The following is a 55,462-nucleotide window of genomic DNA, read 5'->3' as shown; positions in this document are numbered from 1 at the left end:
CGGCGCGAACAGTTCGGCCTTGGCGGCAAAAGGCGCCGCTTCGCCGCGTGCGTCGCTGATGCGAAACAGAATGCGTTTACCGCGCCGGGTGTCGAAATCCGCCAGCACAAAGGCGCCTCGATTGGGCGTGACTTCCTGCACCAGCTGCGCGATGTCGACGTCATCGGGCATCGATTGGGTATCCAGCGATACGCGGTTCTTGCGGTAGGGCAGGGCCGACGGCACCACCGTGTAACCCTTTGCATTGGTGCGCACCCCACGCTTGTTGCTGATGCCCACGTCTGGTGCGCCAGGGGTGGCGACGATCACGTTGGTTTCGCCCAGGGGTTGGCTGAATATCAGGTTGCTGCCGTAGGCCACCACCGAACCCTCGATGCCCAGGTCCAACTGCCGATTGCCGGTGGACTCGTTATAGGCGCCGTGCACGATGGCGTTGGGCGCGTCATAGCGTGCGGCGAAGGTGCCGCCCACTACGTGATCGTTGGCGTTGACCTGCTGCGACACGCCTGCGCTATAGGCCAGAGTGTCGTCTTCAAACGCATTGCCGCTGAGGGTGGCGGTGCGCGACGCCGAACCGCGGGCGCTTTGGCTGCCGTTGACCGACACGCGCTGGTTGCGCGTACCGCCCAGGGGCATGCTGATGCTCAGGGACAAGGTGCGATTGTCGGCGTCAGCACCTTTGTTCAAGCCCAGTCCCAAGGAATAGGAAATACTCCCGGAACTCAGGGTGTAGCCCAGCTGGATCGAGGTGTCGGCCTTGCTCTTGTCCCAGTAGGCGGTTTTCGACACGTTGGCGTACACGCCGCCGTAGCCGCCAAGTTGCTGGGACACGTTGGCGGTGAAGTTGCTCTTCATATGGCTGCTGCGGTACGTCTCCAGGGACTGCTCGGTGCTGCGGCTGCTGAGCGCCTCGTTGAACGAGTAGTAGCCGCCGGTGGAATAGCGGTAGCCGATCAGGCTGAAGTTGGTGTCGGTGGCCGCCAGGGATTTGGAATAGCGAAAGCGAAACGACTGGCCACTGGCGGTGGATTTTTCGTGGCCCATCGCTTCGCTGCGAGCGTGGGTCACATCCACCGAAATCGCGCCGAAGCCGGCGAAGTCATGGGCAAACCCCAGCAGGCCGGCGTTGTATTGATCACTGAGCAGACTGCCGCCGAACAGCGTGGTGCCACCGGCCAAGCCACGGCGCAGGGAGGCCTGAATAAAGGTCGGGGTGTCCTGCTGCTGAGTCGACTGCGCGGGCCGGTACCGACCGGCGAACACCGAATAGCTCTGCTGCCCCTCGCGCAGCATGTAGGGTACCGACGAGAACGACTGGGTGTAGACCTGGCGCTGGCCGTCTGGGCTTTCCACCGTGACTTCGATATCGCCGTTGCTGGCGGTGGGGTACAGATCGGTCAGGGCAAACGGTCCCGACGGCACCCACTGCTCATGGATCACATAGCCGCGCTGGCGGATGATCACCCGCGAGCGGCCATTGGCGATGCCGCGAATCACCGGCGCAAACTCACGGGCCTGGTCCGGCAACATGTCCAGGTCCGAGGCGATGCCCAGCCCGCGATAGGGAATAGCATCGAACAGGTCGCCTTCGGTGGTGGCGTCGCCCAGCGTCGCAATCGCCATCATGTTGCCCATGTCGCGCTGAGCATAGGTTTCCAACGACTCCCAGCGCCCGGTGTTGTCCGTGCCTTTCTGCCAGGTGGAAAAGTTGCGTAGGCGCCAGGCACCGGCATTCACGCCGCTGCGCAAGCTGCCGAACTGATCCTGGCGTCGGCCTGTATCGGACTCCACCGTACTGCCAGAAAACGCATAGTTGGTGAACGCCACCTGTTCGCCTTCGCTCCACTGCTGGCGCCGCACTTCAAACGCAATGCTGCCCAGGTAAGCCTGAGGAATTTCGATCGCCAGCACCTGGCGGTTAAAGTCGTAGTCGTAGCTCACCCCGGCCAACCCCTGGTCGAACGCAAGGCAAGTGGTATCGGCGTCGGTGCGGTTTTGCAGGGCGCTGTCGGCCACCCCTTGGGCGCGGAAAAACTCGGCATCCAGGCACGGGAAAAGACCGGTGGCGGAACGGTCTGCCGTGCCGGTGGCGCGAATAAAGCGCACATCCCGTTGCTCGACGAAACGCTGGTTGACCGACACCTCCACCCGGTAAATCCCCGGCAACTGGCCTTCGCTCATGGCGCTGACCTGTTGTTTCACTGCAGCCGAACTCTGCCCGCCGCCGATCTCCAGGAACGACGCATCGAACTGGTAACCGGCCTGTGCGGGTGCCAGGTGCAAGGCCACGGCAGCAGCAAGCGGGCAGCCGAAGGCCTTCACGGCGCGACGGCGTGTGAGTGGGCGTGAACGGGACATGGGCGTTCCTGGACGGGAGCTCTTGGGGTAACTCTTGGGTATCAGTTAATGCGGATGGTCGGCGCCGTCACGGTGCTGCCGTAGTCATCGATGTAGCTCATCAGCACTTCATCGCCGGCCTTGGCTTGGATCGGCAGTTCCTGCTGTTGCCCGGGACGGAGCACATCCGGTGCCTGGGTGATCGGATGGCCGTTGAGCTTCAGCTCACTGACCACAACGTGGTATTTGGAGGCGTTGTTGAACGTCAGTGCGCCCGCGCTGGCCTTCCAGCTCACCTGCGCCACCGCGTCCTTGAGTGAACCTTTCAGGCCAGCCGGGCGGTAGAACAGCTTGATGGTGGTTTTCAGGGCGATCTGCAGCACGTTCTTGCCGCGTTGTTCATCACTCATCGCCGGGATCGCCTTGACGTTCATCAGGAATAGGCTTTCCCGATTCTGAGGTACGTCGGCGCCGCCGGCGAAGATCACGCGCAGGATGTTTTCGTGGTTGGCATCGAGCCTGAACAGCGGCGGCGTGACGATAAAGTTATCGACGCTTTCGTCGTTGGCGCTGCCGAAGCGGCTGACCCAGGACTGCACCAGATACGGCGAGTTGTCTTCGCGATTGCTGATGGTGAGGTTGGCTTCATTCGAGGCACCGTCGTAGATCAGCCGCGTGGCGCCAACGGTGACGGCGGCGTTCGCTGCCCCGCTATGCCAGAGCGGCAACAGGGCGAGAAAAAAACAAAGTTTCAAACGCATGATGGGGAACCTTTGAAGTCCGTGGGCCAGCGCTACGGTGCCAGGCCCACGGTATTGACAAGCAATTACTTGTAGGTGACGTCGAAGCTGGCCAGGGCGTAGACCTGACCGGTACCGATACCGGAAGCAGTCACTTCACCTTCTTCATTCTTGGTGTCGGCGACGGTGCGAACGTAGGCGGCAGTGAAGTCAAAGGTGTTGGACTGCGGACGTAGGTCGTAGTCGGCGGTCGGCGAGTTCAGTGGCAGCTTGTTGCCGGTGCGGGCGTCGGCGATCTGAATGGCGATACCGCGCACCTGATTTTCACCGGTCAGGCCCAGCAGGCTCGAGTCGGTGCCGTCTTGCTGGCCGCTGAAGGTGATCGCGACGTTCTTGCGGGTCGCGGTGCTGCAGTTGTCCAGGCTGATGGAGAACGCTTTCGCCTTGGCGGCGGCACCAACGGTTGGCCCGAAGTCGGAGATTTGTACCGGGTCAAGGGTGACGGACTTGTTCACGTCACCGGTGGTGATGGTGCAAGCGTTGTCGGTCACTGATCCGGTGAATTCGATCTGCCCGTCCGCAGCCTGTGCAGCGGTGCTAGCCAGCAGCCAGCAAGCGCCGCAGGCGAGAGTGTATTTGCTCAATTTATTCAGCATTGCAATGCCTCTTTTGAGAGATGGATGGTTGTCTGCCTATCCCGTGGGTAAGCCAATCCATGGTGCATTGCTGCCTTTGAGAGGCACATGAGACGGATCTTAAAAAGGACGATCTAGGCTTTTTATCTACTCATTTATTTTTCTATTTTTTATGGCCGACCACCCTTGCTAATGAGGTTTTTTCAGGTATTGACTCCCCAGTTCCTTCAGATTTTTTTGCATATTTTCCAACAACTCAGCGCGCGAAAAGATCCGTCTTCTTTCGGCCTCGGTAGTCAGCAGGAGTCAATGGGGTGATGACAACCAGTTCCGTCGGATCGCCCTCGACCAGTAAAGCCCGCCAAGGCTGTCACTTTCTGGCCCAGCCGAACATCTGGGTGAGGTCGACGAAGAAACTGATGGCTTGCTCGTCAGGCCGACAGAGCCTTCTCGCGTACCGGTAGTTCTACTTGGCGATACCGGGATCGAATAGCCATTGGGAGCCGCGCAGGCCGCAGAGTCCCTATGCTATCTGAGGAGTGTGCGTATAGGCGTCAAAGCTATCCACAAAAGGCGTGGGTATATCTGTGGATAATGACCCAGGCACTGCGGAATACAGGGCTTGCAATGTGCTGGTCATTAATTGAGCAGGTTTTGTGTGCCGCTGACGTTGGCGAGCAGGCCTAGGGGCGCAAAGTCGCTATCGCTCGGCTTGGATCTGCAGTTTTACGTCAAGCCTGCATTTGTCAGCCAACCAGGCCTCAATACCTCATGCCGTAAGTGGATCAAGACCAGCAGAGTAGATCCCACGCGCATTGTGATCCTGCAGTTTCTCGAAGGCCTGAGTGCGGCCGGTGTCAACCATGTGGTTTTGAATTTCAAGTACGGCGAACGCGATGCCGCTCAGGTGGTGGAAGAAGTTGGCCGAGAAATTTTGCCGCGACTTGAGGACAGCGAAGCCAGCCGAATGGGAGCAATCTGATACGGTTTCTTATGGTGGATCTGAGCCTTTTTTGTGGCTAGGTCGGTGCTTTATAAAGTGCGCGACCGGAGTGCGAGCGGACTGTGCCCGGCCGCCCACTTTTCCAGACTCTTTGAAGATCGGATGGTCTCGGCAGTCCTCAGGAACCACCATGAATACCCGCCGCACGAGCTTTCACAGCGTGGCTCTCACCGAGTCGCAGCGTGACATTCTCGGCATGATCGCGACCAATCATCAACTGGACGACATTCTTGCCGCCATCTGTTTGATGCTCGACGCACAAGATCCTTACACGCTTTGTTCGATACTGCTCACCGATGCCGAGGGCAAGCACCTGCTGAACGGTGCGGCGCCTGGTCTACCAGCTGAATACAGCCAGGCGATTCATGGAATGGCCATTGGTCCACAGGAAGGAACCTGCGGCACCGCAGCGTTCCGTCGCGAGCTGGTGGTCACCGAAGACATCGCCCGGGACCCAAGCTGGGAGCGTTTTCGCGGCCTGGCGCTGGGGCATAACCTGCGTTCCTGCTGGTCGGTGCCTTTGCTCTCCCATCAAGGAAGCGTGTTGGGTACATTTGCCCTGTACCAGAACCGCGCCCATGCGCCGGACGAGGCGCAGATTCAGCGACTGGCCTGCGCGGCCCAACTGGCAGCCATTGCGATCCGCCATGAACGTGACGGCCAACGTCTGGAGGAAAGCGAGCAACGTTTTCGTTCTTTGTTCACCTATAACCCCAACCCGGTGTTCGCCCTCGATCTGGCCGGCAACATCCAGAGCGTGAATCCAGCGGGCCTGAAGCTCAAGCCGCATACCGCAACCGACTTCATCGGTCATCACTTTGCCAATCTGGTGGTCGAAGAAGACCTGCAACGGGTCAGTCGGCATTTCTCTGCAGCCAGCACCGGAGAGCCCCAGCGCTTCGAGGCACGGGTTCGCGACGTGAGCGACAAGCTGTTGACCATGGACATTTCCAACCTGCCGATCATGGTCAATGGCGAGATCGTCGGGGTATTCGGAGTTGCCAGGGACATCAGCGAGCAGAAGCACTACGAGCGCCAGTTGAGCTTCAACGCCTGCCATGATCGGCTGACCGGTTTGCTTAACCGTGTCTCTCTTGAAGACCGGCTTATGCTGGATTGTCACATCAGTCGTCGGCGTAAGCGTCGTCTGGCGGTGATTTGCATTGATCTGGATGGATTCAAATCCATCAACGATTCGATCGGACACTACTTCGGCGATCAGGTGCTGATTGAGGTGGCGCAGCGTATGACCCAGCAGGTTCGTCCCGGCGATACCATCGTGCGCATGGGCGGTGACGAATTTATCGTTCTGCTGCCGGACCTGCTTCGTGATGAGGACGTTGTTCCGGTGGTCGAGCGCTTGATGGCCAGCATTGCCAAACCCTACTGCATCCAGGGCATTGACCTGCACGTGAGTGCAAGTATCGGTATCACCCTGAGCGATGGTGACATCGAGCAGCCGATGCAGCTGATCCAGCAGGCTGACATGGCCATGTACAAAGCCAAGCAGCAAGGGCGCAACAATTTTCAGTGGTACACCAGCGATCTCAATCAGCGTGTTTGCGAGCACGCGAGCCTGCGCAATGACCTGCAGAAGGCAATCGAAACCCAGTCGTTCAAGTTGCATTATCAACCGCAGATAGACGCGCGAACGTTACAGGTGGTCGGGATCGAAGCGTTGCTGCGCTGGGAGCATCCCGAAAAAGGATTTATCTCGCCAGCGGTGTTTGTACCGGTGGCAGAGGACAGTGGTCAGATTATCCCGCTGAGCCTTTGGGTACTCGATACGGCCTGCGCGCAGCTGCGTCAGTTAGGCGAGCAGGGCATCACCGGCATCTCGATGGCGGTGAATATTTCGCCGATGCATTTTCAGCGTGGCAATTTCGTCCAGTGTGTCCAGGCCACCCTGGAGAAACATGGTCTCAGTGGTGAGCAGTTGGAGCTGGAGATCACCGAGTCGCTTCTGTTGCATAACGCTGAACAGGCAATTGAAACCTTGCACCGGCTCAAGATGTTGGGGGTGCGCATTGCGCTTGATGATTTCGGCACCGGTTTTTCCAGCCTCAGCTACCTCAAGCGTTTGCCCATCGACAAGATCAAGATTGACCGCTCGTTCATCCAGGAAATCACCACCGATAATCACGATGCCGCGATCACCCAAGGCATTATTTCCATGGCCCATCACCTCAGCCTGACGGTGGTCGCCGAAGGCGTGGAAACGGCGTCTCAGGTGGATTTCCTGAAGGGCAGTCGCTGCGATATTTTTCAGGGGTATTACTTTGCCAAACCGATGCCCTATGCAGAAATCGAAGCGTTCCTGAGCCAACCCGCATCCCACCCCTGACCGGCAGTTCTGCCGGGTCCCAGGCCTGAAAATCAGACGCAAAGGCAAATTTTCAGACTCCCGCGCAGAACTCCCTCTCCCCAGGCAAGGCGCTCCCTGCGCCTTTCTCACACACTCGGCTCTAACGCTATCGCGCTGCAATACAACAAGAGCCGCGAAAAAATGACTAGTTTAGAACCTGCTACCGAAAGCCAGACCGGCCACATTGGCGCCCGTCAGACCCGTGTCGAGGACGCCGCATTGTTGCGTGGCCTGGGCTGCTATGCCGATGACGCTGCGATCCCTCCGGGCACGCTACATGCGGCGATCATCCGTTCACCCCACGCTCATGCGCGGATTACCTCGGTGGACTTTTCCAGAGCGCTGCTGATGAAAGGCGTGCACGGCGTGCTGGTCGGCGAAGACGTCAAACGCTGGGCGCTGCCGTTTCCGGTGGGTGTGCGTCAGCCGATGGAGCACTGGTGCGTCGCCGTCGACAAGGTGCGTTATGTCGGAGAGCCGGTGGCCGTGGTGATCGCTGAGAGCCGCTACCTGGCCGAGGACGCCATCGAAGGTGTGCGCGTTGAATACGAGCCGCTGCCCCCGATCATCGATCCTGAACTGGCCACCGCCGAACAGGCGCCGATCCTGCACGAAGCTGTCGGCAGCAACGTGGTCAACGAACGGCGCTTTCGTTATGGCGAACCGGAGCAGGCCTTTGAACAGGCGCCGCACAAGGTCTCGCTCAAAGTGAAGTTTCCGCGCAGTTCCTGCACACCCATTGAATGCTATGTGGTGCTGGCTCAGTACGAGCGCGCCACCGGCATTTATGACGTGCTGGCCAATTTCCAGGGCCCCTATGCGTTGCACACGGTCATGGCCCGGGCGCTGAATGTGCCCGGCAACCGCTTGCGTTTGCGCACACCGAAAGATTCCGGCGGCAGCTTTGGCATCAAGCAAGGGGTTTTCCCTTACGTGGTGATGATGGGCCTGGCGTCACGCAAGGTCGGCGCACCGGTGAAGTGGGTCGAGGACCGTCTGGAACATCTTCAGGGGGCTTCTTCGGCGACCAATCGGGTGACCGAAATTGAAGCGGCGGTAGAAGCAGATGGCCGCATTACCGCTTTGCGTTATGACCAGATCGACGATTGTGGTGCCTACCTGAGAGCACCCGAACCGGCGACGTTCTACCGCATGCACGGCAACCTGACGGGGGCCTATGCAATCCGCAATTTGCAAGTGCGCAACCGGGTGGTGCTGACCAACAAAACCCCTTCAGGCCTGAACCGTGGTTTTGGTGGCCCGCAGGTGTATTTTGCCCTGGAGCGGCTGCTGCAACACATCGCCGTGCAGTTGAAGCTTGATCCGTTGGACGTGATCCGCCGCAACCTGGTGCCGGCCGATGCCTTCCCTTATCGCGCGGCCGCCGGTGCGTTGCTCGACTCCGGCAATTACCAGGCAGGCATTGCCTTGGCGGCGGCTGATGGCGGTCTCGACGAGTTGCTCAAGCGTCGTGATCAGGCGCGTGCCGAAGGCCGAATCTATGGCATCGGTTATGCCGCCGTCATCGAACCCTCGATTTCCAACATGGGTTACATCACCACCGCGATGACACCCGAAGAGCGACGCAAGGCCGGTCCGAAAAACGGCGCTGTCGCAACCGCAACCATCAACGTCGGCCCGTTGGGTGACGTCAGTGTGCACGTGTCCTCGGCACCGCAAGGGCAGGGCCATCAAACCACGGTCGCTCAGGTCGTCGCCGAAGTGCTCGGGGTTGCGCTGGAGTCCATCGTGGTCAACGTTGAACTGGATACCCAGAAGGACGCTTGGTCGATTGCCTCGGGCAACTATTCCAGCCGTTTTGCCGGTGCTGTGGCTGGTGCCGTCTACAAGGCAGCGCTGAAGATTCGTGATCGCCTCGCCGCGATTGCCGCCGAGCAATTGCAGGCCTGTCCCGAGGATATTCGTTTCGCGGGCGGCAAGATTTTTGTGGTCAATGGCGGGGCGGTGGCGCCATTCCATCGGATTGCCGGTGCGACCCACTGGTCGCCGGGCCTGCTGCCGGAAGGTGAAAGCGGCGGTCTGCGCGAAACCGCCTTCTGGAGCCCGCCGCAATTGGTGGCACCGGACGACCAGGATCAGGTCAATAGCTCGCTGTGCTACGGCTTTGTCTTCGACATCTGTGGTCTGGAAATCGACCGCATGACCGGCGAGATCCACATCGATCGCTACGTCACCTGCCATGACGCCGGCCGCCTGCTCAACCCGGCGTTGGTCGATGGCCAGATTCGTGGTGGCTTCACCCAAGGCCTCGGCGCGGCGCTGATGGAAGAATTCGCCTACGGCGAGGACGGCAGCTTCCTCTCCGGGACCTTCGCCGATTATCTGGTGCCGACCGCACCGGAAGTGATCGAACCGGTGATCCTGCACATGGAAACGCCATCGCCATTCACCCCACTGGGCGCCAAGGGTGTAGGCGAGGGCAACAACATGAGCACGCCGGTGTGCATCGCCAACGCGGTGGCCGACGCCCTCGGTCGCTCGGACATCCGTCTGCCACTGACACCCTCGAAAGTACGCACGCTGATCGGCATCGACGAGCCGCCACGGCCCGCCGGCATGGAGCCCGATGAAAGCCTGGACGCGGCAGCTGCCGGTGGACCGGCACTGCGGGCCAACGACTCGGTGGTGATCCCTGCGTCGCCGCAACAGGTCTTCGATACCTTGCTCGACCCGCAGACGCTGGCGGCGATCATTCCCGGTTGCCACGACCTCGTGCTTGAAGGCGAAAACCGTTACCGCGCAGACGTCACCGTCGGCGTCGGCATGATCCGTGCGCGCTTCGAGGCCAAGGTTGCCTTGAGTGATCTGGACCCGCCGCATTCGTTGCGTCTGTCCGGATCCGGCAGCAGTTCGATGGGCTCGGCCCAGGGCCAGGCCAAGGTGCGTTTCGTCGAACTGGAAAATGGCCATACACGCCTGGAATACCAATACCAGGTGGCGGTCAGCGGCAAAGTTGCCGCGGTCGGCGGCCGAATGTTGCAAGGGGCCTCGAAAGTGATCATCGGACAAATCTTTACTCGCCTGTCGCAACGGGTCAGCGGCCAAGCCATCTCCACCGGCTGGTGGGCGCGATTGCGTGCCTCGCTTGGCGCGCTGTTTGGCAAGGGAGGTGCGCAATGAAACCGGCTGCTTTCGATTACGTTCGGGCTGACACCCGTCGTCAGGTAGTTGAGTTGCTCGCCGAGTACGGCCAGGAAGCTCGCATCATCGCCGGTGGCCAATCGCTGATGGCGGTGCTGAACATGCGTCTGGCTCAACCCAAGTTGCTGATCGATATCAATCATGTGGCTGAGCTGGCCTATATCGAACTGCGCAAGGATTGCCTGGCGGTAGGTGCCGGGGTACGACAGGCGCAGCTGTTGGCGCGTTCGACCCTGATGGACGAGGTGCCTTTATTGGCACTGGCGATGCCCTGGATCGGTCACTTCCAGACGCGTAATCGCGGCACCGTCTGCGGTTCGGTGGCTCATGCTGACCCCAGCGCCGAGTTGCCGCTGTGCCTGGTGACGCTGGGCGGCGAGATCGTTCTCGAGTCGAAAAAAGGCAAGCGCATCGTCAAGGCTGCCGACTTCTTCCAAGGCATTCTCACCACCGACAAGCGTGCGGATGAACTGGTCGTCGAGGTGCGTTTTCCGCTCAAGCGCGAAGGCATCACCTATCGCTTCCGCGAAATCGCCATGCGCCACGGCGACTTTGCAATTGTCTCCCTGGCCGCGGCCATCGGCACGGACCAGGTCGAACTCGGCATCGGCGGGGTCGCCGACCGTCCGCAACGTCGCAGTCTGCCTCGTGGTGCGGCGCTGCCAGACGCGCTCAATCAAACCGCCTGGTCTCTCGATGCACAGGACGACGTGCAGGCCAGCGCTGCCTATCGCCGCCAACTGATTCGTGAGCTGGGTCATCAGCTGATCGAAGGAGTCTGAACATGCGTGTAACTGCCGACCAAACCTTTCCGATTCGCCTGGAGCTCAATGGCCGCTCCCGCGAAGCGCTGGCTGAACCGCGGACCCAACTCTGCGACTTCCTGCGCCACGACCTCGGTGCCACCGGTGTCCATGTCGGATGCGAACACGGTGTCTGCGGTGCCTGCACGGTGCTGGTGGACGGAGTCGCCATGCGTTCCTGCCTGATGCTCGCGGTACAGGGGCACGAGCGGCGTATCGAGACCGTCGAGTCCCTCGCCGACGACGACACACTGAGCGACCTGCAACAAGCCTTTCGCCGTCATCACGCCTTGCAGTGCGGCTTTTGCACTGCGGGCATTCTCATGTCCTGCGTGGATTTCCTCGAACGGGTACCCAACCCGGACGAGACCCAGGTACGCGACATGCTTTCGGGGCATCTATGTCGCTGCACGGGCTACACCGGCATCGTCCAGGCCGTGCTCGAAGTCGCTGCCCAGCGCCAAACGAACAAAGGGGTATAACAATAATGTTCGATCTCGGACGCAGCTTCCTCGCTGCCGTTGAACGCCGACCACACGCCGTGGCGGTCAGTGACGGTGCGTTGAAGAAAACCTATGAAGACTGGTTCGTCGATATCCAGAGCGCAGCTCGGGGCTTGCAACGCCTAGGGTTGCAACGCGGTGACCGACTGCTGGTAGCAATGCAAAACCGCTGGCAGATGGCGACCCTGCATTGGGCCTGTCAGTTTGCGGGCATCGTCATGACCCCGTTGAACTGGCGTTCGACTGCCGATGAACTGGGCTACTGCATCGAAGATGCGCAAATCCGTGCGCTGGCTTACGACGACGCTACCGTGGCCGCAGTGGCCGGTTGCAGCGCCGCCACAAGGCTGCCACGGATCGCCGCCGGTATCCGTGCCGCCGACGCCGACCTGAGTTTCGAGGAACTGTGTTCGCAGACCCCCTCTGGAATCATTTTGCAGGCCGACGCCGAAGACTTTTCACTGCTGCTGTACACCTCCGGAACCACCAGCAAGCCCAAGGGTGTGCCCCGTCGACACCGTTGCGAACGCGCCGCGGCGGTTGCCCACGTAGCGCAAAACCTCTACCGCCAGAGCGAGTGCACGCTGGGTGTCATGCCGCTTTACCACACCATGGGCGTGCGTTCGTTGCTCTCCATGGCGCTGATCGACGGACATTTCGTCTGTGTGCCGAAGTTCGACGTGGAAGCCACGCTGCAGGCCATCGAGCGGGAAAAGGTCAGCAACCTGTACCTGGTGCCGACGCTCTACCACATGCTCATCGAACACCCGGCCTTTGCCCGCGAGCGAGTAGCCAGTGTGGAGAAAATCGGCTTTGCCGGTGCGCCGATGAGCGACGGCTTGATGCGTCGCGTCGAGCAGGCGTTCCAGCCGCAATTGTTCGTCAATCATTACGGCAGCTCGGAGATTTACACCTTCACCATCGACCAGCAAGCCAACCGCAAACCCGGTTCGTCAGGGCGCAGTGCCATGAACCAGCGAGTGCGCGTGGTGCCGCTCGATGCAGAAACGGTGGACGTGCAGGCCAAGCCGTTGGAGGAGGGCCAGATCATCGCCGACCTGGCGAGCGACGAGGCGTTCGAAGGCTACCTGAACCGCCCCGAAGCGACCGCCAAGGCGTTGCGTGACGGATGGTATTTCACCGGTGACATCGGCTACTTCGATCTGGAGGGCGATCTGTTCGTCACGGGACGCGTCGATGACTTGATCATCACCGGTGGCGAAAACGTCAGCCCGGCGGAAATCGAAAACATGCTCTCTCTGCACCCGGCAGTGGAAGAAGTGGTGGTGGTCGGTCTGCCGGACGAGCAGTGGGGCAAGATCATTGCTGCGTTTATCAAGCTGCGCGCCGAGGTCTCGGAATGCGACCTCGATGCCCATTGCATCGCTTCGGGCCTGGCCAAATTCAAGCGGCCACGGCGTTACCAGTTCATCGATCAGATTCCCAAATCTCCAGTTGGCAAGGTCCTGCGGCGCGTGCTGCTGGCCCAATTTCAGGAACAGGCCTTGAAGGCCATCAGCTAATCATTCAGAGGACACTCCCATGCAACAACAAGCGATCCAGCAATTTCTCGACACTCAGTTCGATGGCTTCCAGGTTGAAGTCGATGTGTCCCGCGAGCGCGCTGACATCATCCTCAACCGGGCGCCGTTGAACGTCATTTCCATGGGGCAGCGCGAGCAACTGCGCCTGGTCTTCGAAGCCCTCGACGCACACAAAGACGTTCGCGTCATCGTGCTGCGCTCGGTAGGTGAACACTTCTCCAGCGGCGGCGACATCAAGGGCTTCCTCGAAGCGTCGCCGGAGCACGTTTCGAAGCTGGCCTGGAACGTCGCGGCACCGGCACGTTGCGAAAAACCGGTGATCGTTGCCAACCGTGGTTACACCTTCGGCGTCGGTTTCGAACTGTCCCTGGCCTGCGATTTCCGCATTGCTTCGCAAACCACTCGCTACGCCTTGCCTGAGCAGAACTTGGGTCAGATACCGGGCTCGGGTGGCTCCGCACGCCTGCAGAAAATCATCGGCATCACCCGCACCAAACACATGGTAATGCGCGCCAAACGCATCACGGGCGACCAGGCCTATGCCTGGGGTATCGCTACCGAGGTCGTGCCGGATACCGAACTGGAAAGCACCGTCGATGCGTTGGTCGATGAATTGCGACGCTTCTCGCCGCTGGCTCAGCGCACGGCGAAAAAATTGATCAACGACAACGAGGATGCGCCGCTGACCGTCGCGATCGAAATGGAAGGTCACTGCTACAGCCGTCTTCGTAGCTCCAAGGACTTCAAGGAAGGCGTCGAAGCGTTTCACAGCAAGCGTGCGGCAGTGTTCACCGGCGAGTAAATGCGTACTGGCGAGCAGGCCCGGGAGCATGTCGGCAACGGTGTGCGCCCCTACGGAGCAGGGCCTGCCGCCCCTTCACTGAAACTGATAGGGCGCATCAATATTCGTTAATAGAAAACCCGTTGCGGGGCTCTTAGGGTGAGATCGGCTGCACTGAAATCCGTCCAATAAATATAAAAATCGGAGTTCCACTTATGGCTTCTAGCTGGCTGGTATTAACCATCGTGGCCGCCTACATGGTGGTCTTGGCGTTGATCAGTTTCTGGGTTCGACGCTCTACACAAAGCGCGAAAAACTTCACCACCGGAGGCAAGGATTTCCCGGCGGTGCTGATCGGTTTTCTGATGATGTCCGAGTTCATCGGCACTACCGCGAGCATTGGTACGGCTCAGGCGGGTTACACCTATGGCATTTCCGCTGCCTGGAACATCGCCGCCCTGGGCGTCGGCTTCGTGATCTTCTCCATGCTGTTGGCGAAGAAGTACAAGGACCTCGGCGAGAACACCATTTCCGGGGCGCTGGCCCGCACTTACGGCGAGCCGGTACGCTTCGCCACGTCAGTGATCATGATCTGCGCGCTATCGATTGTTGCGGTCTCGATCTATGCCAGCGGCGGGGCAGTGCTCGCGACCTTGCTGGGCATCGAGCGGACTTCGGCGATCATCATCGTCGGTATTGTTTCGGTGCTGTACGTCGGCATCGGCGGCATGCGTTCGGTGATCTATACCAACGTCTTGCACGCGATAATGATGTACGCCGGGATCATCCTCGCCCTGGGTTTTGCCTTGAGCAAGGTTGGCGGCATGGGCGAGTTGGTGGCGCGACTGCCAGCGCCGATGTTCGAAGTCGGCAACGTCGGTTGGCCGAAGATTTTCGCCTGGCTGGTGGCCGGTATCGGCGCGACGTTCGCCACCCAGTACGTGGTCCAGGCGGTGAATACCGTCAGCGACGGGCGCAAGGCCCAACACGCGAGTTTCTACTGCGCGTTGATGTTGATTCCCTACGGCTTGATCGCTGCGATGGTGGGGATGTGCAGCGCGGTGCTGTTTCCGCAGATTCCTTCGTTGCAGGCCTTTCCGCAAATCCTCGGGCACATGCACGAATGGATGGCCGGGATCGTCGTCGCAGGACTGGCCGGGGCGCTGTTCGGCACCATGGCCGCGCTAACCATGGGCATCGCCACGTTGTTGCTCAAGGACTTCTATCAGCCGTTCTTCAACCCACAAGGTGATGATCGCAAGAACCTCAATTTTGCCCGGACCGCGACCATCGTCGCCGGCCTGCTGCCCATCACGCTGGCGCTGTACGCCTCCGACGTGCTGGTGGTGACCTTCCTCGCCAAAGCCTTGCGCGCCTCACTCGCGGTGCTGGTGCTGATGGTGTTTTACGCGCCGACATTCGGCACGCGGCAGGGTGCGTTCATCAGCATCATCGCGTCACTGATCATCACCATCGGCTGGTTCCTGATGGGCAATCCCTACGGCATCGACAACGCCTACATCGCGCTGGCCACGCCACTCGTGATCATGACCCTGAGCCATTTACTGCGCGGTGGCAAACCTGAACACACCGACAGCGCCAAACCCATCAGTGCGAGCGCTACCGGACGCTGAACCCCAACGATTTAAACGGGCATGCCGCCGGGTGACCGGGCATGCCACCAAAACAATAATGACGAGGTAAGGCCATGCAGCCTGTGACCCTTTCCACCCCCGAAGCCGACATGGCGGGGGACTTGCCAGCAGGCGCCAGCCTGCGTGGCTGGCTCGACCACATGCAGCGCCAGCAGCGTTTGGCAATGATCCGTCCCGGCGTGGACCTGCGTTTCGGCGTTGCAGCGATTGCTAATCGTCTGGACGGCAAGAGCGCTTCACTGTTTCCCCAGCCTGGCGGTCACTCGATTGCGGTGGTTTCCGGCCTGCTGTCCGACCGGCAGTGGATGGCCGAGGCCATGGGCGTGGAGTCCGCTGAAGTGTTGGCGCGTTTCGAAACGGCCAGCCTCAATCCGCTGCCGTGGCGCGAAGTCAGCGATGCAGCTTGTCAGCAAGTGGTGCATCGCGAGATCGACCTGAACAAACTGTTGCCAATTCCCACCCACAACGAGCACGACAGCGGCCCTTACATCACCGCTGGCCTGCTGATTACCCGCAACCCACGCACCGGGGTGCAGAACGTTTCGATTCACCGCTTGCAGGTGAGCAGCCCTAATCGCCTGGGCGCATTGCTGCTGCCACGCCATGCGCTGGCCTTCTTTCAGGAAGTCGAGGCGCTGGGTGAGGATCTGGACGTGGCGGTGGTAATTGGTGCTGATCCGCTGACCTTGCTGGCGTCCCAGGCCATCGTGCCGATCGATCACGACGAACTGGAAATCGCCGGCGCTCTGCATGGCCGTCCGCTGGCGGTAACGCGCTGCGTGACCCATCAGATTCGCGTGCCTGCCGACGCCGAGATCGTCATCGAGGGCCGGTTGCTGGCCAAGGCGCGGGAGATGGAAGGGCCGTTCGGCGAGTTTCCGCAGTACTACGGCGAGCGCGCCGAACGCCATGTGATCGAAGTCGACGCCGTAACCCATCGTCACAACCCGATTTTTCACACCATCGTCGGCGGCGGCCTGGAGCACTTGCTGCTCGGCGGCATCCCGCGCGAAGCGACCATGCTCGCGCACTTGCGCCGCAGTTTTCCGTGCGTGCGTGACGTGCACCTGAGCAAGGGTGGAGTGTGTCGTTATCACCTGTATGTGCAGATCGACAAACGCTCCGAAGGCGAGGGCAAGAACGTCATCCTCGGCGCGCTGGGCGGTCACTACGACATCAAGCATGTCACCGTGGTGGATCTGGATGTGGACATTCATAACCCTACCGAAGTCGAGTGGGCGATTGCCACCCGTTTCCAGGCCGACCGCGACCTGGTGCTGATCCACGAATCCCAGGGCTCGAAACTCGACCCGTCCACCCGTGACGGTGTCGGCTCGAAGATGGGCTACGACGCCACGGTTCCGTTGTCGGCACCGACCATGCGCTTCAAACGAATCCAGGTGCCGGGCCAACAGGAAGTCGAGCTCGACAAGGTGGCGCACGCGTCGCCGCAAGACTGGCAACGTGAGCTCCAGACGCGCGATTGAACCCGGCGGCCGCTGGTGTTCAGCGGCCTGTTCCCGATAGCTCCAACCAGCTCAAGACACGTCTTGTGTGAGGCAACCATGACCACAACAACAACTGCACCGCCAACCAGCGTCGCTACCGACACACCGCAGATTCCACCGGGCAAGGCCTTGCTGGCGGCATTTGCCTCGACATTCGGCTGGGCGCTGGATTTGTTTGACCTGTTCATTCTGCTCTACGTGGCGCCGATCATCGGCCGCATGTTCTTCCCCTCGGACACCCCTACACTGTCGCTGGCCGCGGTGTATGCCTCGTTCGCCGTGGCTTTGCTGGTGCGTCCGCTGGGCTCGGCGATCTTTGGCGCGTATGCCGACAAACACGGCCGCAAGCGTGCGTTGATGGTGTCGATGGTCGGCGTCGGTATTTCCACAGCACTGTTTGGCGCGTTGCCGACCATTCACCAGGTTGGGGTGTTGGCCCCGATACTGTTTTTGGTATTGCGGGTGATTCAGGGCGTTTTCGTTGGCGGCATCGTCGCCTCCACTCACACCATCGGCACCGAATCCATCTCGCCGCGCTATCGCGGCTTGATGTCCGGGTTGATCGGTGGCGCCGGTGCCGGCATGGGCGCGCTATTGGCGTCAGTCACTTATCTGGTGTTGTCGGAGATCTTTCCCGGGGAGGAATTTGACGTCTGGGGCTGGCGCTTCATGTTCTTCTGCGGCCTGCTCAGTACGTTTTTCGGTCTGGTGATGTTCCGTTACCTGGAAGAAACCCCGGTCTGGCAGCAACTGCAACAAGCCCGCAAAACCAAGGGGCCGGCGGTAGTGGTCGTGTCGCCACTCAAGCGTCTGTTCGGTCGCGAGTACCGCGGCGTGATGCTGGTCAATCTGCTGATTACGTTCGGCGGCGGTGCCACGTATTACCTGGCCTGCGGTTATCTGCCGACATTGCTCAACGTGGTGGCCAACGTGCCCCATACGCAGACTTCGCAGATGCTCATGTACGGGTCGGTGGCGACAATTGTCGGGGCGTTGGCCTTCGGCTACCTGAGTGACCTGATCGGTCGCAAGAAGACCTTCATGCTGCTGGGTGTGATCAACCTGGTGGGTCTGCCGATGTTGTTCCTCGGTGTCGCCGAACCGGGTTCGCTGACCCGCACCGCGCTGTATTGCGTGGGCATCGCCTTCATGGGCGGGGCGATCATCGCGCCGATCCTGATCTTCCTCAACGAGCGCTTTGCCACCGAGCTGCGCGCCAGCGGCACCGGGTTGTCCTGGAACATCGGTTTCGCCCTTGGCGGAACCATGCCGACCTTTGTGTCCCTGTTCAGCAGCAGCCCAGCGCAGATCCCCATGGTACTGGCGATGTTCGCCGCCGGCCTGTCGGTGATCTACCTGATCGGCAGCGTGGTGATTCCGGAAACCCAAGGCAACTTCAAGTAAAGGAACACGCAATGAGCAGATTGAATGGAAAAGTCGCGATCATTACCGGTGCCGCGCAAGGCATCGGTGCTACTTATGCCCAGGCCCTGGCGGCCGAAGGCGCGAAGGTGGTGCTCTGCGATTTGAAGGCGCCTGACAAAACCGCTGCCGCGATCCGCAACAAGGGCGGTACGGCCCTGGCAATCGCCTGCGACGTGACCGACGGTGCCGCGGTGCAAGCTATGGTCGAGGAAGCCGTGGCGCAGTTCAGCGGTGTGCACGTGCTGATCAACAACGCCGCCTTGTTCGCCACCCTGGAACTCAAACCGTTCGAGCAGACCAGCTCGGCGGAATGGGACCGGATCATGGCGGTCAACGTGCGCGGTTCCTTCGAGTGCGCGAAGGCGGTAATGCCGGTGATGCGCCGTCAGGGCTACGGCAAGATCGTCAACATTGCCTCCGCAACGGCTTTCAAAGGCGCGCCGATGATGGCGGCTTATGTCGCGTCGAAGGGCGCGGTGATTGCCCTGACACGTTCGATCGCGCGCGAAGTAGGCGACGCCGGCATCCGCTGCAACTGCCTGGCGCCCGGCCTGACCATGAGCGCCAACGTTCAGGCCAATGCCGCGTGGGCCGGGGATATCGTGCGCAACAACATTGCCAGCCGTTGCATCAAACGCGAAGCGGTGCCGCAGGATCTGATTGGCGCGCTGCTGTTTCTGTCCGGCACCGACAGTGATTTCATGAGCGGCCAGACCCTTGTGGTCGACGGCGGTTCGGTGACCCATTGATTCAAGGAGGATTCATGCAAAGCCAACACTTCATCGATGGACAATGGACCGCTGCGGATCGTTGGACCGACAGTCTCGACCCGGCAAACGGAGAGCTGATCGGGTGCTTTGCCGACGGCGGCGAGGCCGAAGCTGAAGCAGCGGTGGCAGCGGCCGCCCGAGCCTTCGACGACCCGCAATGGGCGCAGAATCCACGCCTGCGTCAGCAGCTATTACTGGAGTGGGCTGCCGGCCTGAAGGCGCGTCAGGAACAACTCGCGCAGTTGCTGACCCGCGAGAACGGCAAGGCATTGGCGCAGTCCCGAGGGGAGATCGGCGGGGCGATTTCCGAGATTCTTTATTACGCCGGCCTGGCCCGGCACAACCCGGGGCACATGCTCGAAGTGGCGCCCGGTGAGTTCTCCAGCATGCTGCGCGAACCCGCCGGGGTGGCCGGGCTGATCATTCCATGGAATGCCCCGGCGGTGCTGCTGGTGCGTGCTCTGGCGCCGGCGATCGCGGCGGGTTGCACGGTGGTGATCAAACCCGCGCCGCAAACCGCGCTGTTCAACGCAGCGATGCTCGAACCGCTGTTCGCGTTACCAGGCCTACCGCCAGGGGCGGTCAATCTGTTCGCGGAGAGCGGGCATGCCGGGGCAGCACATTTGGTGGCTTCGCCGCGGGTGGATGTGCTCAGCTTCACCGGCTCGACCGCTACCGGCCAGCGCATCATGCGCGACTCTGCGACGACCATGAAAAAGCTCTCTTTGGAACTGGGCGGAAAATCTTGCTGCCTGGTCTTTGAAGATGCCGATATTGCCGCCATCGCGCCGAAACTGGCAGCGGCGGCCACCATTATCTCTGGCCAACAATGCACTGCCGCCCGGCGCGTGCTGGTGCATGCCAGTCGTTTCGCCGAAATGAAAACCGCGCTGAGCGCCGCACTGGGGCAGATCCGCCTGGGTAATGGCCTCGATCCAGTGACGAACATGGGACCGCTGATCGACTGGCAATCCCGGGACAGCGTCGAGCGACGCATTGGTGAGGCGCTGGACAGCTGTGACGAAGTGCTGCTGGCCGGTGATCGCCCGCAAGGTGAACTGAACAAAGGCGCATTTCTCGCGCCGTCGCTGATCGCCCATCGCGACAGCAGCGCATTCTTTTGTCAGGAAGAAATTTTTGGCCCGTTGCTGGTACTGGAGTCCTTCGAAGACGAGACCGAGGCTGTAGCGCGCGCCAACCATACCGAGTTCGGTCTGTCCGCGAGTGTCTGGACCGAGCAGGGCGCTCGCGCCTGGCGTGTCGCTCGGGCACTGCGCAACGGTACGGTGTGGCTCAACGACCACAACAAATTGTTCGCCGAGGCGGAAACCGGTGGCTACCGAAAGAGCGGTCTGGGGCGCTTGCATGGCGTGGATGCACTGCTGGATTTCAGCGAGCTCAAACACATTTATCAGAACGTCGGCACGCTCAGTTGAGCGCGAACGCGAGGGTGATTATGGAGCTGCGCCATCTGAAGTATTTTACCTGCCTCTACGAGGAGGGCTCCGTCACCCGGGCTGCACAGCGCTTGAATATCGTGCAACCGGCGTTGTCGATGCAGATCGCCAGGCTTGAGGAAGAACTTGGGCAGACATTGTTCGAGCGCAGCTCCAAGGGCATGGCGCCGACCGAGGCCGGAGATCAGGCTTATCGCTTGTTCATGCCGATCCTTGGCCAACTGTTGGCGGCGCGTCAGGCCCTGATCGACCGTAGCGGCCAGATCGGTGGACGCATCAGCGCCGGGTTGATCGCGTCTGCCGCCAACAACGCGTTGGCCAGCACCTTGGCGCATTTCGTCGAGCATCATCCGCAGGTCGAGCTGTGCGTCACCTCGGGCTACAGCCAGGAACTGATCGCGAAGGTTCTGACCGGCGTGCTGGATTTCGCGGTCATCAACCAAAGCTTCCAGCATGAGCACCTGATCGGCCACGACATCTTCGATGAGGAGTTACTGGTCGCCACCGGTGCAGCCAATCGCCTCAACGGAGCGTTGCCATTGCCGTTGGCCAGTTTGGCGGGGTTCAAACTGGTGCTGCCCTCGCGTCGTCACGGGTTGCGCAGGGTGATCGACCAACACCTTGCCGCCCAGGGGATTGAAGTCACCCCGCAGTTGGAGGTTGATGATCTGGCGGTCATCGAGGACTTCTTGCGTCGCAGCGACTGGGTCAGCGTGCTGCCGGCAACCGTCCTGCATCGCGGATTGCACGAAGGCGCGTTGCGCGCCTATCCGCTGGCCGCGCCGGGGATCAGTCGGCGCATGGTCTGTGTGCACGATGCCCGTCGACCACTGACCCCGGCGGCAATGCTGTTCATCGAGATGATCGGCAAAACCATGACCACCGCACTCGACACCATCCATTTCTACAAAGAAGGTCCGATAGAGGAAGGCGACCATGAGCGCTCCCAGTAATACCCGACCGCAGCGTCTGATCGTAGGAATTTCCGGTGCCTCCGGCGCCGTTTATGGCGTGCGTCTGCTGGAGCTGTTGCGCGACACGCCGATTGAAACCCATCTGGTGGTCAGCAAATCGGCGCTGATTACTTTGGCCCATGAAACCGAGATGTCCTGGTCTCAGATCAAAACGCTTGCGGACGTCAGCTACGTCAATCAGGACATCGGCGCGGCAATTGCCAGCGGCTCGTTCAAAACCATGGGCATGATCATCGCGCCGTGTTCGATACGCAGTCTGTCGGAAATTGCCAGCGGCGTGACCTCAACACTGCTGACCCGCGCCGCCGACGTGGTGCTCAAGGAACGCCGGCGCCTGGTGCTGATGGTTCGCGAGACGCCACTGCACCGCAATCACCTGCGCAGCATGACCGAGTTGGCCGAACTCGGTGCAGTGATCGCGCCGCCAGTGCCAGCGTTCTATGCCAAGCCGACCAGCCTGGAAGACATGGTCGATCACACCGTAGGCAGGGTGCTGGATATGTTCGATATCGAACTGGGTATCGTCCGTCGCTGGCGAGAACAGCCGGAGCGCGTAGCAACGCTGGATGAGGTGGTCGATGGTTGAGTCACGCTCGGTGCATTCAGGCGGGGAGGAGCTCCAGGAATTCGCAGATCAGTTGCAAGGTTCGCTCGGTCGCTTCGGTCTGGGGAAAGTGCCGGCAGTTATCCAGCAACACACAGCGGCACGGCCCAGGCACCTCTCGCTGGATGACCACCAGTTGCTCGGACGTGGCGTAATGGTCTTCGCGACCCTGAATCACCAGCAGCGGTTTTTCGATATAAGCCAGCTGCGCTTCGAGATCGTCCAAGGAAAAGTCCGGGTGCAACCAGCTGTCGCTCCAACCGTGAAAAGCGCCGTCGACATTGGTCCCATGGTGGCGTGCCAGGCGTTCGCGCAATCCGCCCTGATGCCAAACTTCAGTGGTATGGCGAATGCCATCGAGGCTCTCGGTCTCGACAATCACGTGAGGCGCCAGTGCAATGCTGCCCAACACGCGTGGATCGTTGGCAGCGGCATAGGCGAGGACGATGGATGCACCGTCACTGTGACCGAGCAAGACCACTTGCGGCAGTTGCAAGGCATCGAGCAATTGCCGCAGTTCACGAGGGCCGTCGCTGCTCAGGTAGTTCAGCGGACGCGGCAGGCTTACCGGGCTCGATTGCCCATAACCCTGACGGCTGTAAATGACCACACCGCAACCGCTGGCCTGGGCCAGGCGCAGGGGGAAGTCTTTCCATTGGTCGGCGCTGCCGAGGCCTTCGTGCAACAGCACCAGCGTCGGTCGCGACGGGTCAGCCGGAGGCCGTTGGCGATATTCCAGGCGCAGCGGCCCAAGTTGCAAAAACTGTTGTGGCGACATGTTAAATCAACGATTGAACAAGATTGCTCGAAGGTTACCGTAAACGTAACCCTGCATGCAGCACCACGCTTTGCTTGAGGTACAGAAAACATGCGTCATCTTGATGTTCAGGTGATCGACCAGGCCGTGCAATGGGCTCGCGCCGGGCAGGCCCAGTGGCTGTGCACGGTGCTCTCCACCTATGGCTCGGCGCCGCGTGCGCCGGGTGCGATGCTGGTGACCAATGGCACGGGCGAACACGTCGGCTCGCTGTCGGGTGGCTGCGTCGAAGAGGAGTTTCTCGAAAGCCTGGCGCGCGGTGAATTACGCGAACCGGCGCAGATCGTCAGTTATGGCGACAGTGTCGAGCAACGCCACCGTCTACGATTGCCCTGTGGCGGCGTGCTGATCGTGCTGGTCGAGCACCGCGCTGCCAGTCTCGAATGGACTGCGCACCTGGAGAGTCTGCAAGCGGCGTTACTCGGCCAGCGCCGGCTGCTGCGTCACGTCGACCTGAGCAGCGGTGCCTTGCGCCTGGACGCAGACACCGGACACGGCAGCGAGCGGGTGCAAGTCGTCGACGAGACGGTGCGCATCAGTGTTGGCCCGGCGTTACGACTGATTCTGGCCGGGCTGTCGCCGGTCGCGGAAGTCTGCGCCAGTTTCGCCCGCGCCATCGGCTGCGAAGTCATCGCCTGCGACCCCCGGGAAGAGATGCTGCATATCCAGCTCGAAGGCGTGGAGATGCAACGCGTGCTGCCCTCGATGTTCATCGCCGCCGGTGGTTGCCATGCGGCGACCGCGGTGGTGGCACTGACTCACGATCCGCGAATCGATGATCTGGCGCTGATGGAAGCGGTGCACACTCCAGCGTTTTACATCGGCGCCATGGGGTCTCAGGCAACCTCGGCCAAACGCGTCGAGCGGCTCAAACGCATCGGTGGTCTGACGGATGAACAGATTGCCCGTTTGCACATGCCCATCGGCCTCGATCTGGGCAGCAAGGCCCCGGCGGAAATCGCTCTGGCGGTGGTGGCCGATATCCTGCGCGTTTATCACGGGAAAGAACGCGATGCCTTGTAAGGCGGTTTATCCGATGAGCGTGGGGGCTGCGAAAGTCGAGGTAGACCCTCAATCCTTCGCGCGCGATAGTAGCCAGCCACGTGTTGCTGAACCATTGAGTGACCGTCGGGGTCCAGAAACACATAGACGCCGCGATAATCCTGCATTGTGGCCGAAAACAATATCGCTTCTAGCGAGCGGAGGAATCTGATGTCGATTGCCCAACGGGTTTTCCACGGCAGGTTTGGCCGGGTCGCCTTGCTGAATATGGATCGTTCGCTGGTCACCCACACCCATTCCGAATGCCATGTGCTGGTCAAAGTGTCTGGCGAAGACACTTACTTCAACGTCAACGGTCGGCGGGTTCCGCTCAGTGATCGCACGGCGGTGCTGGTCAACGCCTGGGAGCCGCATTTCTACGATCCGCAGCCGGGTGCCGGTGCCACCGTCATCCTGGCGCTCTACATCGAGCCCGCCTGGCTGGCTACTGCCCAGCAGTCGCTGGCGCTCAGCGGTCGGCCGGACTTTTTTGCCCAGTCGTGCATCGAGTTGTCGAGTCGTAATCGCACCTTGGCCGACATCCTGGTCGCCGAAGCGCATGGCTGCGGGATCGTGCCGAAAGAACGCATGGAATTCATGCTGTTCGACTTCCTGATCGAACTGATCGAGGACTTTTCCAGCTGGCGGCATTTGTCGCTACTAGGTGCGCCGAACTCAGCTGAGTTCCGTGACGCACGCGTGCGCCGTGGCACCGCCTGGTTGCTTGAGCACCTCGATGATCCGAACCCGATCGACAATGCCGCGCGGGCTTGTGGTCTGTCTCGGGCGCACTTCTTTGCGCTATTCAAGAAAGATACCGGCATGACGCCGACCCTGTTGCTTAACGACGCGCGCATGCGCCGGGCTTTTGCCTGGCTGGAGCGCGAGCGCAGTGGGACGTTGGGCCTGTTGTCGGAGAACCTCGGGTTCTCCGAGCAAGGCCATTTCACACGGTTTTTCCGTCAACACATCGGAGCTTCTCCCAGCCAATATCGCCGTGTAGTGGATTGTTATGCGGCGGTTTGAACCGAGAGGAGGGCGGGGGGGGTATTGGGCAACCCTCCCGCCTATGAAGTTAGTCTTTTCATCTTGAAACTGGCGGCTTGTATAGGCTACGAAAGTTGTAGGGTCTACTAATCGTCCAGAAAGTCATAAATCTCTTTCATGCGTTCTTCACGCATCAACTCCAGCTCTTCCTTAGTGTCGGCCACCCACTGCAGAATGAAGTCCCAGCAATCGCAGTCGTGAGCGTCTGCTTCTGCTTCAAATGCTTCTTGCAGAAATTTCAGGCGATATTCTTCTGGCGAAAGCCCGCAGTTTTCAGCGAGGCTGTAGTTCAGCTCGCTGAGTTCAAGTTGGATCCATAAGTTGGCGGCCAGGAATTTCTTCAGGGCGAGTTCGGCCCTAAGTTCTTTTGCGATCATGAATGCGCTCTTGTGTCATAAATAAGTAGCCGTTTGTTCGAGGTCGGCCCAGTGCAAAATCGGGCTATGTCAATTTCCCGCCATCATCCATCCTCTAACGCCATGACTTTCACTCAACTCTTTCACGACTCGAGCCGCGTCCTGCTTCTGTTTATACGGGCCGATGACGACAAAGTTGTTTTCTTTACGTGCTACCGGCAACTCCAGCTGCTTGATGGCTTTTGTGGCGCGATGACGGTTGGGTGTGTTCAACGCTATTTCGATCACCCACAAGCCGGATGACGGCGTGGCTGAAGCGGGTTTTGCAGTGTAAGAAATGAAGCCGCCGCACGTCAAACACGGGCGTTCCAGCGTGATTAGCGCGCCTGGCACGGTGCGAAAGACGTGCCATTGCGGATCAATGGTTTTTTTGCGGGCGAATACGGCCAAGAGCAGGCCGGTAACAGTGATCAGACCGCTGAGAATAATCATCCATTTGTGTGCCTGTGCGGGCAATGAAGGCAGCGTAAGTGCTGGAGTTTCGTCTGGCTTTTCGACCAAAAACTGTACGGCGTCAGCCTCCGTTGAATCGGGTATGTGGGATCCGTTTTTTGCAAGGGGCGTAAGCCCGTCGGAATGTTTTGTACTGAGCTCTGTCACAACTTTATTAGCGGTGTGATCGATGAGTTGTTCGAACTTTGTCACTTTTTTCTGGAGGTATGAATTGTCGACGTTATTTTGACAAATGGGTCCTGTGGACGTGTAGGTCCATAGTAGTGCTGATAGTTGCCCCAAAACGCCAGTTACCAGGAAGCCCAAGCCAAGCTTTCGCACAGCGGCCATCTCCAAATCAAGTGAATAGTTATTTGTCCCATTTATTTCTGATAAACAGGGTTCTATTGTTGATCCTGGGATGGTCTAAATTCTTGAGCTCGTCAGTGTGCCCAAGAGCCAAAGCTAGTTGGCTGCTTTTTGTTGTTTGAAAGAACATCGGGCATGCACTTTATAGACTGTTGGTTGACGAAAAAGACTCAGGTGATCGAAAAAAAACCGTATCAGATGGATTTTAGGTTGATTCATTAAAACACTTGTATTCAAGGTGAATATCGAGGCCAAAGCACCTTACTGTCGGAAAGCCTCGATGATTCACCGATATCAATCTGGTGCGCGCAGTCAACGTCTTTGTCGACGGCAAATTTAATGAATTGCCGAGCAGCGTTCCTGCCGGTTGTTCTTGATGCCTAAAAGCGAAACGTGGAGCGAAGCACCAGTATTTGCGAGTTGTTGCCGCCGGCGCTTTTGATCGCCGAACCGATGTCGTAGAACAAATAGTCGAGGTCAACGGAAACGTTAGCGGTCGGCGTCCAATTGGCGTTGGCCTGATACAGGGTGCCCAAGCGTTTTCCGCTGCTGGTGGTTGTTCCGGGGGCTGTGGTCATGCCTGGTAAATAGACGCCGTCATCGTTGCTTTCTCGCCAGGCAGCAAATATGCCCGGTTCGAAACGGAACCTGTTGAAGGGAGAGAACCTGAGTGTCGGGCCTACCAGAATGATGTTCGACAACGTTGTCAGGCTGGCCTGACCGTAGAAGGCGTTCTTGGGAAACAACGGGTCGAAAGTACCGGCCTTGTGATCGCCATCCTTATCACCGCTCGCGGCATCGACACGCAAACCCAGACGCGCTTTCCAGGGACCCGCAAAGGTATAACCGCTGTCGCTGGAAACCGCCCAGGCGTCGATGTCGGCGCTGGCCATATGGCCCACCTGCTTCATCAGATCCCAGCTCCAGTCGAATTTATTCCATGTGCCGAACAACCGCGTGCCGAAGGTGTAGCGATTGTCCTCTCCGGTAAAACCGTCGAGCTTGCGCTGCTCTGTTTCCAGGCCAAAGGCGTACAGATCAGCTTTCAACACACTGGACAGGGGCAGGGTGCCATAGAGGCCGTAGAACTTTTGCTGATGATTACTTGGGTCGTTGAACGAGCCATTGTCTCTGCTAACCACGGGTCTGGTGGCGAACGCATCCAGCTTGTAACCATCCTTTGCAATCCAGCTCAGGCGCACACCATCGAACGCCTGCCGTATGTTGGGGATTTCGCGATAGGTCACCAGTACCTGATTACCGTAAGCCATCTCCTGCCGACCGACCCGCGTTGTCAATGTGCCGCTCCGGTAATGAAGATTGCCGTCGATAAAGGCCTGTTGTATTTCATTACGGCTCTGATCGGAAGGACTGGGCAAGTCCTTACCCCATGTCCGAGTATTTTGTAATTGGATAAAGGTGCGCAGGCTGTCGTCGAATAAGTGCAGGTCGACATGTACTTGCGCACGTTGCATTAAATAAGAGTCGTCCTTTACTCCGCGCAGGCCGAACACCGGTTGGTCCGCCGCATCGGCGCGATAACGCAGTTCCGCTCCGGTCTGCAGCCAGGCAGAGTCTGACAGGCGCTGAAAACGCAATGCATCGAACGGGTCCGTGCGTTTTGCCGGGTTATCGAGAAAGCGATAATCCTCCACCCAGCGCGCAGGTCCCGGACGCAAAGGGCGGGATACCTCAAGGGGCGAGGGCGGCGTGGACTGAATCTCTTGGGCCTGAGCGGTCGACAGGACCGTTTGGCCGAGGGCCATAATGATCGGCAGGTGGAACGAGTAATGCTTCAGTGTTGTGCTGGACATCAGATGACTCCTGTTTTTATTGTTCGTAGGGCAGGTAGACACGCGCGGGGATGCCTCAACATGAAGTTGAATTCGCGTCGATGTTGTTCCGGTTTAAACGTTTCGCTGCTTTGGAAAGAAGCGCTCTGCGTTTGCGTTGAATAAAGAGTGGGTTGATTTCAAGGGACGTAAATCCTTATTCATCCCTTGGTGAGCTTTCATTGACGTTGTCGAGTAGTACCGTTCGTGTTTTAAAGCGTGCTGCTGCCGTATCGTCGACCGAGAAACAGGACGAGTAACCCGGCGATCAACATCGGCACGGCCATGGCATAGAAAACTGCCGAGGGTGACCAGCCCATACCCAAGGCTGCGCCGACCACGATGGGGCCAGTAATCCCGCCGATCCGCCCGATGCCCAATGCCCAACCGACTCCGGTCGAACGTATCGGCGCCGGGTAGAAAACCGCCGCCAGGGCGATGAGGCTTTTTTGCCCGCCGCTGATGCAGCAGCCTGCGAGGAAGTTGGCGGTCAACAGCATCCACAGCGGGCTTTTGAACGCCAGACCAGTCAATGCCACGCACACGAATCCGACGAGATAAAGAATGCCCAGGGTTTTGTAGGCGCCCAACCGGTCCATGGAGGGGCCGGTAATGAACGCAGCCGCGATACCGCCCACGGTGGTCAGTGTGGTAGCCATCACCACGGTGCTCATTGGGTAGTTGAGCCCCGTCATGATTGATGGCAACCAGCTTTGCAAGGCGTAGAACTCCCCCAGGTTAATCGCGAACACCAGCCATAACAGTACGGTGCCCAATACCCGATCACGGGTGAACAGACTGGCGAGTGCTCCACGTTGGCCTTGCCCTTGCTCGAGAGCGTCGACGATGAATGTCGGCTTCTCCTGTCGTGCAACGGCTGGGTCTATTTTTCGGAAAATTTTCAGGATTCGCTCGGCTGCTACCTTGCGCTGGATCATGAACACCATGGATTCCGGCAGGAAACGAATCAGTATGGGGATCAGCATCAAGGGCGCCAGGGCTCCGATCCAGAACATCGAGCGCCAGCCGTAGTGGGGGATGAACCAGTTCGCCGCCAGGCCCGCCGCGATAAATCCGAGGGAGAAACCGCAGTAAATAGCCAGAACAAACGTTGCTCGAAAGCGTTTGGGGCTGTACTCGCCGGTCATGGCGATCGCACTTGGGGCTGCGGCACCCAGGCCGACCCCGGTGATAAAGCGCAGGATCATCAGCTCGGTCACGTTGTCGGCCCATACCGATGCCAAGGTGCAAAGGCTGAAGACAATGGTGCTGACGATGATTGCTTTCTTATGTCCAAAGCGTTCGGACAGTGGGGTAAGCACCAGATAGCCAATCATCAAACCAGCGAGCGACGAAGAAAATATCGGTCCCAGCATCTGCCTGGGCAGGTTCCATTCACTGGCTATATAAGGCGCCATGTAACTAATGGCCTGGGTATCGAACCCATCGAGGAACATGACAAGACCGCACAGAATGATGACCACGTACTGAAACGGACTCACGGGTCGTTCATCCACGAACTGCGGAAGCTGCAAGGGCTTTGATTCGTGCAACATGGTTTTTCCTCATGGCCATTTTGGCCTTTTTTGTTTTTATTGCGTGCACACGCAGGTGGAGAAAAAACCGCCTATGAAGGCGGCTGGATCTCTCCAGAGGGTACGAAGGCGTCGCAGAAGAATGCGTCAGGCGACAACTGGCCTTCGGCAGTCAGGTCATTGAGCGCTGCGGTTGTCATGACCGGATTACCGCAGGCATACACTTGATAGGCACCCAGGTCGGGGTAATCCTCGAGAACTGCGCGGTGCACCCAACCAGTGCGGCCGGACCAGCCTGGCTCGGGCTCGGACAGCACCGGGGTGAAGCTGAACCCCGGCAGGCGCCTGGACCATTGTGCCGGCAGGTCGCCGAGGTACAGGTCGTCGCTGTTGCGTGCCCCCCAGAACAGGTGCATGGGTCTTGAACCACCGCGTTTGATCTGGTCTTCGATGATGGACTTGAGCGGCGCCATGCCCGTACCGGTGCCCAGCAGGATGACCGGATGGTCGACCTCTTCGTCCAGTGAAAATTCGCCATAGGGCAGTTCGACGTTGAGCGTGTCGCCTTTTTCCAATCCCGCCAGCACGCCCTCGGAAAAGCGCCCTCCGGGAACATGGCGAATATGCAGTTGCACGCCATCGCTCTCATGGGGCGCATTGGCCATGGAGTAGTTACGGCTGTCACCATCCTCCATCAACACTTTCAGGTATTGACCGGCCTGGAATTTGGCGCGCACACCCGAAGGGAAACGTAGGTGCAGAACCACGACATCGGCGTTGGGGCGGGTGAGGCGATGGACCTTGGTGGTAATGACCTTGCGCACCGGCGCCGCGCGTTGAACGATGCGTTTGGGGGCTATTTCCACCGGCGAGCATGGGCGCGCCTGACACAGCAGCACCCCCATGGCAGGCCCGCGTGCGATCCCTTGTCCGCGCACTTGCAATTCCCCGACGATCAAGCCGCCTTCGCAGGTCGAGCACACGCCCTTGCGGCAGGAGTAGGGGATCGAAAACCCCGCCCGCTCGGCAGCATCCAGAACTGTCTCGCCGGGCTCGCAGGGAAAGGTAATGTCCGATCCAGAGACTGTTACGTCGAACGTCATGCCAAAACCTCCTGGCTGGAAAGAGCCGCACCACCTACCAGGCGCAACGCGCGGATCACCGCTTCGGGATCGGCGAGGTTTTTACCGGCGATATCGAATGCCGAGCCGTGGCCCACGCTGGAAAAGATCAGGCCGGCACCGATGGACAGCGCCGAAGCGGTACGCCCGGCCAGCAGTTTGATCGGGATGTGACCCTGGTCGTGATACATGGCAATAAAGGCGTCATAGCCATTTTGCCCGAGCATCAGATCGGCGCCGACCGGCCCATGGGCATCGATACCCGCCTGCCGCAGGCGCTCGACGGCCGGGACAGTTATCTGCTGATCGTCCTGACCGAACAGGCCGTTTTCACCCGCATGAGGATTAATGCCGAAGACGCCAATGCGCGGAGCATTGATGCCCAGCGCGTGGAGTGCAGAAACTGCTGCATGACCTGCGGCCACCACCAACTCGGGTTTCAGCCTGGCCAGTGAATCGGCCAGGCGCTCGTGCAAGGTGACGTGGACGATCCGCATCCCCGCACCGATCAGCATCAGAAACACACGGTCGGACTCGACGCCTACCAGTTTGGCCAGCAGGTTTGGGTAACCGGAAAAATCGATGCCGGCGGCATTGATCGCCGTCTCGGAATGCGGGCACGCGACAATGCCGCGTGCCCGGCCCAGGCTCAGACCCACCACTGCGGCAGACAAATAATCCACCGTGGCAGCACCTGCCGAGGCATTCACTTGCCCAGGCATGAAAGCCTCGGATGCCAGGCTATGTACGGGCAGCAGGTGGATCACTCCCGCTTCTGCCGGTGCGGTGCCGTCAGTCTCTTTGACTCGCAGGCCAGCGTCCTGCGCATAGGCTTCGACGACAAACCGATCGCCGACAATGACCGGATTCAACTCGGGTTCATTCTGCAGAGCCGCGACGGCCTTGACAGCGACTTCCGGGCCGATGCCGTTGGGGTCGCCGATGCTCAAGAGGATTCGCGATGCCGGCAGGCTCATAGCGGCAGCGCCAGCAGCGTGTCGATGCGTGAGCTGTCGCACACCACGGTTCGTTCAGCCAACATGGCTGTCTCGCCATCGACCCGGTAGCAATCGATATAGCGGCCGGAGACGAAGTTCTCGGTCGTGCCGTCGCGCATGATGCGCAGCACCAGGAATGCAGTCTCGCTGCGCACCAGGTTGCCGTTGCATTCCAGGATCACCGGCTGATTGAGCATATGGCGGTAGCTGTGCCGCTCGTAGATATTGGCGTCGCGCAAGGCGGATACCCGGTCAATCAACATTCCGCGGTTGTCGGCCCAAATCATGCCGGCGGGCAATCCTTGTCGGTAGTTATCGGCAGTGGTAACGGTATACAGGCACTTCTCTAGAAAAAACTCCGGCCATGCTTCAAGCGGGCCTTCATCGATGCAGCGGGCATATAGGGCTTGAGTCTGGCTGATCAGTGCAAAAATATTATGTGTCACGAATGATTCCCTCTTCATAGATCCATGGCTGCGCGATAGGCCTTCCAGAAGCCGCGGATAGACGCTTCCGTAATCCGGCTATCACTCGATTCGGCGTCAGTCCCGCCCATTTCCAGCACCGCGCTGTGATTGGAGGCGCCAGCGATGCCACGCTGGACAAAGCCGCCTACGCAACCATCTTCCATGGAGATATAGCCAGCGGGACCGACAAGGTTGGCCTGCTTCAGACGCGTCAGTCGTTGTTCGGGCGTGTCGTCTTCAAAGCCCAGGTAGGTCCAGTTGAGCTGAGTCGTTTCCACGCCCCGTGGCAGCACTTGGCGGACTGCGACCGAATTCTGGATCTGTTGCAGTACGAAGCAGGGGAAGATCGACAGGATTTGCAGCGTGACGTCATCACCGACTTCACTGAAGCCTTCGAGCAAAGAGGGATCCTGCAACTGATAGGCGCTGTCGGAGCGGATGCTTTGTTCTGCATAGGAGGCATCGCGCTCGGCCTGACGTTCGGCTTCCCGGTCGATGGCCGAGTAGCTGACGTGATGTCCGCCGCTCTCATCAACGATGATCGCGCCGCGTTGAGACAGGCGGTTGATCTCGAAGGTGGTGAAAAACAGATGCAGGATACTGGCGTGGTACGAGTCTTTGACGTTCTCGATGTACAACTTCCAGTTGTTGGGCAGCATCTGGGTGAAGCGGCCCAGAACCACTGGCTTGCGTCCGCCCAGAACGCGCTCAATACGGCTGAGGATTTCCTCCCCCAGGTACTCTTCGATATCGGGCACGTCATCGCTGAAGCTGCCGAACACCAGGCCGTGGACAGTCGCTACGCGCAGCTTGCGCGGGCCGTGTTGCTCCATGCAGAACGAAGGCGCCATGCCGCCATTGCCCTTGATGCCATCCTTGAAAGCGATGCCGGTCAGATCGCCTTGCAGGTTGTAACTCCAGGCGTGATACACGCAGGTGAAGTCTTTGGCTTTACCACTGTCCTCCAGGGCAAGGAGGGCGCCACGATGCGCGCAGCGATTCTCGAAGGCGTAAAGTTCGCCGTCGCTGTCGCGGGTCACGACAATCGAGGTCTCGCCAATGAAACTGGTCTTAAAGTCGCCGGGCTCGGGAATCTCAGCCTCGAGGCACAGATAATTCCAGTGAGGCCCCTGGAACAGCCGCGTCTGTTCATCCTTGTACACAGCAGCGCTCTGAAAAGCCCAGTAGGGCACACGGGTCAATCCATCGGGCCACAGCGGGTTTTCAGGTACTCGATCAGTAATGATGTTCATTTTTTCTCCCGGATCAGGTCCTCATGGCTGCAGAAAAATGTTCTTTCCGACATGCACATGGTTGACATGAGGTTTTATTTTTGTTCGAATAGCGAACAATGTTTCATTTCTCGAACAATTAGAGCGTTGGACAATTATGGTTGTCAAGAAAAATACGTCCGCTGATGGCGTAGCTGTGCGCGCGCCGGAAGGTATGTCGGGCCTGGCAAAGGGCCTGGCAATCATCGAAGTGTTCGGTTTGGAGCACTCGCAATTGACGGTATCGGACGCGGCGGCACTGACCGACACCACCCGTGCCGCTGCCCGCCGATGCTTGCTCACGCTGGTTGATCTGGGCTATCTGACCCATGATGGAAAGCACTTCAGACCTACGCCTCGGTTCTTGCGACTCGGTGCGGCGTATCTGGATGCAGCGCCGCTACCGCAACTGGCGCAGCCATATTTGGCATCGGCCCGTGAAGCGCTCGGGGAATCGATTTCCTTGGCAGTATTCGAAGATGGCTGGTCGGTATTCGTTGCCCGTGCCGAGACGGCAAAAGTCGTGACTACCGGCGTACGCCTTGGCGCACGTCTACCGGCCTATGGCTCGGCAACGGGGCAGGTCTTGTTGGCGGGGTTGAGCGACGAAGAAGTCCGCCGCTACCTGACTAATCCTCCGTCACCGACCACGGCTCACATGATCGTCGACCCGAAAGTGATCATGGACAGGATCGAGCAGGCACGGATCGAAGGGTTTGCTTTTACCGATGAAGAGCTCGAGCTGGGGATGCGTTCAATGGCGGTGCCGGTGAGAAATGCCCAAGGTAAAGTGGTCGCCGCCATGAGTGTCAGCACATTTACCGCACGTTTGACCCTTCAGGAATTACGTGATCAATGCCTGCCGGTGCTCCAGCAGAACGCTGCCTTGCTTGGGTGTATGCTTTGAGTGCGCCAGTTACCCTGTAGTCAGAGTGCGAGAAGAGAGCATGGGACACTCGCCGTGCGCTTGTGTGAGCGCAGGATGAGGCGAGGACGAGTATGCACTTGGCCTCGTTTGTGGTTGCCATAGACCAAAATTGGTTGTTCGACTATGCAGTCCTGACAGCTGCTACACGGGGTATGACCGTTCTTGGCCGGTTTCTGCCGATCACGACGAGCCGGAGTCGACCTGAAACAAGCGCTTGGCGAGAGCTACAAAACTACAAGGAATTCAGCGCTATAAGAATTCGACTTATGACGACGGCAGGGTTCCTGCGGCTGCGTAGTCTGGAAAAGACATCATAGACTCCGTCGGTGGGTGCTCATAGGTTGAGGACAATACGGCGCTGAGTCGATCGCCCAACAGATTCCAGGCGCGTTTCTTCTCTTCGGCATAGTCGTGATGCAGGTAGTGGCGTCTCACCCGAGAGCCGGCCAGCACATGATTTTGACAGCGATCGATGACGTCCAGGCTGACACTCAAGGCCTGCATCATGGTCGCTCCCGTTCGGCGCAGGTCATGCGGTGTCCAGTCACCGTTCTGGCCGTTGGCAAGGACCAGCGTATCGTCATGACGCCGTCTGGAGAGGGCCTTGCGGTTTTTGAACCGCGCCTGGCGATCGCCGACCTGTTTACTCACCACTTTTACGTCCACATGCCCATCATCCAGCTTGTTCGGGAAGCACCATTGGGAATGTCCCGTTAGGGTCTTCAGTTCCTGAAAGAAATGCAGGGCGAAGGGGGAGAGGAAGACATGGTGGTCCTGTTTCTTGCCGCGAGTGCCTTTGACGTTTTCGCTGGGGAGGAACCAGATCTGCTGGTCCAGATCGACATTTTTCCATTCGGCCTGCAGTAACTCGCCAATCCGGCACAGCGTACCCAGGCTGATCCAGAGCGCGAGTTGGGTTTCTTTCTTTAACGGTCGAATGCCCTCGTACTTTTGACCGGCGGGGAGGGCGTTGTAATCGGCGGTCATTTGCTGGAAGCGGTTGTGCAGTTCCAACAGCTCAGCCGGCGAAAGGATCCGACTTCTTTCTGCCTCGTAGTCGGCAGGGATCAGTGGGGTGATGTCGACCAGTTCTGTTGGATCGCCCTCGACTAATAGGGCACGCCAGGGCTGGCGTTTTCTGGCCCAGCCGAACATCTGAGTGAGGTCGGCGAAGAAACTGATGGCTTGCCGGTGAGCGCCGCGGCTGAGGACCGCTCGGATCAGCGCCCGAATATCGTGCTCGGACACACTACTGACTGACGTCTTGCCGAGTGCTGGGTAAAGGTCCTTATTAAAGCGTCGTTGCAACTCGGCATTGCCGTCTTTACGCGCGACGCCATCCAACAGCCAGGCCTTGGCCAGATCCTGGACCGTTAGTGTTTGCACCTTCCTGATCTTTTCCTGTTCGGCCTCTGCGTTCGTTGCGGCATGCGCCTGTGCCTTGGCGGTTTTCTTTTGCTCGTTGGGATTGATCTGCTCATCGATGAGCGCACGGGCCAGGTTGCGTGCCTTGCGGATGTCCGTCAGGGATTTGCGCGGCCAGGATCCGCAGGAGTACTCTTTGTTCTGGTCGCCCCAGCGATACCGATAGAAAAAACTGACTGACACACCGTCCTTACGGACTGAGATTCGACCGGCGAGATTGCCATCCTCCCTGAGGATTCGGCCGGAATCATCGGCGGTCAGCGACTCAAGTTCTTTGATGGTGATTTTGGCCATAAAATGAGTTCCCCCTACTTTTCCCCCCACAAAAACGTCGGCTCTTGATGGACGTTACTGGACTCTCGTAGAGCAGAACACCGCTGGAGCTCAAGTAAATACTAGCTTAGAAAAATCCAGAGTAAAATTTTGGAAGCTTTCAAGAAGTATGAAAAAGGAGATGGGGTGCTAGGGGTCGAGTGTTCGAATCACTCCGTCCCGACCATATTTATCAGTAACTTAGCCGGACTCTAGCCAGTTCGGCTTTTTTACGCGTAGGGACTTTTGCGGGGGATCATCCCGTTTTCCTCCTGAGTATGGTCAGGGCCGGTCCTCGCGAATCGGTGGCTGACACTTTGTTTGCCGCTTCGATCAGTTGCCCAAGCTCTGCGGTAGAATAGTGGCTCGTGATGCTTCCGTTTTTATGCCCAAGCAAGATGTTTCGGTCCTCAAGTGTCACGCCTGCAGCACGCAACCTTCTGCCAAAGGTGTGCTTCAGGTCGTGAATCCGAAATGACCTGAACCCCAGATGCGCTGGCGACTGGTTGGCTTTCTCCCACTTGTCCGCCGCGCGCTTCCTGGCCTTCCTCCAGGCTGAATCGTTCATCCGGTGCATGGCCGTGGCCCCAAACTGATCTGGCTGTCCATAGGGGAAGACCAGCTCTTTGTGTAGGCCGCGCTGCTTGTCGATGATGTTCATGGCCACCTTGTTCAGGATCACCAGGCGTTCATCGCCGTTCTTCACCCCTGCTTTTTCACTTCGCCCGCCGAATCCGGCAGGTATCAAAAACACACTGGTGTTCAGTTCGGGCACGCGTATCTCCCAATCCCATCGCAACTTGCATACTTCCTGTTCCCGGCAACCGCTGTTCACCTTGTAGAGGGCCATCCTCAACAGGTGATCTGGCAGCTCGGGAAACAAGATCGCCTGCTCTTCCCACGACATCGGGTAGGGTTTTCGGGCGGATCTCTTTTCCTCCAGCATCGAGATCATCGGCACGCTCTCCAGCCACGGCCGCTTTTCTGCGTCTCGCCACTTCCTGTGGCACAGGTTCAAGATCCGGACGACTCGCTGCAGGGCGATGTTGACCGTCCTGTTCGAAACGCCTGGCTTCACCTTACCGGTTGCTGTCTTGGTGGGCTTTTGCCGATCTCGCTTGAAGGCGGCAAGCGTCCCGTCATCAATGTGCGTGATCGGCAAGTCACCGATGTACGGGTCCAACTGCTCGATGTGCGAAGCAGACAAGGCGATTGACGCCTGATCCTTGAAGTCCACCAGGAACTTCGTCGCAGCCTCCCGCCAGGTTCGCACCTGGCGCACGCCGTAAACTTTCTCCTGCCTGAGCTTTTCCAAGCGATGAATCAGGTACTGCTCGGCTTCTTCCCTTTCGCTTGATCCAGTGCTTTCTTGAAGTCGCTGACCTCGGACGACTTTGTCGATGTGCCAAATGCCGTTCCTCTCGTAGAGGCCGGACATGGTTTTTCGCGCCATTTATTAACTCCTTGGCGCCCACTGCGGGGCTGATTGTTGTCCTGATTGGCTGCTTTTTCAATTGCCATTGACTCGACCCAGGCGTCCGCCCATTGGTCGAGCTCGATCCGGTCGAAGCCGATGCCCTGTTTCCCGATCGGGAATTCCCGGACATTGGGCCGAACTGTTTTGTTGAATTCATCCCGGCACATGCCGAGATAGCCGTAGGCCTCGCCAGCGCGAATGAAGCGCGGAAGGATGGGCGCGACCTGGGCCGCGCTGCGATTTGACATAGGGGTGCTCCATGCCGCGCGTGGCGGCAGAAGGTGGTTATAGGTTTTGGAGTTCTTTTCGTTGTTCTGGCGACTGCGCGGGGTAACCGAAGTAGAAGCGCCGTTTGCCGGTGTAGCCGCACTCACTGCATCCAGACGATGGGCCGCAACTACAGCTACCCTCGCATCCGCAGCTGCACCCGCTACACGCCAACGTCACAATGCCTTCTTCCTCGACCTCGCCGTCCTCGGTTATCCAGTATTTACGCCGCCGATCAAGCCGGAACCCTGCCACTTCTTCGGCCTGCTCATATGACGCAGGCTCGATTCGAAAGCCGTGCTCCGCGCTGGGATCTGCGACTGATCGCATGACTTTTTGCATGCAGAATTCCTCTCCCGCCGTTCACCGGCAGGCTGTGAGTGGTCAATTAGGGGGTTGCAAGTGAGCTATAGTTGAAGCTTGCGTCTCATCAGTTGCCGAAACTACGGTTCGTTTTGGTGGCTGATGGGGCGGTTTCTATTCACGCTTCATGAGCGTGATCCAGTGCGTTTTTCACGCTTGCCGGACTTGTGTCCAAACAGGGGCTTTTGATCGGTGAGCGCAAGTAGTTCGCTGACCAGTACCTGGGCCTCGGCCCATTTGAAGATCAGGATTCCATCGGGGGCCAGCACGCGGAAGCACTCGGCAAACCCCTTGGCGATATCGTCTCGCCAGTCAGCGGTCAGTACGCCGTACTTGGCCCGCATCCAGCTATCGACGCCTGCACGGGTGAGATGCGGCGGGTCGAAGACGACCAGCTTGAAAGTGCTGTCTTTGAAGGGTAACGAGCGGAAGTCCATGATGACGTTCGGCTCAACCTTCAATACTCGCCCATCACATAGGACGTGTTCCTCATCACGGATGTCGCCGAACAGCGCGCGCTGGTCCTGCTTGTCGAACCACATCATCCGGCTGGCGCTGCAGGGGTCGAGGACTTTCGCGGCAGCGCTCATCACCGCGGCCCCTTGTAGCAGTACACGCAGGCGAACCAGGCGAGGGCGATCATGGTGTCACCTGCGGACTTTCTTCGGCGACCTTGCACGACCCGCAGCCATCACTGCAGGCGCCGCAAAACTCTTTGCCGGCGGCTACTGCATTGACTTCACGCTGCAAGCTCGGCACATAACGCACCCATACGCAGATTGGGCCGTCGTCAATATCGTGAATCGAGAAGATGAACCAGCCGTCGCCGGCGGGCGGAGTTGGCTCCCAGTCAGTGCAATTTGCGATCCCGCTGGCGAACCAGGCCGCTTGCAGCTCCTCCGGGGCGTCACCCTCGAAATTTCGCTCACGAACCTCCAGGCCCCGCTCGGTGAACCATGCGTAAGGGATCGGTTCGTCATCGGTGGATGGCCAGGCCGGATGTGTCCAAAGCCCGCAATCGTCGCGCTGCACGGGCAATGGTTGAATCAAAAGAGTTTCTTCAGGCATGACTGTTCCTTTGCCGCTATAGCGGCTGACTTGTTGTTGGGATAGGCTGCGGTATGCAGAATTTTTTAAACGGGAGGGGTATGGAGTACCAGAATCGACTTACTTGCTTTATCGATCTTTTAGGATTCAAAAGCGCAATCGATCAGTCTCTGAATGATCCGCTGATTGCCAAGTCATTATTTGATCTGTTTGAGCAATTCAGAGGCGCAGAACTAGAGAAAGTTGTTTATGGTACGGTGCCATACCTCACTGAGAATGGCATGATCAGCGCTGCTGAACATCACGGCGATAGAATTGTCGACGTAATGGATAGGCATTTCGATCTAGTTGTTACTCAGTTCTCCGATTCTTTCGTAATTTCAGCGCCAGCCGATAATCCTGCATCATGTAATCTATTACTTCGTGCTCTTAGGCTGATAAATGTACAGTTCTTCTTTGATCTGGGAATGCTGATGCGAGGCGGTATTTCTGTAGGTAAGTTGGTCCATAAACGGGGCGGTGCGCTATTCGGGCCAGCTATGAACGAGGCTTATGCTATTGAAAGCAAGGCTGCTGTTTATCCTCGCGTTGTTGTTTCTGATCAAGTTGCTGACTTCTACAATAAAACTCTAGTTCTAGCAACACCGGCTTCCGATGAGCCATTCATAAAGCGAGGCTTTGATGGGGTTGCTTATTTTGATCTCGTTTCATGTTTAGTAGATATGCGCGGCTTTAGGCGGGAGCGCTCTAAGATTAGCGATCAATTAAAAAAGGTCGAGGAGGATATTCTTAAAACGTCCAAAGCGTCTCATCCAAAGATTGCATATCTACTTCATCAGTGGTCACTACATGAACATAAGTTTACTGACGAGGAAGAGTCAGCTTAATGAGTTAAGCGGCAGCCGCCTGAATTTTTCGCACTAGCCAAGGATCATTGGCTAGTGCCAGAGCAGCCATCGGCGGCGGACTGACGCTGTTGCCGCACAAGTGAACCTGCTGGAGCCTTGGTGATGGGCTTGCTGATGAAGTCGGTCCGATAACCTATCGCGAGCCAGTGTTAAGATTCAAAAAATTATCGTCGAGAGTTGTTCATGGAAGAGTCGGGTGCGGTTCTGGTAGGACGATCACGAATGGTTTCAGAGAACGTTTATTTCATGAATGAGAGCGGAGACAGAGTCCATCCCATCTTTCAGGCCGATGACTCCACCGGCCAGCGCTCCTATAGGGTTTACATCGATGGAGGGAATGAGAAAACCAAAGATATCGACGTGACCTCCGAGCAGGAGTTGATAAAGCATGCTCAGCTAGGTCATTCCATTCGATGTCTTCTTCCTAGCGGCCAGGCCAGCAATCGTTCGCTGTACTCATCAGACATTATTGATTTGATCGTGTCGACGAAGGTCCTAACGAAGAAATTTTGGTGGGTAAATCACAAGCAAACGTACCGATCTGAGATCGAGGGTGGTTATGTCTGGTCACCTAAAGCAAATAGCAATGGCGCTCGGAATCAGACCTATCTGAACCTCACCTTAGTGCACTCAGGTGACATTGTGTTTTCTTACGCGGGTGCCGAGATTCGGGCAATCGGTGTGGTAACTGCTCAATACCTGGAGCAGCCAAAGCCTGAGGAGTTTGGTTCGGCAGGCGGTAACTGGTCTACCGACGGCTGGTTAGTCCCAGTTGAGTGGGTCGTGCTCGATCTGCCAATTGCACCGAAAACCCACTTGGACGCTATTGCTCCGTTACTCCCCCCAAAGAACTCACCCCTGCAGAGCAACGGAAATGGTAATCAAAGCTGTTATTTGGCAAGTGTTTCTGCCGATCTGGGGGAGCTCGTATTAGAGCTAGCGCGTCAGGATAGCCCTGTTTCTGTCGATCACTTACTAGAGCTAGAGGACCATTCTCTGGAGGACGCGCAGCAAAAAGCTATTGACCTGGACCAGAGCATACCTCCGACGGAGCGTGAGCAGCTAACAAGGGCTCGAGTTGGGCAAGGCCTATTTCGCCAGCGTGTGCAGTCGGTTGAGAAGCGGTGCAGGCTCACTGGCATTACCGATACTCGATTCCTGGTGGCCAGTCATATCAAGCCCTGGAAGAGTGGCGATAATAGCGAGCGCCTTGATGGTCATAACGGCCTATTGTTGGCACCTCACGTAGATAAACTGTTCGATCGTGGCTGGATGTCCTTTGAGGACAACGGAGACGTATTGGTTGAACAGAGCGCTAGGGTCGTCATTTCTTCGTGGGGCCTGAGCGGTGTGACCAATGTCGGGACATTCACCCAAGAGCAGCAGGTCTTTCTTCGTTACCACAGGGCCCAAGTTTTCAAAGGCTAGTCAATGTGTGTAAAGCCATGGTTGCGGCCTCGATGCCCGACGGGGCCGAGCCGTAAGTGATTTCCATGCGGGATCCTCAGCCACCACAGAAGCAGGCAATGGCCTCATCGTGGTCGGCGAACATGTCGAATTGGGTGTCGGAGTAGTCGAGCATTTGCTGATAGCTGGGTCGGTCACTGCGGAATCGCGCGCCGTTACCGGTGAACTTACCCCCGGATACCACTGAGCTTTCCATGCGAGCCCACCACTCAGCCTTGGGACGGTCGTTGGCTATGATCGAATAGACCTGCTTGGCGCCCTTCAGGAAACAGAGGTCGCAGTTGCCTTCTAGGGGCCGGCCGTTGATCGTTGGCAGCATCAGGTCGAATGGTTGGCCGGCCCAGAAGTCCGTCACGTCCTGCACACCGACACCAGCATCAGCCAGCGGCATAACCATCGTGGCCCACTTGCTCTCGCTGGTGCTCTTCCGGTGGCGGATCTTCACGACCCGGCGCGGCTCGTCGGCACGAATCCTGGTCATCATGTCCACCGGGTTGTCTTCGGTCGACAGACCTCGACTACGCAGATATTTGTGGATGATCCGGATCTTCAGGTCAATGCTGCAGAACCTGGTCACCGGGTTGGGCAAGTACTTCCGTTTGCAGATCAGCGCTTCGAACGGCTCGCCCTGGTGGCTGGCGCTGGCGAAATCGACCACCTCAAACCCGGCCTCGTTGTCCCGGAATTCAAGCCAAACAATCGGCACTGCCCAGCGCTCTGCGCATTCCCTGACAAACTCCAGGGTGGCCGGGTGTTCCTTCCCGGTGTTGGCAAAGGTGACGACCAGATCGCTGACGTCATCGTTGTTGTCCAGCACCTGGCGCAGCATGTAGGCGCTGGTCCGCCCGCCGGAGAAGCTCACGACGGTGGTCCCTGATATTTCATATGGTGACATGGGATCCTCGCCTGCTGGCATGAAGTGTGTTTGTGGGCTATTGCTTGATGACTAGGCATGCCGCCGGAAGGAGCAGATAGATTTGGGTTGGATAGAGAGTCACTCAGGACTAGCGTCATGGGCTCAAGCGATTGGATCGCTCGTTGCTTTGGTTGTTGCTATAGGCGTTGCATGGTGGCAAGGACGCCAGTCGCGAAAGTTGTTTCGAGACCAGATTAACCACGTGGCGGAAGAAGCCAGGCTTCAACGTATTGCGTCGCTGAGAGCTACAGTTGAGGTTGCTGAAATTGTCGCTAGGCGTGTGATGGATGCAGCCAGGAAGATGCCCGATATCCTCTTGGAAGGGAGTGCACCACGTCATTCGGACGCTCTGGAGGCGGCGGTGCTGTGGATTGCAAAGTTACCTATTTATGAACTCCCTGGAGCCTTGGTCGCCAGGGAAGTGCAGAACATAGCCCTGTCCGCAAATCGAATGCTCAAAGTTCTAGAGAAAATTTCCATTGATGGGCATCTTTCAGATGAAAACTACAAATCTTTGTGCGGGCTTAGCGATGCCGCCGAAAGAGCTTTGGAGGGAATATCTTCATTTGCGGATGAATATAGTGGTGAAACCGACGTGATTAGGGCTGCTGATCTTTGAGGTTTGCTCCGCTTCAAATAAATGTCGGTCACAAGCTTGATCAGCGAGCTCGGCAGCACATGGTTATTCGGTGTCATCCGTCCGTGCGGCTTCCTGCCTCGCCGGCTGGCGTGATTCGTAAAGGTGCGGTATTTGTGTTCAGCCCGGCATTGAGTCAGATCAAGGAGGCATGGTGGAAGTAGAAGTGCTAAAAAGTTTAAATGACGACATGATTTTGTGGAGATACATGTCGCTAGATAAATTTGTAAACTTACTGGATGATGGTGGGCTTTATTTTGCACCTCTTGACTCCTATATGGCCTCCGATCCGTATGAAGGTTTTCCTCCGGCTGTGGCCATCAAAGCAATGTATTCGGCCAGTGATCCTGTTTATGAAGATGTAATCAATTTTGTGTCTTCCTTGGAAAATTCAGTCCATGAAAAAACACCAGAGTTTTTAGGTGCAATCCGAAAGGCTAAAGATCAGTTGGCAACACGTTCAGCGGTGTTTCGTAAGTTGTTAAACTCGGTGTCAAAGGGGACGCTAGTAAGTTGCTGGTACTATTCTGAGTATCAATCAGAGGCTATGTGGAAACTTTACAGTGATCAAGGGAAAGGAGTTGCGGTAAAAACTACTGTTGGCAAACTGAAGCAAGCTTTGGGGTCTGCAGTTGCCACGGAAAGACAAACAAAAATATTTCTTGGAAAAGTAAAGTATTTAGATTATTTCGATCCCTCCATCGTACCAACCGATTGCGTTGTTGATGGTCATATAATGCCGTTGCTGAAAAGAGTGTCTTATTCGCACGAGAACGAAGTGCGCGCTTTTTTGTGTCCTGATCTAGATATAAATAATTTGGATGATTTTGTTATTAAGCCATATATGGCGCACTGCGATGTTTTCAGTCTTATTGATGGGGTTTATGTATCCCCATTTGTAAGAAGTCCGTATGTTAAGGCAGTTTGCGCAATTGCAAAATCCTTCGGTCTTCCTTGTTCTGTTGAACAGTCAAGTCTTTTAGACGGGGCTGACGATTTATTTCATTGGTTAGGTAGAGGGGAGTAGTTGTGGGGCACCGGACATCAGTAGATCAGGCCGGTTGCCCGGCCTGTTGCGCTTACTTCGGATCGAACGTGCCCAGCGACAACGCGGCAGCATCACCGATCTTGTCCTGAAGTACCGACTTGAACTCCTGCGCGATGTCCTCACGCAACTCTTCACGCTCGGCGCTTGGGTCGATGCTCTGCGAGATTAGGCGTCGGGTGAGTTCGGCGGCGGCCGCCGGATCAAGCGCTGCGTAGTGCAGGCACTCTTCGTCGCTCAAAGCATTTGCGGGAATGCTCATGGGTTATCTCCAGGCAGACGCCTGCCTCGTCGGCTGGCGTGATTCGTAAATTGGGACGATGATTTGCACTCAGCAAAAACCTGACGGTGACTGCGATGAGCACGAAAACCGATGTGGAAGCGATATGCCTGATCGGTGATGAGGTTGTGCGGCTGCTCAGCCTTCCTGATGAAAGGCTTGAGGCCGAGGTTCGCCACGGGCTTAAGCTGATCGCTGACCTGGCGCAGTGGCGTGAGCTGGCATACGGCACCGAACCGGAGAAGAAGATCAGGCGCGCCGGACTTTGAAGTGGAGCATTGCCTTTATGCTGTGGCAGTAGTCCTGAAGTCGCTCATAGGCCTTGTACTTGGCCTGCCCTCGGGTGGCGGCCCAAACCCGGACCAGGTCTTCTCTGGCCTCACGACTCCAGTTGAGATCATCCCAGTCATGCTTGAACGGCAGAACCAGCCACTCCTTCAGAGGTAGCGTTTTGGCCATCTCGCCATACTGCATTTCGTGGGTAGGGTGGTAGTTGCTGATCCTCTTCTTCGGATCTTCGTCCAGCACTACCCCGATGTAGTGGCCGCGATCCGCCAGGATGACGCCGGGCTTACCGTAGGCGATTACGCGGCGGCCGACTTCGGCAGGCACCTGATAGTGCTGCCGGACGTATGCGCAGTTGTGGCTCATGGATATCTCCAGTCAGGCGCCGCCCTCCGATATCTCGGTGAGCGGCACTGTTTGAAATTTTGGGTGATCAGCGTGTAATATCCCGGCCATTGCAGAGCTCGCCATAGTGCGACCTCTAACGAGCACGGAGTGAAGGCTGGCGTAAAAGAGAAGTTTTTCAGCGGTTTGGCTATTGCATCGGACCTAATCACAGTAGGCGGGTGGGCGCTTCCATTGGCACTCCCATTTTTTACCGACATTGATCTAGGAGCATTACTGATGAGCACAACAGCAGCATTTGAATTAGGTGGGGCGGTTCTGGGAACGTTCGATTTTCAAATTGCGAAGAACTCGACGAGTAACGCTGGTTTCCGGACAGCACCGCAGGGGGTTCAACTCCCCCCGTTCCCACCAATTCTTATCCGGGCGATATGATTTCATCGCCTGGGTCGGCCGCTAGTTCGGCCATGCTTTTCTCATAGAATGCTTGCGACACCTTTTCTGGAATCTCATAAGGTGTCGTGACATTCTGCAGCATCCATTCCTGCGTTTCGAAGTCTGCGTCGATCAGGTTCTTCAGCAATCGCTGGTGAACGTCCTGCTGGTTGTTGATGCCGTGGGCCTTCATGACCGCCTTCAGGTCAGGCTTGAACACACCGGCCACTTCAACCGTAAACTTCTCGACGCCCAATGCAGCGTCCTTTGCTGCCGACTTCTCGCGCTTTTTCTTCTGCTTGATCGCTTCCTTCGTTGGCTCTTGTACCTCGGCCATGGCCTACCTCTTCAATTCCGCTGGCCGGCAAGTCCAGCTAGGTCTGTCGTTTGCGTTGTTGGGTGCGGAAGCATTTCAAGCTGCAACCTACTGTTGATTCCAGGCGCCGACCGCTTCAAATATCCGCGCTGCGTGAGCCTCATCGAGCGATATCGATTCCGGAATAGCGATCCAGCCAGAAGCCACCACCTGGCTTTGATTGGCCGAGTCGCGCAGTTGTTTGTAGCAATGCTCGATCACTTCTTCCAGATGGTCGGAGAGATACACTCCGTCCGGCGCCACCTCTATCGACTTGTTGTAGCGGTCGCCGCGGGCATCAATACAAAGAGCGCTGAGGTAGATCGTCCAGCGGTGGGGGATGCCACACACGGCCTGGCCAATCTTCCCGGGAGCGATGTTCTTCAGCGACTTGTGGTTGATCATGCCCTGGTGACCGCTGGGGTCGATGTTCACCACTGCGACGTGGTTGGTTGCCAGCAGCGAGCGGCACGATCGGTCTACGCGGGCCTTGAGGTTGTGGGGCTTGCGCTTGCTCATAGCGACTCCGCCATTTTGCGTAGGGCCTTGCGGTCGGCGGCCGATATCGGCTTTGGACGCCGCTTGAGTACCGTTTCAGGGTCTACCCACTCCCGTCGCGCTGGCTTGGGCTCCATTCGAACCGGCGGCAACTCTCTGAAGGTACCGCCGGGGCGCGTCCAGAAATCAGCCATCGCGGCAGCGATTCGATCAGAGTCGGTTTGTTTCACTCGAACTGCATTGAGGTTGAGGCTGATCATGCTCAGGCTCCTAAACGATGGGCTTGCGCCCTGGCTTTGTCCGCGACTTCATCAACCATGCGATTCAGTTCCAGGTTGAACTGGACCAGCTCTTTGTGAAGGTTGGCGATGTACTCTTCGTCGCGGTGAATCGTCTCGATGTAGAGCTGACACTCTTCATCTTGGCGAGAATCGAACGACAGAAAGTCCCACCACTTCCGGCCCGTAACGAACATGCAGCCCTGGACCTGCGGCATGTGTTCCTCAGGCATGCCTTCGAGCCAGGTCCTGACATGTATCGCCTCGTTGAAAGGGCACTTCGACTCAGTGCCCCCGTCATCGTTGACCAGACCGTCTGGCGAGCAGCCGAGCCAGTCGTACTTCGGGTGGACGATGAATGCGGACGGTACGACGATGTTGCCGGTCAACATCTCGTATGCGTCTTGCGCCTTCTGCTCTTCGGTGTGGCCCCACTTCATGGAAGCACTGCTGACGTTGTGTTTCGACTTCTTTGCCAGTCGCTCGAAGCACAGTTCGCGCATGTAGGAGGTACGCGCTTGCATCGGCTCGCGCTTGCCATTTTTGTCGGGCTTACCCCAGGCCAACACGTCTTTAAATCGGCTGGCGGTTACTCGCCCAGATCGGTCTGCATTCCACTTTTCAGTGCCCTGAAGTTCCGTTCTCACTACGCCGCTTCCTCGGCCTGAGTCAGGTCGTCGTTATTGTCGGTCATTTCGGTAAAGTCGCCATCAACGGTTGCCGCCATACTCTTGAGCGCTTCGTGGCATTCAAGGCCGATTGCTGCGCGCTGCTTCGGCTTGAGAGCTGCCCAAGCTGCCGCATAGGCGTCGATGTCCTGCTGTTTCGCGACGGCCAAAAGGTCGGCGAATACTCCGTCGATTTCCGGTGAGGGGGATTTCGGGCCGAACGACACGCCAGCAGTGGCCGTGGTGTTTGAAGCCTGCTTGGCAGGCGTGATATCGATTTCGCCGCCGTACGAGTCTTCGAATTCGTCGGGGGTATAGACGCCGAGAATGACGTCAGGGCAGAAGAGTCGCGCCCATTTTTTTGTCACCGGGTAGGCGATCTGTTGCTTGGGATCTTCCGCCCAAAGCGTAGAGTTCCGTGTGCGGACTTGGGTAAGCAGAAGCTCCAGAATGCGCGGCTCGTCTTCGCCTTTGAAGGTTGCCCAAACTTTGATGCCTAGGCCCTTCTCATCGTCAAAGCTCCATCCGGGGACGCGATACTTCTTGAACTCGCCAGTGTCCTCGTCCTGCTTGGTCCGGCTGGTGACTTCGCGCATCTTCCCGATGACGTTTTCCCAGGCGCCGAACCATTCGAAGTTCAAGCGACCCTTGACGGGGGCCTTCGCGATGATCACCGCGTTGACGAGCTGCGCTTCATAGCTCAATGCGCCGCCGTTGACGATGAATGTCTTCTGCGCAACAGCGAATGGGTTCATCTGCCACTGCATCGCCTGTAACACCACCGCCATGCAGTCAGCTTGATTGCCCCTCAGATGCTTGGGGACCGCTGTCACGCCTTTCGACATCATCAGCGCGAGGTCGCTCATCGACTTCATGGTGCCAGGGTCGAGAATGAGCGCTGCCGCGTTGTGCGATGGATCGTGGTACGTGGCGAGGCCGGTTTGTGCTTGGGTGTCTGAATCGGTCATTGCGCTCTCCGTGGCCGGCCAGGAGTTGGTCGGCCTTTAGATGGAAAGAGGGGAGTTAGAAGCGGATGGCGCGAAGCCAGGCGCGAGCGGTATCGATACTCACATCGAAGCCCAGAGCGACAATCTCGACGATGTCGTCAACCGATGGGGCGGCTGTAGTAACGTCGTCGGTTTCAGCAGCTGCTGCATGCGTTGTGATCGGCGTGACTTCGGCCTTCTCTTCGACTATTGGAGCAGCCACTGGAGTGACCGTGGCCGGCGCGGCAGCCTGGGCGCGCAGGCGAATAAGCTCGTCCTGGTCACGTTGATACTGGGCGTCGCGTTCGCGCTGCTGGCGTTGCTGCGCTTCCATGTCGCGGCGCTGCTGGTCCAGATCGTCCTGCTGCTTCTTCAAACGCAGGCGGTCTTCTTCGGCACGCTGCTTGCGCAGATCCTCGGCTTCGGCGTCGGCAATGCGTTGCTTCTCGCGCAGTTCGTCGAGTTCTTTCTGCTGGGCCAGCAACTTGGCGGCCGCTTCTTCTCGCTCAACGGCAGACTTGTGCAGTGTTTCCAACTGCTCAATGGCGTTGTCGCGAGCGATGGTGCCTTCAGCTTCGAACTCGGCATATTCCTCGGGGAGGATCACCGATAGCTTCACGCCTTGCAGGATGTCGGCGATATCGGCAGCGCTTCGGCTCGCATAGGCAGCGGCGACAGAGCTGAAGCGGGTGATCTTTGCCCGGATGGTTTCGACACGTTCAGCCTCGACACGCTCGCGCTCGGCCTTGGCGTCAGCTACGCGCTTCTCTTCGGCCTTAATTGCTTCGTCGACCGGCGCTTCAATCGCCAACACGCGATCCTTTAACGCCTCGCCGAACTCCTTAACCTGGTTGACGCGAGCCTGGGCATCCTTGACCTTCTGCTGATACGGAACAAGCGCGGTCTTGGTGGTGTTTGCCAGGGCGTAGCGCACGTCGCGGATATCGACGCGAACTTCCTTCGCATTCGCCAAGCCTTCGCTGGTCGAGCAGTCAACGACCAGCTTCGCGTAAGTAGTTTCCAGGCGAACGATCTGCTCCTCGTGCGGCCGGTATTCCGCGATATCGGTGACGGCAACCGAAGGGACAACGGAGTTTTGTGCGGCTTCAGCTTCGCCCATTTCGAGCGAGTCTTGCGCGAGTGCTTGTTTTGCGGACATGACAGTTCCTTGCCGCGCGGTGCGCAGCCTTGAAAGGTGTGAGGGTTATTGAGTGATCTGGCCGGAATAGGCGCTTGCCAGCATCCAGGCAGTGAAGAAGAGCAGGGCGATGGCTGAGCCGCGCCAGAACCAAAAGCGCTTGGCGCGCTGGTAGGAGGTCATGACCACGGCCTCAATTGCCGCAGCACCAGCTCATGAAGCGCCTTGCCGTCACGACTAATACGCTGACCTCGAAGCAGCCACTTTTTCGTGCTTGGCCAGCAGTCGATCATTCGACCATCAGGAAGCTTCAGTACAACGTGGAAGCCGTTGTTGTGTTTCTTGTAGGCAAGCCCGGTCTTGGTCAGCCAGGTATCGAAGCGGGCCATTGCTTCGGCTTTCATGCGTTTTTTGTGTCCCTCGGGGTTTGGCTCGCTTCCTTCGCCGCCACAATTCCGACAGCAACGCGGGTAGCCAATATCTTCGCCGATGAAGCCGCAACAGCTCATACAGTGGCTTCCGTCAGCCACGCTGTCTTCGAAAAAGCTCACGGCCGAACCCTCACCGCGATCCGGCCGCCCTTCATGGTCGCCGCAAGACGACGCGGCAGGTTGGCGACCAGGGCTTCGCGGGACTTGCCGATCACCTCATTGAAGGGAAGACCGAAACCCAGCAGAACCAGCTTTGATTCGATCTCATCGAGCTGCTCGTCGATCAGTGATTTAACCGGTGCCGTACTCATGCCGTCTCCTTGCGCCGCAGACAGATGTCGCGCAGTCGCCTGCAGTAGTGGTTGAACTCGTCGGTGGTGATCGCGCCATCGGTGAAGAGGCGGGTGATCAGCGCCTGGACCAGCAGGCTGATGTCTTCAGCGCCGAATGGCGTGGCCACTCCCTCAAGGGCTTGGTCGATCAGGATGTGCGGGCTCACAAATCACCATCCACGTCGTCCTCGGCTGCTTCCTGCTCGGCAGCCACCGCATCGGCGGCGTGCGAGCGAAGAAAGGTGGCGGCGATTGCTTCGAGCTGCGTGACCGGGCTGTTACTGCCCAGCAAGTGCTTGGCGTGGGTCAGCGCCTCGGCCGGGCTACCTACGACCACCGCCAGCACCAGGTTAGCGAACGAGTCACGATCATCTAGTCCGTCGATCTGCCGCTGGGTCAGATGCAGCTGCAGGTGTTCGGCGTACTCCGCCTTGGTCACCTTCCGCTCCGGGCTAGATCGGCGCTTCCACGTTACGTCCGAGCCGCATACCAACTGTTCAGCGGAGTGCTCAAACCACTCTGTTTCCGCCTGGTCACGCTCGCTGACTGGCGGCGGCAGAAGTTCGTCGTACTCAAACTGAGCTTTGCGTAGTGCTGACATGGTCGGCTCCAAAGTGGCGGGTGTTTATCCAACAAAACTCGGCTGCACTCATCCGTTCCGCTGGTTGCCGTTGGGCGCGGAGGGGAGTGCATGCGGGTTTGGTCGGGGGAGGGTCGGCAGCGTGTAGCGGTGCGATGTCGCTGCTAGTGCAATCAAAAGACTTACTTGAAACGGTGATGAGTTAGCGTTTCGTGGCACTACCTCTTATGATCTTCAGCGCTGTGAGCATGGACGAAAATCACTAACCCGCTGGGGGCTGCTTAAATGGAAAGAAGCTACTTTTTGACGACTCTTTTGCTGGTTCTACATCAGATAGATGCGGCCTTTTGGCGCGAATGGGAGATGCTTTATGTGCCCGGCGGAATACAGGGCTTTCTCCTTTTCAATGCCGTGGCCGTTCCCTTTTTGTTGATTGGTTATCGGCATGTTTTGCTTGGTACGAGCAGTGCTTTTTTGTACGCCAAAATTTGTGCTGGTCTAGGAGTGCTGACGTTCGTCATTCACACCGGCTTCGCTGTTGCCGGCTCCCACCTGTTTCACTTGCCACTGTCGATTGCTGTCATCGTTCTTTGCCTGATCAGCTCCATATGGTTGCTGGTCAAGACCCGAAATATTGAATCGCGGGTTAACGTGCCTGCGATTTGATGCAGGTGGGCGGTTATAGGCCGCAGTTTCGTCCGCATCGGGGTGTGATCTAACCGCCGCTGTGAAGCGATGCTCCGACAACTGCCGGGCAAAAGGGGTCTAGGTTAGATCACACTCCGATGCGGCCTGGCGCTGGGGAGTACCAGGTGCTCGGGCAGTTATCGTCAGGCTGACGTGGCGCTGGTTGGCCTATGCAGCGATCTTTGTGAAGGTGCGAGCCGTCACCACCTTCTCTTCCTCGACACAGGAGAGGTCGTAGGCGTCGCTCATCCACTCGATGGCGTCTGGCTCTGCGTGTTTGCCGCCGCCGTAGTAGTGCGTCCAACCGACCCATGTGCCGTCTGGTAGCTGGGCAGCGACCGACTTGGCTTCGTAATGGCGGCCACCGTCGCACGGGACATCCGTCTCAACGTCGCCGCAGCGAGTTTCGTTTCGGCTATCCCAGTGCTCCCCGGCATCCACCAAAGAGGCATAACCAGCATCCACGTCGGCTCCGGTCATCGCGGCGTAATCCGGCGCTTCCTTTTGCCGCCAGCGCGCATCGAGCGCCAGGATCAGGAATTTCACTTTCTGTTCGGGTGTCATCGATCATTCCTCGGTTGTCATCCCAGAACGCCCTGTCGCCAAGGCGCTCCAGTGATGCTTTCCGCCGTAACCCGCTTCTGGCGTCGATCACTGGCCTATCTCAAATTGTTCTTCCAGCCACGGGCCTTTCGGCTTGTTCTCCCGCTGGATAACTGTTCTTGGCGTTTTACGCTGCACGCCCGGGTCAGTTGCCAACCCTCTGAACCGTTGAGGCCGGTTCATCGCTGCCTTTGAATCTGGGCCGGTGGTGATCCGGCAAGGTGAAGCGGTGGATCTGAAGAGCGGCGCGGCTTTCGCTGCTGGGCCGGTGTTGCTTGATGGCTTGAACATAATTTAGCTCTAAGCTAAATATGGCGTCAATAGCTTTTTGCTAAAAAATTTAGCATGTGCATATCCTCGTTTAGCTCTTTGTTGTCATGGAAGCAAGGGATGCGGAATTTCAGGCACAAAAAAGCCCGCGCTTGGCGGGCTTCGAACTGTCTTTTGGCTCGGTCGGTAAAGGCGGTCAGTGCATGATCTCGTCTGAAGTGAGCAGCTCTGTAATTGCCCTGTCCATTACCTCCGCGTTGAATCTCAGGTCGCCGACCCGAACCCTCAGCTTCTGCGCCGTTTCTGTCGAACCTTCCTTTTCGAGCCAGGCTGCGATTTCCTCAAAGGCCTCGCCGATCATCATTTGATTCAATTGAAGGCTGGCCAGCATGTCCGGGAATAGTTTTGGGTGGGCCACGATTCACTCCTTCATCAGGGCATTGGGCGCAGACAACAAAAAGCCCGCACTGGGCGGGCTATCTGTCGAAGGGGCGCCGATCCGTCAGCTCGACCAGTGTGCAGCCACGCAATGTGACAGCTCAATAGTGGCGCGACGAAGGGCGGGAATGAAAAAGCCCGGCACTGGGCCGGGCTTCGATCAGTGCATTGTTGTAGGCAAGCCGCGCTTTATTTCTTGGACGATTTCGGCATTAGTTTCGCGATTGCTGACAACCCTAACACCGTGGAACTCGGTCAGTGCCTCAACAACTTCTCCGTAAGCACTCTGCAACTTCGAATTGCCACCTTCGGGTGGCTCTACGATAAACAAAGTGTCCTTTGCCAAGTGGTCGGCTTTGCTAAGTCTTTTGACCCTGGCCACCCAAGCATCGCCATGATCTAGGATCCTAGACGGCTCGCTCTGCCCCAAATAAAGGGGCTTGATTGCCTGAGCTGCATCTCCGTCATCCAATACAACAAAAGGGAAGCGAACTTCGTATTCCTTTGTGCCTAAGCGCTGCTCTTTGTACCGCTGCTTTAAATTCGACATTGCCAGAAGATTTCCAAGCTGTCGCTCAAGAACCCGCTCCTGGTATTCCTTGTTTGCAAAGCTGTGATTGACATAGTGGTCATACAGCTCTTGAACAACCGCAGGAATATTGTCGGTCGCGATAGAGCCAGGCTTGCTGAATCGCATCATGGTTTCGCGGGCGTGAATGAGATGCTTAAAGGTGCTAGCCAGCAGTGAGATTTCGCCACGATGCCCGTAAAAAAACTCGGCAAGCCTCTTAAACTCGTCCTGGACTTCATCGCGAGCTCGGATGTACACCTTATGATCTAAGGTTTTGAAAAATTGAGTCACGCGCTTGCGAGTTGGCTCGATTTTATAATGAAACTCGCCATTGTTCGCCAAGAGCACGACGCCAATGTTCACGAATTCCCCCGTTTCAGGGTACGGGAGAAATCTCAATATCGAATAATTACAAATATGTTTCATAGCTGCCCCCAGAACTGCTCTTCCTTGAACCTTTCCAGTAGTTGAAGCCTCTGCTCGAGGGTCGGCTCGGTTTCATCGCCGTGACCCGAGTCACGCCTTATCCATTCTTCTGGCAAAAGGGACGTGATCCTACCCCAGTCCGCCATAGCTGCGTCAAGCATAGGCAAATATTCCAGACGAGCGAGCAGTTCCCCGGTCTGGGTGCTTAGCTGGTCACGGAATACGTGGTACATCCTAAATTCCTCGCCTGTGAGGCCGATGTCGAAGGCTACGTTGTGGTCTATCACCATTAAGCCCCCAGATTGATCGAGGACTAAATTTACATTACCACCTAACGGGCCAAGGCCTCGATCGCCATTTCCAATCCACCAGTCAAATAGCAATACTCGCTTCTTTAATTCCGTGGGGATGTCGGGGACCTTTGCCCAGAGCAAGTCAGAGGCATTTTCAACCTGAAGAGACCCAAATGCGGGGCCACCTTCAAGATCCCTAACGTTATCCATGACGCTGAAGTCAATTAGCTCCTGAGGGATATCGATAATTCGCCATGGGGGTATCGGCAGCCCTAGGTGCGCACCTAATTCGGCAGCTAGCGCTTCAGACATGAGTCCACCCCCGAGAGCCCTAGAAAGGCCCTTGACGAAGTAAGTTTGGTCGTCATCTGCTCTAACAAGAAAAGGCTGAACCGAAATGCCCTGACTGCTTTGCCTTATGATTTCCTTTGCTGTGACACGTTCCGGCATAAGCAATCCCTGCGAAGCAAATAAAAGGTTGAAGAATGGAACTGGTCGGCCGCCAGCTCAAATCAGCGCGCGTACATACCCCACCAAAACACATGTCCGAGGATGCTGATCTGCTCATCCTGGATGTCCTGGAACGTGTAGTCTTCATCCGGGTGTTCTTCGCGGTTAAAGCTGCGCAGGCGAACACCTGACGGAAGTCTGTAGAGCTGCTTTACGCGCAACTGTCCATTGTGAATTAACGCGTACAGGTCGCCATCAGTGACATCGGAGATCGAGGTGATGCCGGTGTTGACTCCCACCGTAGCCCCATCTCTCAGTATCGGAAGCATGCTGTTGCCACGAATAGTCACGCATTTTGCATTCGAGAACTGGACACCGTTCTGACGAAGACTTCGCTTTCCGAACCGCAGGAAAGAATTAGAGCTTTCCTCAATGACGAAGCGGCCAGAGCCGGCGGCAAGCTCGACTTCACGAAGGAAGGGCACAGAAACTTCGTCATCATCGATAGGCGTGGAGTCATCCCAGAGAGCGATATCCTTTAGATCTGTGTGCTGAGATTCCGTCGCTGACTCAGCGACCAGTGACATATCTCGGACATTGTCCAAGTAGCCCTTCGGCAGGTCTTCGGCGGCCTCAATCCTGCGCGCGAGCTCATCCCCCAAGTTCCTGACCGGGTTTTTGGAGAGGATCTGGCTCAACACCGAAGACG

At 57.9% G+C, this 55,462-nt stretch carries 58 protein-coding genes, 1 tRNA gene and 2 pseudogenes (2 of these 61 running past the window's edge); 24 read left to right on the top strand and 37 right to left on the bottom strand.

The genetic code is table 11. The annotated features are described in order from the left end of the window. The 4 genes and pseudogenes from AC1MEW_RS26255 to AC1MEW_RS26240 form a co-directional block, all read right to left on the bottom strand. Positions 1-2,358, bottom strand: partial view of a fimbria/pilus outer membrane usher protein gene (locus AC1MEW_RS26255; protein WP_480424183.1) — the 5' portion only. The gene continues 225 nt to the left of window position 1, outside the view; the window shows 2,358 of its 2,583 coding nt (coding positions 1-2,358); its start codon is at positions 2,356-2,358; its stop codon lies off the left edge, out of view. Positions 2,359-2,399: 41 nt separating this feature from the next. Further along, the gene (locus AC1MEW_RS26250) at positions 2,400-3,098 is read right to left on the bottom strand and encodes a fimbrial biogenesis chaperone (protein ID WP_480424181.1); all 699 of its coding nucleotides are present in this window, start codon (positions 3,096-3,098) and stop codon (positions 2,400-2,402) included. A gap of 65 nt (positions 3,099-3,163) precedes the next feature. Then, the gene (locus tag AC1MEW_RS26245) at positions 3,164-3,733 is read right to left on the bottom strand and encodes a fimbrial protein (protein WP_480424179.1); all 570 of its coding nucleotides are present in this window, start codon (positions 3,731-3,733) and stop codon (positions 3,164-3,166) included. A 174-nt stretch (positions 3,734-3,907) separates the two neighbouring features. After that, a pseudogene (locus tag AC1MEW_RS26240) lies at positions 3,908-4,139 on the bottom strand (site-specific integrase); the annotation flags it as partial. Positions 4,140-4,370: 231 nt separating this feature from the next. Between AC1MEW_RS26240 and AC1MEW_RS26235 the strand changes: the two are divergent. The 14 genes from AC1MEW_RS26235 (at position 4,371) to AC1MEW_RS26170 (ending at position 22,248) form a co-directional block, all read left to right on the top strand. Then, positions 4,371-4,694 (top strand): hypothetical protein, encoded by a 324-nt coding sequence (locus AC1MEW_RS26235; protein ID WP_480424177.1) that lies wholly within the window; start codon positions 4,371-4,373, stop codon positions 4,692-4,694. Between the two features lie 151 nt (positions 4,695-4,845). After that, on the top strand, positions 4,846-7,059 hold the full coding sequence (locus AC1MEW_RS26230; RefSeq protein WP_480424176.1) for a bifunctional diguanylate cyclase/phosphodiesterase: 2,214 nt from the start codon (positions 4,846-4,848) through the stop codon (positions 7,057-7,059). A 162-nt stretch (positions 7,060-7,221) separates the two neighbouring features. After that, complete coding sequence (locus AC1MEW_RS26225; protein ID WP_201180488.1) at positions 7,222-10,221, top strand: xanthine dehydrogenase family protein molybdopterin-binding subunit; 3,000 nt, start codon at positions 7,222-7,224, stop codon at positions 10,219-10,221. Beyond that, positions 10,218-11,024 (top strand): FAD binding domain-containing protein, encoded by an 807-nt coding sequence (locus tag AC1MEW_RS26220; RefSeq protein WP_201180117.1) that lies wholly within the window; start codon positions 10,218-10,220, stop codon positions 11,022-11,024. Before AC1MEW_RS26225 ends, AC1MEW_RS26220 begins: the two co-directional genes overlap by 4 nt. Positions 11,025-11,026: 2 nt before the next feature. Beyond that, positions 11,027-11,527, top strand: a complete 501-nt coding sequence (locus AC1MEW_RS26215) for a (2Fe-2S)-binding protein (RefSeq protein ID WP_008060977.1) — start codon at positions 11,027-11,029, stop codon at positions 11,525-11,527. Between the two features lie 5 nt (positions 11,528-11,532). Further along, entirely contained in the window at positions 11,533-13,071 is a 1,539-nt protein-coding gene (locus tag AC1MEW_RS26210; protein ID WP_480424174.1) for an AMP-binding protein, read from the top strand. 19 nt (positions 13,072-13,090) lie between these two features. Next, positions 13,091-13,894 (top strand): enoyl-CoA hydratase/isomerase family protein, encoded by an 804-nt coding sequence (locus tag AC1MEW_RS26205; RefSeq protein WP_480424173.1) that lies wholly within the window; start codon positions 13,091-13,093, stop codon positions 13,892-13,894. A 194-nt stretch (positions 13,895-14,088) separates the two neighbouring features. Beyond that, positions 14,089-15,507, top strand: coding sequence for a sodium:solute symporter family protein (locus AC1MEW_RS26200; protein WP_480424171.1), 1,419 nt, complete (start codon positions 14,089-14,091; stop codon positions 15,505-15,507). A 74-nt stretch (positions 15,508-15,581) separates the two neighbouring features. Then, complete coding sequence (locus AC1MEW_RS26195) at positions 15,582-17,015, top strand: UbiD family decarboxylase (protein ID WP_480424170.1); 1,434 nt, start codon at positions 15,582-15,584, stop codon at positions 17,013-17,015. A gap of 78 nt (positions 17,016-17,093) precedes the next feature. Next, entirely contained in the window at positions 17,094-18,440 is a 1,347-nt protein-coding gene (locus tag AC1MEW_RS26190) for an MFS transporter (protein ID WP_480424169.1), read from the top strand. An 11-nt stretch (positions 18,441-18,451) separates the two neighbouring features. Further along, positions 18,452-19,210 (top strand): SDR family NAD(P)-dependent oxidoreductase, encoded by a 759-nt coding sequence (locus tag AC1MEW_RS26185; RefSeq protein WP_480424167.1) that lies wholly within the window; start codon positions 18,452-18,454, stop codon positions 19,208-19,210. A gap of 14 nt (positions 19,211-19,224) precedes the next feature. After that, positions 19,225-20,667: an aldehyde dehydrogenase family protein gene (locus tag AC1MEW_RS26180; protein WP_480424165.1), complete on the top strand. Its 1,443-nt coding sequence runs from the start codon at positions 19,225-19,227 to the stop codon at positions 20,665-20,667. Positions 20,668-20,687: 20 nt separating this feature from the next. Further along, a complete protein-coding gene (locus AC1MEW_RS26175) occupies positions 20,688-21,641 on the top strand; it encodes a LysR family transcriptional regulator (protein ID WP_201180113.1) in 954 nt (317 codons plus the stop codon). Continuing rightward, on the top strand, positions 21,625-22,248 hold the full coding sequence (locus tag AC1MEW_RS26170; RefSeq protein WP_480424164.1) for a UbiX family flavin prenyltransferase: 624 nt from the start codon (positions 21,625-21,627) through the stop codon (positions 22,246-22,248). Before AC1MEW_RS26175 ends, AC1MEW_RS26170 begins: the two co-directional genes overlap by 17 nt. 16 nt (positions 22,249-22,264) lie before the next feature. Here the strand turns inward: AC1MEW_RS26170 and AC1MEW_RS26165 are convergent, their stop codons facing one another. Continuing rightward, positions 22,265-23,044, bottom strand: a complete 780-nt coding sequence (locus AC1MEW_RS26165) for an alpha/beta fold hydrolase (RefSeq protein WP_480424162.1) — start codon at positions 23,042-23,044, stop codon at positions 22,265-22,267. Between the two features lie 90 nt (positions 23,045-23,134). On the opposite strand from AC1MEW_RS26165, the gene AC1MEW_RS26160 reads away from it, so the two are divergent. Beyond that, positions 23,135-24,106, top strand: coding sequence for an XdhC family protein (locus tag AC1MEW_RS26160; protein WP_480424161.1), 972 nt, complete (start codon positions 23,135-23,137; stop codon positions 24,104-24,106). 189 nt (positions 24,107-24,295) lie between these two features. Continuing rightward, the gene (locus AC1MEW_RS26155) at positions 24,296-25,150 is read left to right on the top strand and encodes a helix-turn-helix transcriptional regulator (RefSeq protein ID WP_130206882.1); all 855 of its coding nucleotides are present in this window, start codon (positions 24,296-24,298) and stop codon (positions 25,148-25,150) included. A 107-nt stretch (positions 25,151-25,257) separates the two neighbouring features. Here AC1MEW_RS26155 and AC1MEW_RS26150 read toward each other — a convergent pair whose 3' ends face one another. The 8 genes from AC1MEW_RS26150 to AC1MEW_RS26115 form a co-directional block, all read right to left on the bottom strand. Beyond that, complete coding sequence (locus AC1MEW_RS26150; protein ID WP_201181544.1) at positions 25,258-25,548, bottom strand: DUF6388 family protein; 291 nt, start codon at positions 25,546-25,548, stop codon at positions 25,258-25,260. Positions 25,549-25,617: 69 nt separating this feature from the next. Further along, positions 25,618-26,370 carry an SPOR domain-containing protein gene (locus tag AC1MEW_RS26145; RefSeq protein WP_480424159.1) on the bottom strand — a complete coding sequence of 251 codons (753 nt, stop codon included), beginning with the start codon at positions 26,368-26,370 and terminating at the stop codon, positions 25,618-25,620. Positions 26,371-26,768: 398 nt separating this feature from the next. Further along, positions 26,769-28,202, bottom strand: coding sequence for an alginate export family protein (locus AC1MEW_RS26140; protein WP_480424157.1), 1,434 nt, complete (start codon positions 28,200-28,202; stop codon positions 26,769-26,771). 230 nt (positions 28,203-28,432) lie between these two features. Next, positions 28,433-29,776, bottom strand: a complete 1,344-nt coding sequence (locus AC1MEW_RS26135) for an MFS transporter (protein ID WP_480424155.1) — start codon at positions 29,774-29,776, stop codon at positions 28,433-28,435. 71 nt (positions 29,777-29,847) lie between these two features. After that, a complete protein-coding gene (locus AC1MEW_RS26130; protein ID WP_480424154.1) occupies positions 29,848-30,858 on the bottom strand; it encodes a 2Fe-2S iron-sulfur cluster-binding protein in 1,011 nt (336 codons plus the stop codon). Continuing rightward, positions 30,855-31,853, bottom strand: coding sequence for a PdxA family dehydrogenase (locus AC1MEW_RS26125; protein ID WP_480424152.1), 999 nt, complete (start codon positions 31,851-31,853; stop codon positions 30,855-30,857). The genes AC1MEW_RS26130 and AC1MEW_RS26125 overlap by 4 nt, the downstream gene beginning before the upstream one ends. After that, entirely contained in the window at positions 31,850-32,320 is a 471-nt protein-coding gene (locus tag AC1MEW_RS26120) for an aromatic-ring-hydroxylating dioxygenase subunit beta (RefSeq protein ID WP_103444837.1), read from the bottom strand. Before AC1MEW_RS26120 ends, AC1MEW_RS26125 begins: the two co-directional genes overlap by 4 nt. Positions 32,321-32,334: 14 nt before the next feature. Next, positions 32,335-33,594 carry an aromatic ring-hydroxylating dioxygenase subunit alpha gene (locus AC1MEW_RS26115; protein ID WP_201112877.1) on the bottom strand — a complete coding sequence of 420 codons (1,260 nt, stop codon included), beginning with the start codon at positions 33,592-33,594 and terminating at the stop codon, positions 32,335-32,337. A 136-nt stretch (positions 33,595-33,730) separates the two neighbouring features. On the opposite strand from AC1MEW_RS26115, the gene AC1MEW_RS26110 reads away from it, so the two are divergent. After that, positions 33,731-34,519 (top strand): IclR family transcriptional regulator domain-containing protein, encoded by a 789-nt coding sequence (locus AC1MEW_RS26110; RefSeq protein ID WP_083348756.1) that lies wholly within the window; start codon positions 33,731-33,733, stop codon positions 34,517-34,519. A gap of 285 nt (positions 34,520-34,804) precedes the next feature. Here the strand turns inward: AC1MEW_RS26110 and AC1MEW_RS26105 are convergent, their stop codons facing one another. The 5 genes and pseudogenes from AC1MEW_RS26105 to AC1MEW_RS26085 all read right to left on the bottom strand — a co-directional run bounded on the left by AC1MEW_RS26105 (position 34,805) and on the right by AC1MEW_RS26085 (position 39,452). Next, complete coding sequence (locus AC1MEW_RS26105; RefSeq protein WP_480424151.1) at positions 34,805-36,259, bottom strand: tyrosine-type recombinase/integrase; 1,455 nt, start codon at positions 36,257-36,259, stop codon at positions 34,805-34,807. A gap of 274 nt (positions 36,260-36,533) precedes the next feature. After that, positions 36,534-37,715 carry a tyrosine-type recombinase/integrase gene (locus tag AC1MEW_RS26100; protein WP_480427346.1) on the bottom strand — a complete coding sequence of 394 codons (1,182 nt, stop codon included), beginning with the start codon at positions 37,713-37,715 and terminating at the stop codon, positions 36,534-36,536. After that, entirely contained in the window at positions 37,601-38,002 is a 402-nt protein-coding gene (locus AC1MEW_RS26095) for a hypothetical protein (protein WP_480424150.1), read from the bottom strand. Before AC1MEW_RS26095 ends, AC1MEW_RS26100 begins: the two co-directional genes overlap by 115 nt. A gap of 496 nt (positions 38,003-38,498) precedes the next feature. Beyond that, positions 38,499-38,974 (bottom strand): annotated as a pseudogene (locus tag AC1MEW_RS26090) (SAM-dependent methyltransferase). A gap of 49 nt (positions 38,975-39,023) precedes the next feature. Further along, the gene (locus tag AC1MEW_RS26085; RefSeq protein WP_480424149.1) at positions 39,024-39,452 is read right to left on the bottom strand and encodes a hypothetical protein; all 429 of its coding nucleotides are present in this window, start codon (positions 39,450-39,452) and stop codon (positions 39,024-39,026) included. 80 nt (positions 39,453-39,532) lie between these two features. Here AC1MEW_RS26085 and AC1MEW_RS26080 point away from each other — a divergent pair, with 80 nt between their 5' ends. Together AC1MEW_RS26080 and AC1MEW_RS26075 are read left to right on the top strand one after the other, a co-directional pair. Further along, positions 39,533-40,318 carry a nucleotidyl cyclase domain-containing protein gene (locus tag AC1MEW_RS26080; RefSeq protein ID WP_480424147.1) on the top strand — a complete coding sequence of 262 codons (786 nt, stop codon included), beginning with the start codon at positions 39,533-39,535 and terminating at the stop codon, positions 40,316-40,318. Between the two features lie 204 nt (positions 40,319-40,522). Then, positions 40,523-41,767, top strand: a complete 1,245-nt coding sequence (locus tag AC1MEW_RS26075; protein ID WP_480424146.1) for an HNH endonuclease — start codon at positions 40,523-40,525, stop codon at positions 41,765-41,767. A 76-nt stretch (positions 41,768-41,843) separates the two neighbouring features. Here the strand turns inward: AC1MEW_RS26075 and AC1MEW_RS26070 are convergent, their stop codons facing one another. Continuing rightward, the gene (locus AC1MEW_RS26070) at positions 41,844-42,701 is read right to left on the bottom strand and encodes a phosphoadenosine phosphosulfate reductase domain-containing protein (RefSeq protein ID WP_480424144.1); all 858 of its coding nucleotides are present in this window, start codon (positions 42,699-42,701) and stop codon (positions 41,844-41,846) included. Positions 42,702-42,924: 223 nt separating this feature from the next. On the opposite strand from AC1MEW_RS26070, the gene AC1MEW_RS26065 reads away from it, so the two are divergent. Together AC1MEW_RS26065 and AC1MEW_RS26060 are read left to right on the top strand one after the other, a co-directional pair. Continuing rightward, positions 42,925-43,341 carry a hypothetical protein gene (locus AC1MEW_RS26065; protein ID WP_480424143.1) on the top strand — a complete coding sequence of 139 codons (417 nt, stop codon included), beginning with the start codon at positions 42,925-42,927 and terminating at the stop codon, positions 43,339-43,341. A gap of 172 nt (positions 43,342-43,513) precedes the next feature. Beyond that, positions 43,514-44,386, top strand: coding sequence for a DUF2971 domain-containing protein (locus AC1MEW_RS26060; protein WP_480424142.1), 873 nt, complete (start codon positions 43,514-43,516; stop codon positions 44,384-44,386). Between the two features lie 52 nt (positions 44,387-44,438). Here AC1MEW_RS26060 and AC1MEW_RS26055 read toward each other — a convergent pair whose 3' ends face one another. Next, positions 44,439-44,666, bottom strand: coding sequence for a hypothetical protein (locus AC1MEW_RS26055; protein WP_480427395.1), 228 nt, complete (start codon positions 44,664-44,666; stop codon positions 44,439-44,441). Positions 44,667-44,761: 95 nt separating this feature from the next. Here AC1MEW_RS26055 and AC1MEW_RS26050 point away from each other — a divergent pair, with 95 nt between their 5' ends. Then, positions 44,762-44,953 carry a hypothetical protein gene (locus AC1MEW_RS26050; protein ID WP_480424141.1) on the top strand — a complete coding sequence of 64 codons (192 nt, stop codon included), beginning with the start codon at positions 44,762-44,764 and terminating at the stop codon, positions 44,951-44,953. On the opposite strand, the gene AC1MEW_RS26045 is transcribed toward AC1MEW_RS26050, so the two are convergent. Next, on the bottom strand, positions 44,934-45,335 hold the full coding sequence (locus AC1MEW_RS26045) for a hypothetical protein (RefSeq protein WP_480424140.1): 402 nt from the start codon (positions 45,333-45,335) through the stop codon (positions 44,934-44,936). The two genes, AC1MEW_RS26050 and AC1MEW_RS26045, sit on opposite strands and share 20 nt — an antisense overlap. 299 nt (positions 45,336-45,634) lie before the next feature. Here AC1MEW_RS26045 and AC1MEW_RS26040 point away from each other — a divergent pair. After that, positions 45,635-45,728, top strand: a tRNA-OTHER gene (locus AC1MEW_RS26040). Positions 45,729-45,732: 4 nt separating this feature from the next. Here AC1MEW_RS26040 and AC1MEW_RS26035 read toward each other — a convergent pair. The 10 genes from AC1MEW_RS26035 to AC1MEW_RS25990 form a co-directional block, all read right to left on the bottom strand. Next, positions 45,733-46,086 (bottom strand): hypothetical protein, encoded by a 354-nt coding sequence (locus AC1MEW_RS26035; RefSeq protein ID WP_480424138.1) that lies wholly within the window; start codon positions 46,084-46,086, stop codon positions 45,733-45,735. Between the two features lie 87 nt (positions 46,087-46,173). Further along, on the bottom strand, positions 46,174-46,623 hold the full coding sequence (locus tag AC1MEW_RS26030) for a hypothetical protein (RefSeq protein ID WP_480424137.1): 450 nt from the start codon (positions 46,621-46,623) through the stop codon (positions 46,174-46,176). Next, positions 46,620-46,862 (bottom strand): hypothetical protein, encoded by a 243-nt coding sequence (locus AC1MEW_RS26025; protein WP_480424136.1) that lies wholly within the window; start codon positions 46,860-46,862, stop codon positions 46,620-46,622. The genes AC1MEW_RS26030 and AC1MEW_RS26025 overlap by 4 nt, the downstream gene beginning before the upstream one ends. Before the next feature lie 2 nt (positions 46,863-46,864). Next, the gene (locus tag AC1MEW_RS26020; protein WP_480424135.1) at positions 46,865-47,527 is read right to left on the bottom strand and encodes a lambda exonuclease family protein; all 663 of its coding nucleotides are present in this window, start codon (positions 47,525-47,527) and stop codon (positions 46,865-46,867) included. Beyond that, positions 47,527-48,516 carry a RecT family recombinase gene (locus AC1MEW_RS26015; RefSeq protein WP_480424134.1) on the bottom strand — a complete coding sequence of 330 codons (990 nt, stop codon included), beginning with the start codon at positions 48,514-48,516 and terminating at the stop codon, positions 47,527-47,529. The genes AC1MEW_RS26020 and AC1MEW_RS26015 overlap by 1 nt, the downstream gene beginning before the upstream one ends. Before the next feature lie 55 nt (positions 48,517-48,571). Further along, a complete protein-coding gene (locus tag AC1MEW_RS26010; RefSeq protein WP_480424133.1) occupies positions 48,572-49,693 on the bottom strand; it encodes a coiled-coil domain-containing protein in 1,122 nt (373 codons plus the stop codon). Positions 49,694-49,851: 158 nt separating this feature from the next. Then, the gene (locus AC1MEW_RS26005) at positions 49,852-50,223 is read right to left on the bottom strand and encodes a hypothetical protein (protein WP_480424131.1); all 372 of its coding nucleotides are present in this window, start codon (positions 50,221-50,223) and stop codon (positions 49,852-49,854) included. Further along, a complete protein-coding gene (locus tag AC1MEW_RS26000; protein WP_480424129.1) occupies positions 50,220-50,414 on the bottom strand; it encodes a hypothetical protein in 195 nt (64 codons plus the stop codon). The genes AC1MEW_RS26005 and AC1MEW_RS26000 overlap by 4 nt, the downstream gene beginning before the upstream one ends. Continuing rightward, on the bottom strand, positions 50,411-50,602 hold the full coding sequence (locus tag AC1MEW_RS25995; protein ID WP_480424128.1) for a hypothetical protein: 192 nt from the start codon (positions 50,600-50,602) through the stop codon (positions 50,411-50,413). The genes AC1MEW_RS26000 and AC1MEW_RS25995 overlap by 4 nt, the downstream gene beginning before the upstream one ends. After that, positions 50,599-50,874, bottom strand: a complete 276-nt coding sequence (locus tag AC1MEW_RS25990; RefSeq protein WP_480423649.1) for a hypothetical protein — start codon at positions 50,872-50,874, stop codon at positions 50,599-50,601. The genes AC1MEW_RS25995 and AC1MEW_RS25990 overlap by 4 nt, the downstream gene beginning before the upstream one ends. A 426-nt stretch (positions 50,875-51,300) precedes the next feature. Between AC1MEW_RS25990 and AC1MEW_RS25985 the strand changes: the two genes are divergently transcribed. Beyond that, a complete protein-coding gene (locus AC1MEW_RS25985; protein ID WP_480423647.1) occupies positions 51,301-51,681 on the top strand; it encodes a DUF6713 family protein in 381 nt (126 codons plus the stop codon). Between the two features lie 189 nt (positions 51,682-51,870). Here the strand turns inward: AC1MEW_RS25985 and AC1MEW_RS25980 are convergent, their stop codons facing one another. The 6 genes from AC1MEW_RS25980 to AC1MEW_RS25955 form a co-directional block, all read right to left on the bottom strand. Then, positions 51,871-52,266 (bottom strand): hypothetical protein, encoded by a 396-nt coding sequence (locus tag AC1MEW_RS25980; RefSeq protein WP_480424126.1) that lies wholly within the window; start codon positions 52,264-52,266, stop codon positions 51,871-51,873. Between the two features lie 87 nt (positions 52,267-52,353). Continuing rightward, entirely contained in the window at positions 52,354-52,596 is a 243-nt protein-coding gene (locus AC1MEW_RS25975; protein WP_480424125.1) for a hypothetical protein, read from the bottom strand. Between the two features lie 175 nt (positions 52,597-52,771). After that, a complete protein-coding gene (locus AC1MEW_RS25970) occupies positions 52,772-52,993 on the bottom strand; it encodes a hypothetical protein (protein ID WP_480424123.1) in 222 nt (73 codons plus the stop codon). A 180-nt stretch (positions 52,994-53,173) separates the two neighbouring features. Next, positions 53,174-53,947 (bottom strand): DUF3037 domain-containing protein, encoded by a 774-nt coding sequence (locus AC1MEW_RS25965; RefSeq protein WP_480424121.1) that lies wholly within the window; start codon positions 53,945-53,947, stop codon positions 53,174-53,176. Positions 53,948-54,006: 59 nt separating this feature from the next. Continuing rightward, positions 54,007-54,753 (bottom strand): HipA family kinase, encoded by a 747-nt coding sequence (locus AC1MEW_RS25960; RefSeq protein WP_480424119.1) that lies wholly within the window; start codon positions 54,751-54,753, stop codon positions 54,007-54,009. Positions 54,754-54,815: 62 nt separating this feature from the next. Continuing rightward, on the bottom strand, positions 54,816-55,462 hold the 3' portion of the coding sequence (locus AC1MEW_RS25955; RefSeq protein ID WP_480424117.1) for a S24 family peptidase. The gene runs 88 nt beyond the window's last position; the window shows 647 of its 735 coding nt (coding positions 89-735); its start codon lies beyond the right edge, outside the window; the stop codon is at positions 54,816-54,818.

This window comes from Pseudomonas sp. ASL4, assembly GCF_056680395.1.
The sequence above is the reverse complement of the archived record's forward strand: the minus strand, read 5'-3'. Positions and strand labels throughout refer to the sequence as shown.

Coding starts and splice junctions, on each gene's coding strand:
- AC1MEW_RS26215 (WP_008060977.1), top strand. CDS start 11,027: ATGCGTGTAACTGCCGACCAAACCTTTCCGATTCGCCTGGAGCTCAAT.
- AC1MEW_RS26225 (WP_201180488.1), top strand. CDS start 7,222: ATGACTAGTTTAGAACCTGCTACCGAAAGCCAGACCGGCCACATTGGC.
- AC1MEW_RS26250 (WP_480424181.1), bottom strand. CDS start 3,098: ATGCGTTTGAAACTTTGTTTTTTTCTCGCCCTGTTGCCGCTCTGGCAT.
- AC1MEW_RS25960 (WP_480424119.1), bottom strand. CDS start 54,753: ATGCCGGAACGTGTCACAGCAAAGGAAATCATAAGGCAAAGCAGTCAG.
- AC1MEW_RS25975 (WP_480424125.1), bottom strand. CDS start 52,596: ATGTTCAAGCCATCAAGCAACACCGGCCCAGCAGCGAAAGCCGCGCCG.
- AC1MEW_RS26165 (WP_480424162.1), bottom strand. CDS start 23,044: ATGTCGCCACAACAGTTTTTGCAACTTGGGCCGCTGCGCCTGGAATAT.
- AC1MEW_RS26015 (WP_480424134.1), bottom strand. CDS start 48,516: ATGACCGATTCAGACACCCAAGCACAAACCGGCCTCGCCACGTACCAC.
- AC1MEW_RS26105 (WP_480424151.1), bottom strand. CDS start 36,259: ATGGCCAAAATCACCATCAAAGAACTTGAGTCGCTGACCGCCGATGAT.
- AC1MEW_RS26025 (WP_480424136.1), bottom strand. CDS start 46,862: ATGATCAGCCTCAACCTCAATGCAGTTCGAGTGAAACAAACCGACTCT.
- AC1MEW_RS26205 (WP_480424173.1), top strand. CDS start 13,091: ATGCAACAACAAGCGATCCAGCAATTTCTCGACACTCAGTTCGATGGC.
- AC1MEW_RS26190 (WP_480424169.1), top strand. CDS start 17,094: ATGACCACAACAACAACTGCACCGCCAACCAGCGTCGCTACCGACACA.
- AC1MEW_RS26185 (WP_480424167.1), top strand. CDS start 18,452: ATGAGCAGATTGAATGGAAAAGTCGCGATCATTACCGGTGCCGCGCAA.
- AC1MEW_RS26030 (WP_480424137.1), bottom strand. CDS start 46,623: ATGAGCAAGCGCAAGCCCCACAACCTCAAGGCCCGCGTAGACCGATCG.
- AC1MEW_RS26095 (WP_480424150.1), bottom strand. CDS start 38,002: ATGTCAAATCGCAGCGCGGCCCAGGTCGCGCCCATCCTTCCGCGCTTC.
- AC1MEW_RS26000 (WP_480424129.1), bottom strand. CDS start 50,414: ATGAGTACGGCACCGGTTAAATCACTGATCGACGAGCAGCTCGATGAG.
- AC1MEW_RS26135 (WP_480424155.1), bottom strand. CDS start 29,776: ATGTTGCACGAATCAAAGCCCTTGCAGCTTCCGCAGTTCGTGGATGAA.
- AC1MEW_RS26100 (WP_480427346.1), bottom strand. CDS start 37,715: ATGTCCGGCCTCTACGAGAGGAACGGCATTTGGCACATCGACAAAGTC.
- AC1MEW_RS26145 (WP_480424159.1), bottom strand. CDS start 26,370: ATGGCCGCTGTGCGAAAGCTTGGCTTGGGCTTCCTGGTAACTGGCGTT.
- AC1MEW_RS26150 (WP_201181544.1), bottom strand. CDS start 25,548: ATGATCGCAAAAGAACTTAGGGCCGAACTCGCCCTGAAGAAATTCCTG.
- AC1MEW_RS26170 (WP_480424164.1), top strand. CDS start 21,625: ATGAGCGCTCCCAGTAATACCCGACCGCAGCGTCTGATCGTAGGAATT.
- AC1MEW_RS25985 (WP_480423647.1), top strand. CDS start 51,301: ATGGAAAGAAGCTACTTTTTGACGACTCTTTTGCTGGTTCTACATCAG.
- AC1MEW_RS26155 (WP_130206882.1), top strand. CDS start 24,296: ATGTCGATTGCCCAACGGGTTTTCCACGGCAGGTTTGGCCGGGTCGCC.
- AC1MEW_RS26210 (WP_480424174.1), top strand. CDS start 11,533: ATGTTCGATCTCGGACGCAGCTTCCTCGCTGCCGTTGAACGCCGACCA.
- AC1MEW_RS26230 (WP_480424176.1), top strand. CDS start 4,846: ATGAATACCCGCCGCACGAGCTTTCACAGCGTGGCTCTCACCGAGTCG.
- AC1MEW_RS26130 (WP_480424154.1), bottom strand. CDS start 30,858: ATGACGTTCGACGTAACAGTCTCTGGATCGGACATTACCTTTCCCTGC.
- AC1MEW_RS26140 (WP_480424157.1), bottom strand. CDS start 28,202: ATGTCCAGCACAACACTGAAGCATTACTCGTTCCACCTGCCGATCATT.
- AC1MEW_RS26160 (WP_480424161.1), top strand. CDS start 23,135: ATGCGTCATCTTGATGTTCAGGTGATCGACCAGGCCGTGCAATGGGCT.
- AC1MEW_RS26035 (WP_480424138.1), bottom strand. CDS start 46,086: ATGGCCGAGGTACAAGAGCCAACGAAGGAAGCGATCAAGCAGAAGAAA.
- AC1MEW_RS26085 (WP_480424149.1), bottom strand. CDS start 39,452: ATGCCTGAAGAAACTCTTTTGATTCAACCATTGCCCGTGCAGCGCGAC.
- AC1MEW_RS25980 (WP_480424126.1), bottom strand. CDS start 52,266: ATGACACCCGAACAGAAAGTGAAATTCCTGATCCTGGCGCTCGATGCG.
- AC1MEW_RS26010 (WP_480424133.1), bottom strand. CDS start 49,693: ATGTCCGCAAAACAAGCACTCGCGCAAGACTCGCTCGAAATGGGCGAA.
- AC1MEW_RS26125 (WP_480424152.1), bottom strand. CDS start 31,853: ATGAGCCTGCCGGCATCGCGAATCCTCTTGAGCATCGGCGACCCCAAC.
- AC1MEW_RS26115 (WP_201112877.1), bottom strand. CDS start 33,594: ATGAACATCATTACTGATCGAGTACCTGAAAACCCGCTGTGGCCCGAT.
- AC1MEW_RS26220 (WP_201180117.1), top strand. CDS start 10,218: ATGAAACCGGCTGCTTTCGATTACGTTCGGGCTGACACCCGTCGTCAG.
- AC1MEW_RS26080 (WP_480424147.1), top strand. CDS start 39,533: ATGGAGTACCAGAATCGACTTACTTGCTTTATCGATCTTTTAGGATTC.
- AC1MEW_RS26180 (WP_480424165.1), top strand. CDS start 19,225: ATGCAAAGCCAACACTTCATCGATGGACAATGGACCGCTGCGGATCGT.
- AC1MEW_RS26075 (WP_480424146.1), top strand. CDS start 40,523: ATGGAAGAGTCGGGTGCGGTTCTGGTAGGACGATCACGAATGGTTTCA.
- AC1MEW_RS26175 (WP_201180113.1), top strand. CDS start 20,688: ATGGAGCTGCGCCATCTGAAGTATTTTACCTGCCTCTACGAGGAGGGC.
- AC1MEW_RS26245 (WP_480424179.1), bottom strand. CDS start 3,733: ATGCTGAATAAATTGAGCAAATACACTCTCGCCTGCGGCGCTTGCTGG.
- AC1MEW_RS26050 (WP_480424141.1), top strand. CDS start 44,762: ATGAGCACGAAAACCGATGTGGAAGCGATATGCCTGATCGGTGATGAG.
- AC1MEW_RS26200 (WP_480424171.1), top strand. CDS start 14,089: ATGGCTTCTAGCTGGCTGGTATTAACCATCGTGGCCGCCTACATGGTG.
- AC1MEW_RS26195 (WP_480424170.1), top strand. CDS start 15,582: ATGCAGCCTGTGACCCTTTCCACCCCCGAAGCCGACATGGCGGGGGAC.
- AC1MEW_RS26070 (WP_480424144.1), bottom strand. CDS start 42,701: ATGTCACCATATGAAATATCAGGGACCACCGTCGTGAGCTTCTCCGGC.
- AC1MEW_RS26055 (WP_480427395.1), bottom strand. CDS start 44,666: ATGAGCATTCCCGCAAATGCTTTGAGCGACGAAGAGTGCCTGCACTAC.
- AC1MEW_RS26045 (WP_480424140.1), bottom strand. CDS start 45,335: ATGAGCCACAACTGCGCATACGTCCGGCAGCACTATCAGGTGCCTGCC.
- AC1MEW_RS26110 (WP_083348756.1), top strand. CDS start 33,731: ATGGTTGTCAAGAAAAATACGTCCGCTGATGGCGTAGCTGTGCGCGCG.